Origin of the sequence: Lederbergia citrisecunda, from assembly GCF_018343695.1 — a bacterium.
Lineage (GTDB): Bacteria > Bacillota > Bacilli > Bacillales > Bacillaceae_C > Lederbergia > Lederbergia citrisecunda.
On record NZ_JAGYPJ010000001.1, the window covers coordinates 733,358 to 791,028 of the forward strand.

General features: G+C 35.5%; 53 protein-coding genes and 2 pseudogenes (2 of these 55 running past the window's edge). 45 read left to right on the forward strand and 10 right to left on the reverse strand.

Annotated elements, in window-relative coordinates; genetic code table 11:
* On the reverse strand, window positions 1-230 hold the 5' end (the start) of the coding sequence (locus tag KHA93_RS03685; RefSeq protein ID WP_213109481.1) for an ATP-dependent Clp protease ATP-binding subunit. The gene continues 1,891 nt to the left of window position 1, outside the view; 230 of the gene's 2,121 nt are visible here — the first part of the coding sequence; it begins with the start codon at window positions 228-230; its stop codon lies beyond the left edge, outside the window.
* A gap of 197 nt (window positions 231-427) precedes the next feature.
* Here KHA93_RS03685 and KHA93_RS03690 point away from each other — a divergent pair, with 197 nt between their 5' ends.
* Complete coding sequence (locus tag KHA93_RS03690; protein ID WP_233711035.1) at window positions 428-1,498, forward strand: YkvI family membrane protein; 1,071 nt, start codon at window positions 428-430, stop codon at window positions 1,496-1,498.
* A gap of 84 nt (window positions 1,499-1,582) precedes the next feature.
* On the opposite strand, the gene KHA93_RS03695 is transcribed toward KHA93_RS03690, so the two are convergent.
* The 3 genes from KHA93_RS03695 to KHA93_RS03705 all read right to left on the reverse strand — a co-directional run bounded on the left by KHA93_RS03695 (window position 1,583) and on the right by KHA93_RS03705 (window position 3,399).
* Window positions 1,583-2,278 (reverse strand): DUF8580 domain-containing lipoprotein, encoded by a 696-nt coding sequence (locus tag KHA93_RS03695; protein WP_213109482.1) that lies wholly within the window; start codon window positions 2,276-2,278, stop codon window positions 1,583-1,585.
* A gap of 80 nt (window positions 2,279-2,358) precedes the next feature.
* Window positions 2,359-2,970, reverse strand: coding sequence for a CPBP family intramembrane glutamic endopeptidase (locus KHA93_RS03700; protein ID WP_213109483.1), 612 nt, complete (start codon window positions 2,968-2,970; stop codon window positions 2,359-2,361).
* 237 nt (window positions 2,971-3,207) lie between these two features.
* Window positions 3,208-3,399: a YkvS family protein gene (locus tag KHA93_RS03705; protein WP_213109484.1), complete on the reverse strand. Its 192-nt coding sequence runs from the start codon at window positions 3,397-3,399 to the stop codon at window positions 3,208-3,210.
* 185 nt (window positions 3,400-3,584) lie between these two features.
* Here KHA93_RS03705 and KHA93_RS03710 point away from each other — a divergent pair, with 185 nt between their 5' ends.
* The 15 genes from KHA93_RS03710 to KHA93_RS03780 all read left to right on the forward strand — a co-directional run bounded on the left by KHA93_RS03710 (window position 3,585) and on the right by KHA93_RS03780 (window position 19,344).
* On the forward strand, window positions 3,585-4,523 hold the full coding sequence (locus KHA93_RS03710; RefSeq protein WP_432806339.1) for an AAA family ATPase: 939 nt from the start codon (window positions 3,585-3,587) through the stop codon (window positions 4,521-4,523).
* Window positions 4,524-4,528: 5 nt separating this feature from the next.
* A complete protein-coding gene (locus KHA93_RS03715) occupies window positions 4,529-5,719 on the forward strand; it encodes a DUF58 domain-containing protein (protein ID WP_213109485.1) in 1,191 nt (396 codons plus the stop codon).
* A complete protein-coding gene (locus KHA93_RS03720; RefSeq protein ID WP_213109486.1) occupies window positions 5,692-6,957 on the forward strand; it encodes a hypothetical protein in 1,266 nt (421 codons plus the stop codon). Before KHA93_RS03715 ends, KHA93_RS03720 begins: the two co-directional genes overlap by 28 nt.
* 133 nt (window positions 6,958-7,090) lie before the next feature.
* Window positions 7,091-7,357, forward strand: a complete 267-nt coding sequence (locus KHA93_RS03725; RefSeq protein ID WP_233711037.1) for a phosphocarrier protein HPr — start codon at window positions 7,091-7,093, stop codon at window positions 7,355-7,357.
* Window positions 7,357-9,072, forward strand: a complete 1,716-nt coding sequence (ptsP, locus tag KHA93_RS03730) for a phosphoenolpyruvate--protein phosphotransferase (RefSeq protein ID WP_213109487.1) — start codon at window positions 7,357-7,359, stop codon at window positions 9,070-9,072. Before KHA93_RS03725 ends, ptsP begins: the two co-directional genes overlap by 1 nt.
* A 788-nt stretch (window positions 9,073-9,860) precedes the next feature.
* Complete coding sequence (locus KHA93_RS03735; RefSeq protein ID WP_213109488.1) at window positions 9,861-11,012, forward strand: Gfo/Idh/MocA family protein; 1,152 nt, start codon at window positions 9,861-9,863, stop codon at window positions 11,010-11,012.
* Window positions 11,013-11,026: 14 nt separating this feature from the next.
* Window positions 11,027-12,127: a Gfo/Idh/MocA family protein gene (locus KHA93_RS03740; protein ID WP_213109489.1), complete on the forward strand. Its 1,101-nt coding sequence runs from the start codon at window positions 11,027-11,029 to the stop codon at window positions 12,125-12,127.
* 11 nt (window positions 12,128-12,138) lie between these two features.
* Window positions 12,139-12,534, forward strand: coding sequence for a VOC family protein (locus KHA93_RS03745; RefSeq protein ID WP_213109490.1), 396 nt, complete (start codon window positions 12,139-12,141; stop codon window positions 12,532-12,534).
* 73 nt (window positions 12,535-12,607) lie between these two features.
* A complete protein-coding gene (locus KHA93_RS03750) occupies window positions 12,608-13,300 on the forward strand; it encodes a GntR family transcriptional regulator (RefSeq protein ID WP_213109491.1) in 693 nt (230 codons plus the stop codon).
* Window positions 13,301-13,318: 18 nt separating this feature from the next.
* Window positions 13,319-14,395 (forward strand): mannonate dehydratase, encoded by a 1,077-nt coding sequence (uxuA, locus tag KHA93_RS03755; RefSeq protein WP_213109492.1) that lies wholly within the window; start codon window positions 13,319-13,321, stop codon window positions 14,393-14,395.
* 5 nt (window positions 14,396-14,400) lie between these two features.
* Window positions 14,401-15,246, forward strand: coding sequence for an SDR family oxidoreductase (locus tag KHA93_RS03760; protein WP_213109493.1), 846 nt, complete (start codon window positions 14,401-14,403; stop codon window positions 15,244-15,246).
* A gap of 35 nt (window positions 15,247-15,281) precedes the next feature.
* Window positions 15,282-16,265 carry an aldo/keto reductase gene (locus tag KHA93_RS03765; RefSeq protein ID WP_213109494.1) on the forward strand — a complete coding sequence of 328 codons (984 nt, stop codon included), beginning with the start codon at window positions 15,282-15,284 and terminating at the stop codon, window positions 16,263-16,265.
* 454 nt (window positions 16,266-16,719) lie between these two features.
* Window positions 16,720-17,505: an SDR family oxidoreductase gene (locus KHA93_RS03770; RefSeq protein WP_213109495.1), complete on the forward strand. Its 786-nt coding sequence runs from the start codon at window positions 16,720-16,722 to the stop codon at window positions 17,503-17,505.
* 24 nt (window positions 17,506-17,529) lie between these two features.
* Window positions 17,530-18,399 carry an NAD(P)-dependent oxidoreductase gene (locus KHA93_RS03775; RefSeq protein ID WP_267916902.1) on the forward strand — a complete coding sequence of 290 codons (870 nt, stop codon included), beginning with the start codon at window positions 17,530-17,532 and terminating at the stop codon, window positions 18,397-18,399.
* Window positions 18,400-18,432: 33 nt separating this feature from the next.
* Window positions 18,433-19,344, forward strand: coding sequence for a chemotaxis protein (locus KHA93_RS03780; protein WP_213109496.1), 912 nt, complete (start codon window positions 18,433-18,435; stop codon window positions 19,342-19,344).
* 411 nt (window positions 19,345-19,755) lie between these two features.
* Here the strand turns inward: KHA93_RS03780 and KHA93_RS03785 are convergent, their stop codons facing one another.
* The gene (locus KHA93_RS03785) at window positions 19,756-20,208 is read right to left on the reverse strand and encodes a YkyB family protein (RefSeq protein WP_213109497.1); all 453 of its coding nucleotides are present in this window, start codon (window positions 20,206-20,208) and stop codon (window positions 19,756-19,758) included.
* Between the two features lie 184 nt (window positions 20,209-20,392).
* On the opposite strand from KHA93_RS03785, the gene KHA93_RS03790 reads away from it, so the two are divergent.
* From KHA93_RS03790 to KHA93_RS03865, 17 genes and pseudogenes are all read left to right on the forward strand, one after another.
* Complete coding sequence (locus KHA93_RS03790; protein WP_213109498.1) at window positions 20,393-20,611, forward strand: hypothetical protein; 219 nt, start codon at window positions 20,393-20,395, stop codon at window positions 20,609-20,611.
* 318 nt (window positions 20,612-20,929) lie between these two features.
* Window positions 20,930-21,184, forward strand: coding sequence for a YkuJ family protein (locus KHA93_RS03795; RefSeq protein ID WP_213109499.1), 255 nt, complete (start codon window positions 20,930-20,932; stop codon window positions 21,182-21,184).
* Window positions 21,185-21,304: 120 nt separating this feature from the next.
* A complete protein-coding gene (cbpB, locus tag KHA93_RS03800) occupies window positions 21,305-21,751 on the forward strand; it encodes a cyclic-di-AMP-binding protein CbpB (RefSeq protein ID WP_213109500.1) in 447 nt (148 codons plus the stop codon).
* Between the two features lie 107 nt (window positions 21,752-21,858).
* On the forward strand, window positions 21,859-22,728 hold the full coding sequence (gene ccpC / locus KHA93_RS03805) for a transcriptional regulator CcpC (RefSeq protein WP_213109501.1): 870 nt from the start codon (window positions 21,859-21,861) through the stop codon (window positions 22,726-22,728).
* Window positions 22,729-22,793: 65 nt separating this feature from the next.
* Window positions 22,794-25,160 carry a DUF8725 domain-containing protein gene (locus KHA93_RS03810; protein ID WP_213109502.1) on the forward strand — a complete coding sequence of 789 codons (2,367 nt, stop codon included), beginning with the start codon at window positions 22,794-22,796 and terminating at the stop codon, window positions 25,158-25,160.
* Window positions 25,160-26,092 (forward strand): ABC transporter ATP-binding protein, encoded by a 933-nt coding sequence (locus KHA93_RS03815; RefSeq protein ID WP_213109503.1) that lies wholly within the window; start codon window positions 25,160-25,162, stop codon window positions 26,090-26,092. The genes KHA93_RS03810 and KHA93_RS03815 overlap by 1 nt, the downstream gene beginning before the upstream one ends.
* The gene (locus KHA93_RS03820) at window positions 26,089-26,934 is read left to right on the forward strand and encodes an ABC transporter permease (protein WP_213109504.1); all 846 of its coding nucleotides are present in this window, start codon (window positions 26,089-26,091) and stop codon (window positions 26,932-26,934) included. The genes KHA93_RS03815 and KHA93_RS03820 overlap by 4 nt, the downstream gene beginning before the upstream one ends.
* Before the next feature lie 5 nt (window positions 26,935-26,939).
* Window positions 26,940-28,478: a DUF8809 domain-containing protein gene (locus KHA93_RS03825; RefSeq protein ID WP_213109505.1), complete on the forward strand. Its 1,539-nt coding sequence runs from the start codon at window positions 26,940-26,942 to the stop codon at window positions 28,476-28,478.
* A gap of 5 nt (window positions 28,479-28,483) precedes the next feature.
* Window positions 28,484-29,485 (forward strand): AAA family ATPase, encoded by a 1,002-nt coding sequence (locus KHA93_RS03830; protein ID WP_213109506.1) that lies wholly within the window; start codon window positions 28,484-28,486, stop codon window positions 29,483-29,485.
* Complete coding sequence (locus KHA93_RS03835; RefSeq protein ID WP_213109507.1) at window positions 29,482-30,351, forward strand: DUF58 domain-containing protein; 870 nt, start codon at window positions 29,482-29,484, stop codon at window positions 30,349-30,351. The genes KHA93_RS03830 and KHA93_RS03835 overlap by 4 nt, the downstream gene beginning before the upstream one ends.
* 9 nt (window positions 30,352-30,360) lie before the next feature.
* Complete coding sequence (locus tag KHA93_RS03840) at window positions 30,361-32,139, forward strand: vWA domain-containing protein (RefSeq protein ID WP_213109508.1); 1,779 nt, start codon at window positions 30,361-30,363, stop codon at window positions 32,137-32,139.
* On the forward strand, window positions 32,123-34,894 hold the full coding sequence (locus tag KHA93_RS03845) for a VWA domain-containing protein (protein WP_213109509.1): 2,772 nt from the start codon (window positions 32,123-32,125) through the stop codon (window positions 34,892-34,894). Before KHA93_RS03840 ends, KHA93_RS03845 begins: the two co-directional genes overlap by 17 nt.
* A gap of 259 nt (window positions 34,895-35,153) precedes the next feature.
* Complete coding sequence (locus KHA93_RS03850) at window positions 35,154-35,702, forward strand: peroxiredoxin (RefSeq protein ID WP_213109510.1); 549 nt, start codon at window positions 35,154-35,156, stop codon at window positions 35,700-35,702.
* A gap of 65 nt (window positions 35,703-35,767) precedes the next feature.
* The gene (locus tag KHA93_RS03855) at window positions 35,768-36,220 is read left to right on the forward strand and encodes a TlpA family protein disulfide reductase (RefSeq protein ID WP_213109511.1); all 453 of its coding nucleotides are present in this window, start codon (window positions 35,768-35,770) and stop codon (window positions 36,218-36,220) included.
* 363 nt (window positions 36,221-36,583) lie between these two features.
* Window positions 36,584-37,324: pseudogene (locus KHA93_RS23805) on the forward strand (ABC transporter ATP-binding protein); the annotation flags it as partial.
* 288 nt (window positions 37,325-37,612) lie between these two features.
* Window positions 37,613-38,275, forward strand: a pseudogene (locus tag KHA93_RS23810) (ABC transporter ATP-binding protein); the annotation flags it as partial.
* Between the two features lie 7 nt (window positions 38,276-38,282).
* A complete protein-coding gene (locus KHA93_RS03865) occupies window positions 38,283-40,109 on the forward strand; it encodes an ABC transporter ATP-binding protein (RefSeq protein ID WP_213109513.1) in 1,827 nt (608 codons plus the stop codon).
* A 204-nt stretch (window positions 40,110-40,313) separates the two neighbouring features.
* Here the strand turns inward: KHA93_RS03865 and fdhD are convergent, their stop codons facing one another.
* Together fdhD and KHA93_RS03875 are read right to left on the reverse strand one after the other, a co-directional pair.
* A complete protein-coding gene (fdhD, locus tag KHA93_RS03870) occupies window positions 40,314-41,138 on the reverse strand; it encodes a formate dehydrogenase accessory sulfurtransferase FdhD (protein ID WP_213109514.1) in 825 nt (274 codons plus the stop codon).
* Between the two features lie 12 nt (window positions 41,139-41,150).
* A complete protein-coding gene (locus tag KHA93_RS03875; RefSeq protein ID WP_213109515.1) occupies window positions 41,151-43,502 on the reverse strand; it encodes an FdhF/YdeP family oxidoreductase in 2,352 nt (783 codons plus the stop codon).
* 176 nt (window positions 43,503-43,678) lie between these two features.
* Between KHA93_RS03875 and KHA93_RS03880 the strand changes: the two genes are divergently transcribed.
* The 8 genes from KHA93_RS03880 to KHA93_RS03915 all read left to right on the forward strand — a co-directional run bounded on the left by KHA93_RS03880 (window position 43,679) and on the right by KHA93_RS03915 (window position 50,412).
* Window positions 43,679-44,830, forward strand: a complete 1,152-nt coding sequence (locus KHA93_RS03880; RefSeq protein WP_213109516.1) for an MFS transporter — start codon at window positions 43,679-43,681, stop codon at window positions 44,828-44,830.
* Window positions 44,831-44,917: 87 nt separating this feature from the next.
* Window positions 44,918-45,769, forward strand: coding sequence for a CvfB family protein (locus tag KHA93_RS03885; RefSeq protein WP_213109517.1), 852 nt, complete (start codon window positions 44,918-44,920; stop codon window positions 45,767-45,769).
* A gap of 215 nt (window positions 45,770-45,984) precedes the next feature.
* Window positions 45,985-46,335: a lmo0954 family membrane protein gene (locus tag KHA93_RS03890; protein WP_213109518.1), complete on the forward strand. Its 351-nt coding sequence runs from the start codon at window positions 45,985-45,987 to the stop codon at window positions 46,333-46,335.
* 124 nt (window positions 46,336-46,459) lie between these two features.
* On the forward strand, window positions 46,460-47,101 hold the full coding sequence (locus KHA93_RS03895; RefSeq protein ID WP_213109519.1) for a PspA/IM30 family protein: 642 nt from the start codon (window positions 46,460-46,462) through the stop codon (window positions 47,099-47,101).
* A gap of 228 nt (window positions 47,102-47,329) precedes the next feature.
* Window positions 47,330-48,046 carry a cell wall-active antibiotics response protein LiaF gene (gene liaF / locus KHA93_RS03900; RefSeq protein WP_213109520.1) on the forward strand — a complete coding sequence of 239 codons (717 nt, stop codon included), beginning with the start codon at window positions 47,330-47,332 and terminating at the stop codon, window positions 48,044-48,046.
* Window positions 48,043-49,092 (forward strand): sensor histidine kinase, encoded by a 1,050-nt coding sequence (locus KHA93_RS03905; protein ID WP_213109521.1) that lies wholly within the window; start codon window positions 48,043-48,045, stop codon window positions 49,090-49,092. The genes liaF and KHA93_RS03905 overlap by 4 nt, the downstream gene beginning before the upstream one ends.
* On the forward strand, window positions 49,085-49,720 hold the full coding sequence (locus KHA93_RS03910) for a response regulator transcription factor (protein WP_213109522.1): 636 nt from the start codon (window positions 49,085-49,087) through the stop codon (window positions 49,718-49,720). The genes KHA93_RS03905 and KHA93_RS03910 overlap by 8 nt, the downstream gene beginning before the upstream one ends.
* A gap of 32 nt (window positions 49,721-49,752) precedes the next feature.
* Entirely contained in the window at window positions 49,753-50,412 is a 660-nt protein-coding gene (locus KHA93_RS03915; RefSeq protein WP_213109523.1) for a potassium channel family protein, read from the forward strand.
* 206 nt (window positions 50,413-50,618) lie between these two features.
* Here KHA93_RS03915 and rnjA read toward each other — a convergent pair whose 3' ends face one another.
* On the reverse strand, window positions 50,619-52,286 hold the full coding sequence (gene rnjA / locus KHA93_RS03920; RefSeq protein WP_213109524.1) for a ribonuclease J1: 1,668 nt from the start codon (window positions 52,284-52,286) through the stop codon (window positions 50,619-50,621).
* The gene (locus tag KHA93_RS03925) at window positions 52,283-52,501 is read right to left on the reverse strand and encodes a DNA-dependent RNA polymerase subunit epsilon (protein ID WP_213109525.1); all 219 of its coding nucleotides are present in this window, start codon (window positions 52,499-52,501) and stop codon (window positions 52,283-52,285) included. The genes rnjA and KHA93_RS03925 overlap by 4 nt, the downstream gene beginning before the upstream one ends.
* Window positions 52,502-52,850: 349 nt before the next feature.
* Between KHA93_RS03925 and KHA93_RS03930 the strand changes: the two genes are divergently transcribed.
* Complete coding sequence (locus tag KHA93_RS03930) at window positions 52,851-53,645, forward strand: Cof-type HAD-IIB family hydrolase (RefSeq protein ID WP_213109526.1); 795 nt, start codon at window positions 52,851-52,853, stop codon at window positions 53,643-53,645.
* A gap of 124 nt (window positions 53,646-53,769) precedes the next feature.
* Here KHA93_RS03930 and def read toward each other — a convergent pair whose 3' ends face one another.
* Complete coding sequence (gene def / locus KHA93_RS03935; RefSeq protein ID WP_213109527.1) at window positions 53,770-54,324, reverse strand: peptide deformylase; 555 nt, start codon at window positions 54,322-54,324, stop codon at window positions 53,770-53,772.
* 140 nt (window positions 54,325-54,464) lie between these two features.
* Between def and KHA93_RS03940 the strand changes: the two genes are divergently transcribed.
* The 3 genes from KHA93_RS03940 to KHA93_RS03950 all read left to right on the forward strand — a co-directional run.
* Complete coding sequence (locus KHA93_RS03940; protein ID WP_213109528.1) at window positions 54,465-55,112, forward strand: YkyA family protein; 648 nt, start codon at window positions 54,465-54,467, stop codon at window positions 55,110-55,112.
* Window positions 55,113-55,681: 569 nt separating this feature from the next.
* Window positions 55,682-56,797, forward strand: a complete 1,116-nt coding sequence (gene pdhA / locus KHA93_RS03945; RefSeq protein ID WP_213109529.1) for a pyruvate dehydrogenase (acetyl-transferring) E1 component subunit alpha — start codon at window positions 55,682-55,684, stop codon at window positions 56,795-56,797.
* A 3-nt stretch (window positions 56,798-56,800) separates the two neighbouring features.
* Window positions 56,801-57,671, forward strand: partial view of an alpha-ketoacid dehydrogenase subunit beta gene (locus KHA93_RS03950; protein ID WP_213109530.1) — the 5' portion only. Its footprint extends 107 nt past the window's final position; the window shows 871 of its 978 coding nt (coding positions 1-871); the start codon lies at window positions 56,801-56,803; the stop codon falls past the right edge of the window.

A 57,671-nucleotide genomic window follows, 5' to 3' on the forward strand; every position in this document is an offset into this window, starting at 1 on the left:
TTTTTTCTATCATTTGTTTTTGTTTTTACTTTGTTATTTATATGATTTTCCGGCATAGAAAAGCCTTTGAAAAAATCTTCAAATCCACTTGGACCTTGCATTGAGGCACTTAGTTTTTCTTTTTCTATTGCATAGCATTCAGAACAAAATGGTAAGTTCTGTTTATGACCATTAATATTTAAATGGAGTTGAATGTTTGCATGATTCGTTTGACATTTACTGCATAACATGGATATCAATCCTCCAGTTTGATTTTGACTAACTTTGACTATTCGTTTAAAAATAAAAAGGCTTAATAGGAAGGGAGTATTTGACCTATTTTGACCTTGTATACACATTATACACTGACCTTTTTTGACTTTCAACCATTTTCTAATTTTCTTGGATTTTTTTTCGTTGCATTACATATGGTTTAAGAGGATAGAAAATGGAGAAGAGGGGCAATGTATTGAAAAAATGGACAGGCGCTTTACAAGTGGCTGCAGTATATGTTGGTACTGTTATTGGTGCCGGATTTGCAACAGGAAGAGAGATCGTTGAGTTTTTTACTCAATATCGTTTTTGGGGAATTATTTCTATTTTAATAGTTGGATATTTGTTTATTTTTCTTGGGACAAAAATAATGTTAAAAGCTATTCATATCCAAGCTACTTCGTTTGAGCAGTTCAATGTATATTTATTTGGAAATATTTTATCTAAAATTATGAATGCATTTATGATGATTATGTTACTTGGGGTATGTGCGGTTATGCTTTCAGGAGCGGAAGCGCTTTTTACAGAACAGTTAGGTTTTTCTTATACGATTGGTTCTATTGTGACAATCTCTCTTTCTTTATTTGTTATGGCAGTAGGTGTGAAAGGTTTATTTGCTGTTAATACATTCGTTGTTCCGATGTTAATTATTTTTAACTTCATTCTTTTGTTTAACTCGATTAGGAGTAACGAAATATTTACTTCCTTACTCCATATTCCGGAAGGCCTTATAAGTATAAAAGCGATTATCTCCGCCTTTTCGTATGCGGCATTTAACCTCGCTCTTGCTCAAGCCGTGCTTGTACCGATTGCAGTAGAAATTAATGACAAAGCAATTGTAAAGCTTGGTGGATTTATTGGTGGATCATTATTGACGATCATATTGTTTTCCAGTCATATAATTTTATCATCACTTCCAAATCCCATTCTATTTGATATTCCGATGGCAATCATCGTAAAAGGTGCTGCAAGTGGGATTTATTTTATCTATTTACTGATTATTTATGGAGAGATTTTTACGTCATTGATAGGAAATATGTATGGCTTGGAACGTCAAATACATCGTTACGTTCCGATAGGGAGCTTTTGGATCCATGGTGGCATCATCATTTTAGTTTATATAATCAGTAGAGTAAATTATGGAGAATTACTCAGCATTTTATATCCTTTTTTTGGATACGTGAGTTTGATTTTTTTGTTCATCCTCTGGATGAAACCTCTATCCAGCAATGAAAAAAGCGGCTAATCAAATAGCCGCTCCACATTGTTGACAAACGTTTTCAGCTAGTCTGAATGTGTCTACAAACTGAAAGTTAATCAATTTAAGTTTCTATTTCTTTTCAATTGTTTCTGCCATCTTTAAAAATGGATCTAAATAATTTAGTTCTTTTGTAGTAAAGATCGTTAGCTTTAAGATTTGGTCATCCTTTTTCAATAAATAGGCTGTAACGACCTCATCATCCTTCTCGGCTTGATATATATGTGCATTTTCCAACCATTTAGAGTGTTTCACTTGTAATTGTGTAACTTCGGAATTTACAGCAGTTAATTGTTCTTTAATCGTTGATACAGAATCATCCATATCCGTTTCAGATGGTAGAATTTCAATCCTCATAAAGTGGCGGTCGTTTTCTTTTAAATAAAGGACATCTTTATTAGGTTCCTCACCAGTCAATTCAAACTCTGGTAATATATATAGTGAATAGTCCTGGTTATCGCTTGAGCGTAAGAAAGCTGTATCTTCCTTTTTTTCCTTATTCACTTCATACGATAAATTCATTTCAAATAATCTAATTTTCTGTGAAGCATCTTCTTGATCGACACTTTGCTTCTCGTCGTTTTCTGCATTAGTGTCATTTTCCTCTTCAACTACTTTATCTCCTTTTGCGGTGGAATTTTTCTCTTCTTGGTTTTCTCCCGCACCACTACCATTCGTTAAGTTGGCTTCACGACCGCTAGTTCCACACGCTGCTAATAAAAGTATTGCTAGAAAACAAGCAGCCATGAATTTTATTGTTTTCAACATCTTGACTTCCTCCTTGAGTAAAATCCCTTTTGCTTTGTTAGACGCTGTTGTAGAAAAAAACGTTACAATTTGATATTAAATTACGATAGAGGGAAGATAATTAAGAGGAGAAGATCAAAAATCAAATGGGAGACGATTAATAATGGCATGCTTCGTTTCCATGCGTACAATACTCCCCAAACAAGTCCACTTACAAACGCTGCAATAGTAAGAATGAGATATCCAGTAAGACAAAAAGCAATTGCATTAATAAATGCTGAAGCCAATATAGCTTTTCCGATACTCATTTTCTTCATTAATCTTTTTAAGACGAACCCTCTCCAAAATATCTCTTCACCTGGAATAATGATTAAAAACAACACAAAATAATGCCATATCCATTCGAGAGAGAATCGCGTGTATAGTTTCGATACTTGTGAGTTAAAGCCTTTAGGTAAAAAGGAAATGAGCCAATCTCCTGCAGCGAATAATAAAAATAATGCCACTCCCGAAAGAATTCCAATGGATAAATATTGTCTCGTTGAGACTTCATCGTCCAGTTTTTCATTTATGATGGCAAAGCTTATTAAAAACAACATGGTTGCAGTATATAAATACCAAAATACTTGTTTGCTTTCAAAAGATATATATATTAAAAAGAATGCCAATAAAAATCCAATCACTAGTTTCCAGTCTATTATTTTATTTTTCATTATGTCTTCCTTTCCAGTAAAAATATCCGAACTAAAAAAACAGGCTATGTAAGATCTCATTTTTTGAGTGATGTAAAGGAAAGAGACTCTTGGCAAAGTGGTGCCAATATAGACCAGTTAATTCCGGCATTTGTTAAATAGTTACGTGCCGTAATCTTACGACAAGCTTCAACAGTGGAAATCAAATTACAAGTTTATCAGAAACAAAAAATAAAATGCAAGCGAGGACGCTTGCATTTAAACGTTTACAGATTCTTGAATTATTTTATAATTTTTATGATTGACAACCGTTTTTTCTTCTAAGTCGAAGTCGCGATAATTTTCCATATAAGTTAAATCTACTATGACAGAGTTCTCATTTATTTTTTCGACAATCCCTTGCAGACCATCTTTAAATTCAATGATGTTTCCAACTTCAGCGATTTTCATTTATGCTCTCCCCCTTGCTTTTCATCTATTTCTAGTGTTAATTCAAGGTGTAAAACGCTTTTGGTAATATATTGCACTATTTTTAATAAAAGTGCAAGGTGAAATACACAATGTATGACAAAAGAGGTATTATATAGAAAAAAACTAAAACTGGAAATACTGCTAATCTAAGATGAAGAGGAGGAATAATCTTGCGTACAAAATTGAAAAAATTAAAGGATGAAGTTTCAAAAGTGCTTATAGGAAGAGAAACCGAAATTGATCTATTGACTATTTCTTTATTACAAGGTGGACATGTATTATTGGAAAGTGTTCCTGGAACAGGAAAAACATTATTAGGAAAAACCTTTGCAAAAAGTATTAATGGAGATTTTAAAAGAATTCAATTCACACCAGATGTACTGCCAAGTGATGTAAGTGGAATACAGTATTTCAACCCGAAGACAAAGGATTTTGAACTTAGACCAGGTCCAGTTATGACAAATATACTATTGGCAGATGAAATTAATCGTGCTACTCCGAGAACGCAATCTAGCTTACTGGAAGTAATGGAAGAAAAACAGGTAACGATTGATGGAGAAACAATCAAAATTCCTCAACCTTTTATGGTTATTGCCACTCAAAATCCAGTCGAGACTCAGCAAGGTACGTTCCAGTTACCGGCTGCACAATTAGATCGATTTTTCATGAAGTTAAATGTACAATATCCTAGTTTTGAAGAAGAACTGCATATGATTAGAAGGTTTCGTGAAACGGACCCTTATACAGATATAGTGGAGGTTTTAACTCCAGAGGATATATCAAGGATGAGTGCAGAAGTTAGAAAGATCAAAGTTAATGATGATATTGAAAAATACATATTAGCAATTATACGGAATACAAGGGAGCATTCCGACATTGAACTTGGCGCGAGTCCAAGAGCGGCTTTGGCACTGATTCGGGCAAGTCAAGGGGCAGCTTTTTTAGCGGGGAGAGATTATGTAATCCCCGACGATGTTATGAGTATAGCTCAAGCTGTTTTGGCACACAGACTACATATTACGATTGAGGCGTCGCTTACTAAAACGATAGATACTATCTTTAAAGATATATTACAAAGCGTTGCAGTACCTGTAGAGGCATAATTAAGATGAATAACTGGTTTCGAAATTCTAATCCTACTAGTAGATCTTTAAACTATTTCCCTCATATTTTATTACTATTAATCATTATTTCCTTTTTTGCCCATCAAATAATGATGATGTTTATATTTCTTTCTAGTCTATTGATATTCCTATTCCAAACTTACTACTTAAAAATTGTAGGTAATCGACTGAATTTATTCACTGTCAAAGAAAAAAACTATCTCGTCATTGAAGATGAAGGATCGTGGAAAATTACAGTAGTAAATAAAGGATTTCCAATTTTAAAAGCTAGTTTGAAACTTACATTTGATGCGTCGGTGATCCCCTCACATATTCCATATAAAATAAATAATGGTCTTGTAGAAATATTGATTCCTTTTTTTATATGGAAAAACGAGGAGAAGGAGATTGTCATCCCTGTCATTGCGAAAAAAAGAGGGAAATCGATAATTCGGGACGTGACTGTTAGAATACCTCATTTATTTGGAAGCGGTTATATCGATCTAAGTTACCAAAATCATATACATACACAATTTCTAGTCTATCCGCACAGAATTCCAGTCAATATACGGGATTTTGTTTTTGTGAACAAACAAGGATTGCAAGATGTCAAAACATCCTTATTCGTCGATTCGATGCATCCGATTGGCGTTAGAGATTATATGGCTGGAGACCCTTTTCAACATATTCACTGGAAGGCAAGTGCGAAGATGCAATTATTGCAATCGAAAGTATTTTCACCTATTGCATCCCGCGGATGGTTAATCATCATAAATATTTCTGAATACTATTCCATCAATACTAGATTAGAAGAAATGATAGGTCATGCGGCATTCATCATTGATTTTGCCCTGAAACAAGATATTCCATTTTCTTTAGCTGTGAATGTACGGTCTTTCGGGAATACTCCTTTTTATTATTTACATGAAGGAATTGGACCAAAACATAGACAAGCAGCTTTCGAATTCCTTACAGTGCTTTCCTTTTCTTCGCTTTCGTTTCCACCAATTCAGATGTTAAATCAATTAAAAAAGGAAGATTTACCATCAGTCATCATTTTTATAGGTTCGGAAACAGTCGATATACAAAATGCATTGCTTGATTTATCCTCAACAGGACGTTCAGTGTATGAAGTGGAAAATGTAAATGATAAGGGAGTTTTAAGGCAGTGGAGACAAAAGAATTTAGCGGTATAATAACTGTTGGGCAATCACAATGGAGTGTTATTAGAAACTTCTTGTTAAAAGCTATTTTAGTAAGTTTACTTATTTCTCCTATACATATGACGGATTCTATTTATCTTACGATTGCTTGGCCATTTTTATTATTAGTTACTTTGGGTTGTGTAATTGGTTTAGGATTTCAATATGTTAATACAAAAGGGTTTATGTTTAATTATTTCTTGTTTACAATACCTACAATTCTAATATTGAGTATATATTTTCGTTTGCCTTTTTGGCTCTTTCTTTTCTCAGCTTTATTTATTTTCATCGTATTAAAAAGAGAAGTTGAGAACTCTCTAAATGACCCTATTGATGGTGGGGATGGTCTGTTAGCTTCAACAGTAATCGTATCACTTGTCATTTTGATACTAGCTGCTGTCTACTCATTACCATTTTTATATCCAGTACTTTTACTTGTATTGCTTCAATTTATTATTTTTTCGTTTGGAACCTTTATAAGGAGGTACCACGAGAGCGGAAGTGTAAAAGGTAAAAGGATATTCTTTGTTAAATTTTCTACCGGAGTAATCGGGATTCTGGTATTTTCTTTATTGGTAACTTATGTTTTAATGAATTATTTGCGCAAACTACTTGATTATTTGCTTTCAATGTTTGCCAAAGTACTTATTTTCATCAGTGAACCGATCATAAGTTATTTTGCAAAACCATTATCAAATCAAGAGATAGAGAACAAGCTACCTATATTTTCGGAAGAGGAAATGGGAAAAGTGGATTCAGAAATTGTTTTAAATTTGGAGTCCTCTCAAACTCTGAATTATTTTGCTTTATTCATCATTATTATTGTAATTTGTTTTGTTGCTTTTTATCTTTATAAAAAAAATAAGCATCATAGGCGGCAACCTGCCAACCCATATATATCGCCAGAAGGTTTTTTTACGTATGTATCCCCGATCCTAGAGAGAAAGGGAATCAGCCCAAGGTATAGTGATATAGATAATGAAATAAGAAAAGCAATTAAATCACTTGAGAACTATGCAGATAAAAGGAATGTAGGTCGCTATTCATATGAATCATTGAGGGAATGGTTTAACAGAATTGGAATATCAATATCTGAAGATTCCATCGCTATTTACGAAAGTGTTCGTTATGGAAGTATAAATGCAACAAGTGAAGAAACAAATAGTTTTTTTGAAGAGATGAGCATTGTAAAAGGGAAAATAGAGAAAATTAGTAAAAATATTAAAGATTAAAGTTAAAAAATGGCGGGTATATAAATTTTTACGTGTATTTTATTGCACAACCATTGACGAAACACCAAAAATTGGCTACTTTTGTATTAGGAAGCTGAATTAAATTTGCTTTGGGAAAAGGAGACGATTTGGAATGATTGAAAAACAATTTACAGTAACATCTGACACAGGAATTCATGCAAGACCAGCAACAATGCTAGTACAAACAGCAAGCAGATTTTCATCTGATATTCAACTAGAATACAAGGATAAAAAAGTTAATTTAAAATCAATTATGGGTGTTATGTCACTTGGAATTGGTAAAGGTGTAAACATTACTATCAGTGCAGATGGCAGTGATGAAGAAGAAGCTATGGCTGGCATTGAGGAATTGTTCCAAAAAGAAGGACTTGCTGAGTAATGTCCACCATTTTAAAGGGGATAGCTGCATCCAGTGGAATTGCCATCGGAAAAGCATATCGGCTTGTAGAGCCAGATCTTTCATTTAGAAAAACCGCTATCTCTAATGCTGCTGAGGAAATCAGCAGACTTCATTTGGCAATAAATTCTGCCAAAGCGGATCTTGAAGTAATTCGGGGAAAAGCACTAGCTGACTTAGGAGGGGATAAAGCTGCAATCTTTGACGCTCATCTCCTCGTATTAAGCGACCCCGAATTATTAATATCCATCGAAGAAAAAATCAAATCTGACATGTCAGATGCAGAAAGCGCTTTAAAAGAAACGACAGATATGTTCGTTTCCATGTTTGAACAGTTGGATAATGAATATATGAAAGAGCGAGCAGCAGATATTAAAGACGTATCAAAACGAGTAATGGCACATTTACTTGGTGTGAAGCTACCTAATCCAGGATTGATTGCTGAAGAAGTGGTCATCATTGCTGAGGATTTGACGCCGTCTGATACTGCTCAATTGAATAAGCAATTTGTGAAAGGGTTTGCAACTAATATTGGTGGGCGTACTTCACATTCTGCTATTATGGCACGGTCAATGGAAATTCCTGCGGTAGTAGGGACAAAAAATGCGTCTGACCAAATTGAAAATGGCGACATCGTCATTATCGATGGACTTCATGGTGAAGTACATATTAATCCAACTCCGGAAGTCTTAAAAAAATATGAAGATGATTTAAGAAATTTTGAATTGCAAAAATCGGAATGGGCATTGCTTAAAGATGAATCCACCGAAAGTCTGGATGGCAAACGTGTTGAATTAGCGGCAAATATTGGATCTCCCGATGATATTGAGAAGGTTCTTACCAATGGCGGTGAAGGTGTAGGCCTTTATCGAACTGAATTTCTTTATATGGAAAGAAACCAGTTACCTTCGGAAGAAGAACAATTTGAGGCTTATAAAACTGTTCTCGAAAAAATGGATGGGAGACCTGTCGTTGTTCGTACACTAGATATTGGAGGAGATAAACAGCTTCCATATTTAAGTTTGCCATCAGAAATGAATCCATTTCTTGGGTTTCGAGCAATAAGACTTTGTCTTGATGAACAAGATATTTTTAGAACGCAACTCCGTGCTTTATTACGAGCTAGTTTGTTTGGAAATTTAAAGATCATGTTTCCTATGATTGCTACCCTTGATGAATTTCGCTCTGCAAAGGCATTATTGTTAGAAGAAAAAAAGGCCCTTGTAGAAAGTGGAATTTTGGTAGCGGACAATATTGAAGTTGGGATCATGGTTGAAATTCCATCCACTGCCGTATTAGCTGATCAATTTGCAAAGGAAGTTGACTTCTTCAGTATTGGAACAAATGACTTAATTCAGTATACTATGGCTGCTGATAGAATGAACGAACGCGTTTCGTATTTATACCAACCATATCACCCTGCCATATTGCGTTTAGTGAAAATGGTTATAGACGCAGCACATAATGAAGGAAAATGGGCTGGCATGTGTGGAGAAATGGCTGGAGACGAAATCGCAATTCCAATTCTTCTTGGCCTTGAATTGGACGAATTCTCCATGAGTGCATCCTCGATATTGAAGGCACGAAGTCTAATAAAGAAGCTCAACCAAACTGAAATGAGACAATTAGCGGAAGAAGCATTAAGTCTGCAAACAGCAAATGAAGTTATGGAACTCGTTAAAAACAAAATATTGTAACGTAATTGTAATGTTTTTTAAGTGTATATTTTTAAAAAGGGTGGTATAGAATAATAATCATGATTGATATGACGATCTCCTAGTCATTTCATTCTCATTTTTCCCCCTTTTTTTGCCGGACAAATTGTCTGGCTTTTTTTATTTCTTTATAGATAACTTAATCGGAGCAAAAGATTATAAAGACTGCATACTTTAGTGAAGCAATGATTAATTGATGTCCTTGTGAGGTGAAAATGTCATACTTAACTTAACCATTCGTGGTAAAGGTGCCCTATGTCACTAAGAACAGCTCTTCATGGCAATCAAGAAAAATATCCCACTAAGATTATCAATTGTTATAATCGCAAATAGTTCTGCTGAAAGGAAACAAATGACTATATTTTCTTAAACAGGCAAGTGAGGAATTTGGTCTTCCTTATATTAAAAATACTTTAATAAAAAAGTATGGTTGACATATAATATTTTAGAGTGCTAGTGTGGTAGTATCCAATGATGTGTATTTTAATCGGTTGGTCCTTATTTAGAATAATTTCGAAAATTTAGCAAGTATTTACCCCGAAATCTATGATAATATCTCGGTAGAGGATTAATTTACGGCCTTTTTACAACTTAAAGACTAGATTGGAAACTTAAGGAGGAGGAAAGAAAAAACTATTAAAGAGAATTCAAAGAAAATCTGATAGCGTTTACACATTGTAATCCCTACTAAAATGGAAAAAATATTACATTCGGCCATTTCGGAAAATAGTCGAATCTATTTCTTTCAATTATTAAAAAAGGAGAAAAGAATGATAAACGTTGCAATTATTGGTAGCGGGGCTATCGCTCCATCTCATATACAGGCGTATTTACAATTCCCAGAAAGATGTAAAATCATTGCTATTTGCGATATTTATCCTGAAAAAGCAAAAAATACTGCAGAAAAGTTTCATTTAGAATCAGAAATATATGAAAATTATATAGAGATGCTCAAACATACAGACATAGATTTAGTTTCAATTTGTACACCACCATACACTCATGCCGATATGGCTATTAATTGTATAAATGCAGGGAAGCACGTGCTTGTAGAAAAGCCGATGGCCTCTTCGTTAGAAGAATGTGATCGAATGCTTGAAGCAGTGGCAAAAAACAATAAAATTCTTTCAGTTGTCGCTCAAAATCGTTTTAGGACTTCAATGATGAAACTAAAAAAAGTACTAAATTCTCAGTTAATGGGTCAAATTGTCCATACACAAGTAGATTCATTTTGGTGGAGAGGTCATAGCTATTATGATCTATGGTGGAGGGGAACATGGGAAAAAGAAGGAGGTGGCTGTACTTTAAATCATGCTGTTCACCATATTGATATTTTTCAATGGATGAATGGAATGCCCTATGAGGTTACTGCAGTAATGAGTAATACCTCACATGATAATGCGGAGGTTGAAGATATTTCAATTGCTATTTGTAAATATAACAATGGAAGTCTTGCTCAAATTACAAGCTCTGTTATCCACCACGGAGAGGAGCAACAATTGATTTTCCAAGGTAAAAATGCCCGTGTTTCTGTTCCTTGGAAAGTAAAGGCTTCCCAATCACAAGAAAATGGCTTTCCGTTAGATGACATGCATTTAGAAAAGAAAATTACAGAATTATATTCCAGTCTTCCTGAAGTCGAATATGAAGGACATGCAGGACAGATAGATGATGTCTTAACTGCAATTGAAAAAAATGAGAAAGTCTTAATAAGTGGTACGGAAGGTAGGCAAACACTAGAAATGATTACAGCAATCTATCAATCTGCCAGTCTAGGAGGAACAGTAAAGCTACCATTGGATAAAACAAGCCCATTTTATACAAGTGAAAGTATAATGAAAAACGCCATTCATTTCTATGAGAAAAAAACAAGTGTGGAAAATTTTACGGATAATAAAATAACAACGGGCAGTAACCATTAAGGAGGAATGAACACATGAACAAAAATGACGGAATGAACTATGCTCCAAAAGGAACAAAATTAAAAAAAGTAGTTGATAAGGGAGAATTTTTATTTGCTGCTATTGGTTTAAATCATGGGCATATTTATGGTATGGCAAATGGACTGATTGAAGCAGGTGGAGAACTTGTGGCTGTTTACGATCCGGATCCTGAAAAAGTTAAAAAGTTTTGTGAAACATATCCAAACGTACAGGCGGTGGCATCTAAGGAAGAAATATTAAATGATCCGTCTATTCATCTTATTGCCTGTGCAAGCATTCCTTCAGACCGGGCTGATGTTGGTATGGAAGCAATGGATCACGGTAAGCACTTTTTTGTAGATAAACCAGCTTTTACTACAATAGAGCAATTGGAGAAGGCTAAAGAAAAAACAGCCGAAACGGGATTAAAATGGGGCATCTATTATAGTGAAAGATTGCATGTAGAAAGCTCGATATTTGCAGGTCAACTCATAGAAGAAGGGGCAATCGGAAAGGTTGTTCAAGTGATGGGAACTGGTCCGCATCGCGCAAATGTTCAAAGTCGACCAAAGTGGTTTTTTGATCCAAAGTATTACGGAGGAATACTTTGTGATATAGGCAGCCACCAAGTCGAACAATTTTTATTTTATGCAGGTGCAAAAGACGCTGATGTTTTACATAGTAAGATAGGAAATTATCATTATCCCCAATATGAAAAATTTGAAGATTTTGGAGATGCCACTCTAGTAGCGGACAATGGCGCAACTTTTTATTTCAGAGTTGATTGGTTTACTCCAGATGGGCTAGGTACATGGGGGGATGGAAGAGTGTTGATATTAGGTACGGAAGGCTATATTGAAGCGAGAAAATACATTGATATTGCTCGTGATTCTACTTCCGACCACGTTTACTTAGTAAATAAAGACGGAGAAAAGCATTTCGAATGTGCTGGTAAAATAGGATTTCCGTTTTTTGGACAATTCATTCTTGACTGTTTAAATGGGACGGAGAATGCCATGCCACAAGTACATGCATTTAAAGCTGCTGAATTATGCATTATCGCACAAGAAAAAGCAATGAGAATTAATACAAATGGACAAGTGCTTCAAAAATAGGAGATATGTAAATGATCGAAATAATTGGATTACATCATATCAGTTTATCAGTAACAAATTTGGAAGAATGTAAACATTTTTATGGGAATATTCTTGGCTTAGAGGAAATAAAGCGACCAAATTTTAATTTCAACGGTGCCTGGTACAAAATAGATCACCAACAACTTCATTTGATTGTTCATCCAGAGGCCAATACATTAAGAAAAAAAGAGCAAGTCGATACGAAGGATGGACATTTAGCGATAAGAGTTGCAGATTACGATGCTGCTGTAAAGCATTTAAAGAAACATAACGTCCCCCTTATGGAGAACCACGGTTCAAAAAGCGGATTTGTCCAAGTTTTTTGTTTAGATCCGAGCAATAATCTTATTGAACTAAATATTGAAAATCAAGAAAAATATAACTAAAGCCGTGATACTTTCGGCTTAGTTTTTTTATAATACTTCTGTATACTAGTATAATTAATATGGTAAGTGTTTGATGAATGGAGGATTTTATGTGATTGATAAAGAAGCGCAAAGAGGTTCCACAAGGGATTATTCGTATAATAAGCTGAAAATGAAAATACTTAATCTCGAACTTGAACCAGGAACGAAAATATCCGAAAAAGAAATTGCAGATGAGTTCAATGTGAGCAGGACTCCGGTTCGCGAAGCTTTTATGAAATTGGCACAGGAAGAATTATTGGACATTATCCCTCAAAGCGGTACCATCGTTTCTCGTATAAACCTTGATTATGTTGAAGAAGGAAGATTTATTCGAGAAAAAATTGAAAAGGAAATAGTGATGCTGGCATGTAAGGATTTTCCTGATGATTACCTATTTCGCCTTGAAACCAACCTTGCTCTACAAGAGCTTTGTATTGGAAAAAATAATTTTTATCAGCTGTATGAACTAGATGAAGAGTTTCACCGAATATTGTTTTCCGGAGTTGGCAAAGTCAGGACATGGAAAATGCTCCAACTATTAAATAGTCATTTTAATCGCTTGAGACTATTAAGATTGTCCAAAGATTCCAATTGGGAAAGTATCATTTCACAGCATAAATTGATTTATCAACTTATTATCGAAAAAAAACCAGAAGAAGCTAGTCATATGATGGAACGTCATTTACAAATGGCAGTTTTTGAAAAAGAAATGTTGAAGGAGAAATATCCACATTATTTTATATAAATTAAAAGGAGATAATCGATGATCGTTTCATTCAGGTGGTTTGGGCGTAATGATGATAGTGTTTCCTTAAAGCATGTTAAGCAAATCCCAGGAATTGATGGAATCGTTGGGGTATTATCACATATTCCCGTAGGAGAAGTTTGGCCATTGGACCAAATATTAAAATTAAAAGATGAAATTAATTCGAAAGGACTAAAGTTTGAAGTTGTAGAAAGTGTAAATGTTCATGAAGATATTAAGCTAGGATACCCCACTAGGAAACAGTATATTGAAAATTATAAAGAGACCATTCGAAACTTAAGCAAAGCTGGTGTAAAGGTTATTTGCTATAACTTTATGCCGGTTTTTGATTGGACAAGATCAGACTTAGAAAAAATGCTCCCTGATGGTTCCACTGTTTTGGCATATGAAAAAGCAAAAATAGAAAACATTCAGCCTGATGAACTTATACGAAGCATGGAGGAATTTTCTCGTGAATATTCATTACCAGGTTGGGAAAAAGAAAGGCTAAAAGAAATAAAATCGTTATTCGAAAAATATAAACAAGTAACGGAAGAGGATTTGTTTAATCATTTACACTATTTTTTAGGGGAGATTATTCCGGTTGCTGAAGAGTGTAATATAAAGATGGCGTTGCATCCTGATGATCCTCCGTGGTCAGTGTTTGGTCTGCCTAGAATTGTTACAAACAAAAACAATTTAGAAAGAATTGTTAATATGGTAGATAGTCCTTCAAATGGACTTACACTATGTTCAGGCTCGTTAGGGGCAAATCCAGAAAATAATATCCCGAAAATAATGAAGTATTTTTCCGAAAAAGGGAAAGTGCCATTTGTACATATTCGAAATATCAAAATCTATGAAAATGGTGACTTTGTAGAAACATCTCATAGAAGTGATGATGGGTCCTTAGATATTTACGATATTGTGGAAGCGCTTCATAAGGCCGGTTTTAATGGTTACTTCAGGCCAGATCATGGGAGAATGATTTGGGATGAGAAAGCACGTCCAGGATATGGTCTGTACGATCGTGCGCTTGGTATCATGTACATACTAGGAATATGGGATAGTTTGGAAAAACAAAAGGAAGGGTGAATAAAGTGCTTCCAAAATATGATAGATTAAAAGGAAAAACAGTCGTCGTCACTGGAGGAGAAGGCGTACTTGGCAGCTATATGGCTAAAGAGCTTGCCAGACAAGGAATGAATGTAGCGATTTTAAACCGTACGTTTGAAAAAGGGCAAAAGGTAGCAGATGAGATTACTAGCCAAGGTGGCAAAGCAATCGCCATTCAGTGTGATGTTGTAAACTTAGAAAGTGTTAAAAAGGCAGAAGAAGAAGTTTTTCAAACCTTTGGGAAGTGTGATGTATTAATTAATGCTGCAGGTGGAAACCATCCAGAAGGCATGACTGCAAATGAAATATTTTCTATCAAAGATTTGGAAGATCCTGAAGTTAAGACTTTCTTTGACTTAACTTTACAAGGTTTTGAATATGTTTTTAATTTGAACATTATTGGAACGTTGCTTCCTACGCAAGTTTTTTCGAAAAAAATGGTTGAAGGTACAGGGAATATCATTAATATATCCTCTATGAGCGCCTATAGCCCAATGACTAAGGTGCCAGCATATAGTGCTGCAAAAGCTGGCATTGAGAATATAACGAGATGGCTAGCTGTCCATATGGCTGAAACAGGCATCCGTGTCAATGCGATTGCGCCTGGATTTTTTCTAACGAGTCAAAATCAATCTTTATTAAAAAATCCAGATGGCACAAATACGAAGCGTACAGAAAAAATATTAGCCCATACTCCAATGAGACGTTTAGGTAAGCCTGAAGATTTACTTGGAACGTTGTTATGGCTCGTTGATGATGATGCAAGCGGATTTGTGACAGGAATAAGTGTCCCGGTAGATGGTGGATTTTTGGCTTATTCTGGGGTGTGAAAAATAAATTAACGATTAAAAAGGTGGTTTATTTGATGAATTACAGACCTTTAGGTAATACAGGCATCAATGTAAGTGAAGTAAGTTTTGGTACATGGGCCATTGGAGGTTCGTGGGGCAAGACAAATGATGATGAATCATTAAGGGCATTGGAATGCGCAATGGATGAAGGCGTTAACTTTTTTGATACTGCAGATGTATATGGTGATGGACACAGCGAGGAACTTTTAGCAAAAGCTACAAAAGGAAAGGAAGATAAGATTTTTATCGCCACAAAATTTTGCAGAGCTGGAGATATACACTCGCCTGAAAATTATTCGTCTGATGCAGTACGGGCCTATTGTGAAGCTAGTTTAAATCGTCTTAATAGAGACACTATTGATTTGTATCAAATTCATTGTCCACCATTTGACATCTTAAAAAATGGAAAAGTATTCGAAGTACTAGATCGCTTACAAGAAGAAGGTAAAGTTCGTCATTATGGAGTAAGCGTGGAAACAGTCGAGGAAGGCCTATTTTGCCTAGAAAATCCAAATGTCAAAGCTCTTCAAGTAATTTTTAATATATTCCGGCAAAAGCCATTAGAAGAACTATTCCCTAAAGCAAAAGAAAAAGGAGTTGGCATTTTAGTGAGATTGCCGTTAGCAAGCGGATTGCTGACAGGTAAATTCACAAAAGATCATACATTTGAACAAGATGATCATCGTCATTTTAATGAAAATGGTGAGGTATTTAACGTTGGCGAAACGTTTGCTGGGTTAGGATTTCAAAAAGGAGTAGAGTTATCTGAACAATTAAGCTGGATTGCAAATGGAAGGTCGTCGATGGCAACTGCATCATTAAGATGGATTTTGGACCAAAAAAATATCAGTTGTGTTATTCCAGGATTTAAAAATAAGCATCAAATCGAACAAAATCTAGGTGCACTTCAAGAGCAATCTTTTTCAAATGAAGAACTTGAACGACTTACTCGATTTTATTATGAAAAGGTCAGGGATAACATTAGAGGACCTTATTAAAGCTAAAAGGCTTATCCCTATTGATTTGGGAAAGCCTTATTTTTCGTTTTTCTAGCAAAAAGTTTCTGTCTAGCTCCAGTACCTAGCGCCTAACAAACTTTTGGTTTCTTCCTAGGATCTAGTTCTTCTTTTAAGCTCACTGTGTTTCCTTTATCTCGTCAGAATCCAAATAAGGAACGTCGACGGACCTACATCCTGTAGGCAATGTACGTCGCTGAACAGGCGCTTGCTTTTATTCTTTATAAAGCATAAAGTCTATTATTTTTTCTGTTTTTTTATTTAAATCTAGTTTGTCCCATATTGATTCGCTATGAAACTCGACTATATATTGGTCGTAAATCCTGTCACGATTTACTTGTAGTTAGATTTAGATAAGCCTTCACTATTTTAATTAGAAAAGGGACCGAAAATGTTATAATAGGAATAAATTTCATTTTTGATTGGAGGATATACTATGGAACTTGGACTTAAAGGGAAAAATGCTTTGATCGTCGCATCCAGTCAAGGATTAGGAAAGGCAATCGCAGAGCAGTTTGTAAAAGAAGGCACGAATGTGATGATTGCAAGTAGAAATGAAGAACAATTAAAGATAGTACATTCAGAATTAGAAAGTTTGAACGGTGGAAATGTGAGCTGGACACGTTGTGATATAACGAATCCTGAAGAAATTAGAGAAATGGTAAATAGAACAGTTGAAGCTTTTGGTGGGATTGATATTTTAGTCAATAATGCAGGCGGTCCTCCGGCTGGTGGCTTTGAAGACATGGATGACGAAGATTGGCAAAAATCTTTTGAGTTGAATTTGCTATCTTATATACGAATTATTAGAGAAGCACTTCCGCATCTGAAACAAAATGGTGGAAGAATTATAAATATCGCGTCATCTTCAATACGTGAACCCATACCTGGACTAATCCTATCCAACACTTTTAGAGTGGGTATCTCTGGATTAGCGAAAACGTTAGCAGATGAATTTGCTCCATATAATATATTAGTGAATACGGTAGCCCCAGGAAGAATTTTTACAGATAGAATAAAGCAACTGGATCAATCTAACGCTGAAAAGAAAAGTGTATCTGTTGAAGAAGTAGCTGAGAAAGCCCAAGAAAGTATTCCGTTAGGAAGAGATGGAGAACCTGAGGAGTTTGCCAAGGTTGTTGTGTTCTTGGCATCTGAAGGAAATACGTATATGACCGGAAGCAGCTTTTTTGTTGATGGTGGAAAACTAAGATCAATTTAAATTGTTTATGGAGGAATCGATGCTTTGAAAACAAAGAAAACAATTGGCTTCATTGGTATAGGTGTAATGGGTAAAAGTATGGCAAATCATCTGCTGTCAGAAGGATTCAAATTATTTGTATATAGTAGAACGAAAGAGAAGGCTGAAGATTTATTAGCAAATGGTGCAAAGTGGAAAGATACCCCTAAAGAAATTGCGGAAAATGCCGACATAATAATTACAATGGTAGGTTATCCTTACGATGTCGAAGTAATTTATTTCGGAGAAAATGGATTATTTGCAGGGACCAATAAGGGAGCCGTTCTCATTGATATGACAACTTCAACACCGACATTGGCTAAGAAGATCAATGATGAAGGAAAAAAGGTAGGAGTACATACTTTAGATGCTCCAGTTTCTGGAGGCGATATAGGTGCGAAAAATGGAACTCTTTCGATTATGGTTGGAGGAGATTTAAAAATCTTCGATGAAATGATGCCTATTTTTAATATACTAGGTGGAAATATCGTTTACCAAGGCGAAGCAGGAGCGGGTCAACATACAAAAATGTGCAACCAAATTGCCATCGCCTCAAATATGATTGGAGTTTCGGAAGCAATTGTTTACGCAAGAAAGGCTGGATTGAATCCTGAAACAGTACTTAAGTCGATTAGCAGTGGTGCTGCAGGTAGTTGGTCGTTGTCTAATTTAATCCCACGGGTTCTTAAAGAGGATTATTCACCTGGATTTTTTATTAAACACTTTATTAAGGATATGGGAATTGCGTTGGAAGAAGCAGAAAAAATGAATCTTCGCCTTCCAGGACTTGAATTAGCTAAAAAGATGTATGATTCTCTTGCAGATCAAGGCGAAGAAAATAACGGGACGCAAGCATTGATAAAATATTGGGATTAACGATATTACAAGCGTTGAAAGGCAGGAAGGCATATGGAGGATCAATCTGGAATTCTGTTGGAGAGCGGGACGAATGAATTAGAAATTATTGAATTTGACATTCACAAAAGTAAATTTGGAATCAATGTGTTAAAAGTTAAGGAAATCATTAATCCTTTACAAATAACACCTATTCCTCATGCACATCCGAATATTTTGGGAATTATCCAGCTTCGCGGAGAAGTAATGCCTGTCATTAGTTTAGAGAAAGCGTTAGGATTAACCCCTAATGGCGTACAGAATCCTGCGAATGAAAAATTTATCGTAGCTGAGTTTAATTTACTGAAAGCTGTATTTCATGTACACCATGTATCAAAAATTCATCGTATTTCTTGGAATAATATCGAAAAACCATCAGAGCTTTACGATGTGGATTCATCGCAAGTCATTGGTGTTATTAATAACCCCGAAAGCATGATTTTACTTTTAGATTTTGAAAAAATAATTGTAGATATTAATCCCGAGGCTGGTATTCATGTAGGACAAATTAAAAAGCTCGGTGAAAGAGAGCGTTCTAGTAAAAAAATAGTTGCTGCTGAAGACTCACCATTATTAAGAAAACTTATTAATGAGACTTTGTCTATGGCAGGTTATGAAAATGTTGAATTCTTCGAAAACGGTAGAGATGCGCTAGCTTATATAGAGTCCTTGGCAAATGAAAGGGAAAATATTTATGATGAAGTTCAGCTTGTCATCACGGATATCGAGATGCCACAAATGGATGGTCATCATTTTACAAAAAGAATTAAAGAGAATCATAGAATCTCGAAACTACCTGTTATTATTTTCTCTTCTTTGATAACAGAAGACTTAAGACATAAAGGGGAGCAAGTTGGAGCGGCTGATCAAGTAAGCAAACCCGAAATTAATGAGTTAGTACTAAAAATCGATCAACATATTTTATAGACATTAATACCCGGACTGTAATATGGTACCGGGTTTTTTTGTTGCTTTAGAAAATATAAATTGAAACTTTGTGGATATATTTTTAGAAAATAGTTTCCGACTAGCTCTAGCGCCTATCAAACTTTCGGTTTATTCCTACGGTAAGTCAACATCGGCTCGTCAAGTGTCTAGCTGCAGGCGTCGGCCCCTCAAGGTCATAAAACCAACGGCAATAAAGTCAAAGAGGGACTTTTTTGCATCAGAACATATGCTTTTCGGCGGCCCGCAGTGTGCGGGTCAGGACGGAGTTGCGACGTCCAAGGACTAGTGGAGGCGAAGCGACTGGACGTCGCTGCCAAAGCCTGCAACAGGAAGTTGCGCCGTTAGCATTCCTTCTTTATTCGGGCGCCTTCCGCTTATCGTCATTTCTAATCAAAAAAAACTGTCGCCTAGTCTTTTGAAAACAGGTTTTTGGGAAATGGTCTGTTGGTTTTTTTTCTCTTCCTTTAAGCCGGTATAATTTATGAGAAGTTGTTTTGCCAAATTCAGTGACATGCGGGTTTTTGGGTTGCGGGAGTGGTGATCAAGATGTCCGAGATGAGGCAAATGTTCAAAATCTTCTTTTGTAGGTGGAATATGAAAAGTATAGTCGCCACATTCGACTAATACATCAGATTGCTGCTGGCTATATTTCGGATTTCTAGAAAAGTGAAGTCCAATTTTAGTAGCTTTTTTTTCCTGAATCATTTTGTTTAAAGCGTTTTTTTTCAGGGAGTATAAAAATTTGGGGTTAATTGCAGTTTTAGCATGACGATTTACTGTGAATATAGCTTGAGAAAGATTTTGAATTGTAGGTTCTAAAAGGTTGTTGGCTCGATAATCCATACACGGAACCCCTTTCCATCATATTAAAGTCTGAATAATTAATATTATATCATTGAAATGACTTCAAGGAAAGAAGCTTTCAATTCAAGAGAATATCTCTTAAAACTCTTGTACTTCACTCATCATCAATGTTATATTTATGTATGCCCATTTTTACGTTCTACAAAGAACTGGAGATGATAAGATGAGGAAAAACAATAGATATGAAATGATTTTCATTCCGACAAACTATGGAATGATAAAAATATATATATACGGTTTCAAGCCTTACGGTTCTTGGGGACAGGTCGTTGCTTCCATGAATGATTTATCTGTCAATGCCAAAGGGTACAATCGAAAAAGAACGATAGTTAAAGCGCTGGCTTTACTAAATGAATCTTTATTAAATATGAAAGAAGAATAAAATATTCACATGTTTTTTAAAACTGTCCGTTTTGGGCAGTTTTTTTGCTTTATCGTCTAAAATGTTTTTCTTTTGCAAAGGCTATGTTAAAGGTCATTGTTAATTGGAGTGGAAATCAACAACATGTTAAACAGAGTTTTTTAGAGGGACAACTAAAGTAATGGCCTCTTAACGGTACGGCCAAAGTAATTTTTGTTACGTCCAACGGAAGCACTCTGATTATTATGCATATTTTCATTATTTTTTTGGTTTGATTTCTCCCTTCATTCTCGTTTATAATTTTTTTTGGTCTTTCCAAAAGAAAGGAGTTTAAATAAAATGTCACAGTTAATAAGTATTATTCAACGTCTTCAAGCAATGCAAAAAACAGAGGCACACGAAGATATTCCGCAAAGGCTATTTGAAGTCAATGGCAAAACGTTATGCCAAGTAAAATATTTTCCTGCAACAAAAACATTTGAAGTTGAAGAGTATGATAAGGATTCAAACAAAAAGAAATATCAGTTTGACGATATTGATATTACTGCAATCGAGATTTTTGAAATTGTACAAGAAGAAAAGAATCCCTCCTAAACTTCGTATCGAAAATCATTTTGTATTTGGACATTAAATCATGTAAGAATGTCATTTTCTCAGAATGATTTATGTTAAAATAGAAATGAGAAGATAATAAAGAGATGAGGGAGTTTGCTTATGATTTCCTTACAAAGTCATGAATTTATGGATCCGCAAATTAGTAATTATATAATTCCATCTGAAAAAGTAGCTCATGTACAAATTGGAAATAGTCTAGAACATGCATTACTTGTTTTAACAAAAAGCGGTTATTCTGCCATTCCTGTCTTGGATGCACGTTTTAAGCTGCATGGACTAATTAGTTCTGCCATGATAACAGAGGCATTACTCGGTTTAGAACGAATAGAATTTGAGAAATTAACGGATAAAAAAGTTGAAGATGTCATGGCGGTAAAAATTCCAAAGGTAGGTTTAAATGACAAGTTTGAAAAAGCACTAGCCTTGCTCATCGATCATCCTTTCTTATGTGTTGCAGATGAAGAAGGATATTTTGAAGGCATCTTTACAAGAAGAGCTCTATTAAAAGAACTCAATCATTATATAAGAAAGATCAATCACGTTTAAAAATTTAGAAATGTTGTTAGATAATACATTAAAAATCGGCTCCCATAATAAGGGAGCCAAATTTTTTAAATCGTACCTTCGAATTAAAGGAGAATAAGGAGTCCAATATGACATTTTCAGATTATGAATTGCTCGTTGTCCTTGCAAAAGAATCAAATATGAGAAAAGCTGCTGAAAAGCTATTTGTTTCTCAGCCTGCTTTGTCACAGAGGTTGCAAAATATAGAGAAGCAGTGGGGAGCAAAATTATTTATTCGAACACAAAAGGGCGTAATCCTCACTCCATCTGGAGAGATGGTTGTTAATTTTGCTGAAAAAATGCTGGAGGACAAAGAACGTGTATATGAAGAAATACAAGAGCTTAACACTAAAGTGCATGGAACATTGAAGATTGCATGTGCATCCATTGTCGGTCAAAACTGGCTTCCTAAAGTACTGAAACAATTTGTAAGCGCTCATCCTCACGCAAAGATATCGTTGATTACGGGATGGAGTAGTGAAATTTTGAAAAATCTATATGAAGGAGAAGTTCATGTAGGAATTATAAGAGGAGCAACCGATTGGAAAGGTGAAAAGTTTCATTTGTTCGAAGATAGCCTTTATCTTGTTGATCGGGAAATAAGTAAGATAGAAGAAGTCATGGAAACAGATAGGCCATTCATTCAATTTAAAAGTGATTCAAATTATTATCAAGAAATTCAAAATTGGTGGCATAGGCAGTTCCAAACAGTGCCAAAACGTACGATTATTGTAGATCAAATCGAAACGTGTAAACAAATGACTTACAATGGAATTGGGTACGCAATATTACCTGCGATCACATTGACGGGCTCGGAAAAAGATGTTTATAAAATACCACTAATGGATGAAAAAAATAATCCGATAAAAAGAGATACATGGCTTTTAGGATATGAATCCGCCTTTGAATTAAAACAAGTTAAGGCGTTTTTGGAGATTGTACAAAAATATTTGAAATAAGCATATAAGAACTTTTTTCTACCGTTTTCGTCTACATATATATAGGGTTTAACAAGGGGGCAATCATGAGCAATATCAAAAAAATACCAATATCTTTATTGTTCTTATTTTTAATGTGGCATATATTTTATACACCTTCCATCTCTGCGGCAAATACTTCTATTGAATTATCCGTTCAAGAAGGATATGAGGGGATGATAAAAAGCGGGAGAGGCTTTCCTATCAAAATTAAGTTGAAAAATATTGGTCCGGATTTTAATGGAGACATGTTGATTTCTTTTTCGAGTGACTATAATCTGGGTGGAGCGAAAGCAGTAAAAGTGGACCTCCCAAAAAATAGTGAAAAAATATATGAAGTCATTATGCCGGGAACTTCTGTAAATTATTCAAATTTAAATAAAGAAAATATATCCTTATATGAAGGTAGTTGGAAAAAGGGGAAAAAGATTTCGACTGTTGGAAAAGGAAAATTAACATATCGCACTATTGAAGAAAACCAAGCAACTATTGGACTGATTAGTGAGAATCCAGATCGATTAAAAGAATTACAGCTCATTAAATTAAATGGAAAACAACCTAAAATCATTCATTTAACGAAAGAAAATATTCCTAATGATGCGATAGGACTGCAATTTTTTGATTATTTAGTTATAGATGACTATTCTGTATCAGAATTATCTGAAAAACAGCAAAAAGCTGTTATTGGCTGGATCAATGGAGGTGGAGCATTAATTACTGGTGCATCCGCAAAAGCTCAGCATGCATGGGGTGAGCTTGAGCCCTTCCTACCGATGCAAGTATCCCATAAAGAAAAAATTAAGGATTTGTCTTTTTTACAATCAATAGAGAATGAGCCATCTTTTACTACTCTTGAAATACAGGCTGGGGATGTAGCTAAGGATACAGTAATAAAACAAGAAACAGAAAACATCCCAATCATTTTGATGAGAAAATTGGGTGAAGGTCAAATTTGGCAAGCAGCCTTTTCATTAGGGGAGGAGCCTTTATCCTCATGGAAAGGATATTCAGACTGGATACAATCCATCTTTTCAATGATGAATTCTAAATACAATAGTAATTTTAATCAAGAAGGAATCTATCAACCTGTTTACACTAGTCTTGGTTCTACAAATGAATTATTTTCGGCCTCTACATTTTCAATCGGTACAGTCGTGTTGATTATGCTTGGATATATGATCATCATTATTCCGGTTTTATATTTTATATTAAAGAAAATCGATAAAAGAGAACATGCATGGTGGGTTATCCCAACATTATCAATCATCATGTCTGCCGGTATCTTTATAGTCGGAGCAAAAGATCGTCTCAAAAGCCCACAACTCTCAGAGATGGGTGTGTTCAAGGCGAATGAGTCCGGACAAATTAATGGGATGTATACAGCCACAATGTTTTCCAATCGAAGTGGCAATTATCAGCTAACCATCCCTAAGAGTGAATTTTATGGAATTCCTGTCAATAATGGAGACGGATTTATAGGAGACAGTGTTTTAGGGAAAGCGGTTATGTCTGAAACGAGAAACGAATTACTGTATGATTTTGCTGATGTAGAGTATTGGTCTGCCAGATCTATCGTTGGCTATGCAACAAAACAGGTAAATGGCCAATTTGATATTGATCTCGAAATAAAGGACGGTACCTTGAAAGGGAAAGTTAGCAATCAATATCCGTTTGATTTTGATGAATTATACATTTGGTCAGGAAACTACCCTTATAAATTAGGTGCCGTCAAACAAGGAGCGTCTGTTGATGTAGACCTTAGATTGAAAGAAGCCATCTTAACAGCACCTCTTGATTATGGCGTGTATAATTATCAAAACAACCGAGAACTGGAAGAAATGAAAAAAGATGAGCTAAAAATGGCAATTCTATCTAATGCCACTTTTATCGATAATTTACCAATTGTTTTTGGATACACAAAAAATAAAATCATTGATGTTGGACTGACGAATAAAAAGGAAAAAAATAGTCGATCTACAATCATCTATCAACCATTTTCTGCAATTGGAAAGATTACGGGACCATTTGTTTTACAGAATAGTCAGCTAGCGATTGATATTACTCCAATCGAAGGCAATATTCATGATAAATTTGGAATGTATGAAATGGCATTGGAAGATGGAATTTATCAGGTTGTACTAACAATACCTGAACAAATTGACCCGAAAAAAACAGTGTTTGATTCTATTCAATACAATATGAACGGGTTCGGTTCTTTCAAGCTTTCCTTTTTAAATGTTAAAACGGGTGATTACATTCCGGTTGGAGAAGGTCAAACTGAATTAGAAAAAGACAATCTAGGGCAGTTTGTTTCTGACAAAGGACAAATTACAATAAAATTAGAAAAATTCAATTCGAAAAATGAGCCTTATATTAGCTTTCCAGAGTTTGTCGTTAAAGGAGCGATAAAATAATGATAGAAATAAACGGACTAACGAAAAAATACGGCTCCTTTACGGCTCTTGATTCTTTAACGATTAATATAGATAAAGGAATCGTTTTTGGAGTAGTCGGACACAATGGTGCAGGTAAATCAACTGCCTTTTCTATATTGGCTACATTGCTTTCACCAACTTCCGGTACGGCTGAAATTAATGGAGCAAGCGTTACGAAAGAACCAGAAAAAGTTCGGAAGCAAATCGGATATATGCCAGATTTCTTTGGCGTATATGATCATTTAAGGGTCAATGAATATTTGGATTTTTACGGTGCGAGTTATTCAATATCTGCAAGGGATCGAGCGAAGCTCATTCCCCAGTTATTAGACTTAGTTAATTTAACAGAAAAAGAAAATTCATATGTGGATGTTCTTTCGCGAGGAATGAAACAAAGACTCTGTCTCGCAAGATCTCTTATTCACGATCCCGAAGTGCTAATCCTTGATGAACCTGCTTCTGGTCTTGATCCTCGTGCTCGCGTCGAAATGCGGGAAATATTGAAGGAACTAAAAAATATGGGGAAAACGATTTTAATTTCATCTCATATTTTACCAGAGCTCTCTGAAATGTGTGATCAAATAGGCGTGATCAATAAAGGGAAATTAGTTGCTCATGGTTCAGTAGCTGATATTCAGCTACAACTTCAAGCTGATAAAGTTATTGTTATAGCATTTTATGGACAAATAGAAAAAGCCATTTCATTTTTTGAAGATGATCCTTCTGTTTCTAGAATTACTAGATTGGAAAATCATTCGATTCAATTTCAATATTCTGGAGACGAAGAATCACAAATGAATTTATTAAAGAAAGCCATTTTAGCAGATTTGCCTATATTAAGTTTTAAACAGCAAGAATCAAATCTTGAAGACGTGTTTATGGAAATTACGAAAGGAGTAGACTTAAATTGAAAAATGTATTGATTAATCCTGTATTGAATAAAGAATTTAAGCTTAGATTTCGCTCCTTTCGTACATTTTTAGGGATATTAACTTATTTAATTGCTATTGGCATTGTTGTAATCGGATATATGCTCCTTGAAACATCAATGGGAGGTGGTTCCCAATTCATCCGACCTTCACAAAGTAGGGTCATGTTTATGGTGCTGGCATATTTACAGCTAGGACTGATTCTATTTATTACACCTGGATTAACGTCTGGTGTCATTAGTGGAGAGCGAGAGCGTCAAACATTGAACATTCTATTAACAACCGCTCAAAGCTCAACCAGTATTATTTTTAGTAAATTATTTTCGTCGATTTCTTATTTATTGCTCCTCCTAGCAGCGAGCCTCCCATTTTATTCTCTTGTATTTCTTTTTGGTGGAGTTTCGCCAACTACAATCATGAAGGTGATGGGATTTTACTTGTATACAATTTTTGTATTTGGTAGTTTTGGGTTATTATTTTCAACGTTAATTAGACGGACCATCGTATCAATGATTTCAACATTTGGAGTAACATTATTTCTTTCAGGTGGAGCAGCATTTTTATACTTGATATCAACTAGCTATTATCATGCGGCAAATATTCAAAAACCAATGGTACTCCCTTATATTTTTGCAGCTTTTAACCCGCCAATCGTATTTAGCGGCTTATTTGATATAAGTATTAAGGAAGCATTTAAAGATCAAACTGGGATATCTTTTCCGCTAATTTGGAGTTATTTTATCATCTATACGATTTTGGCACTTCTCGCACTTTTGGTAAGTATTAAAAAACTTAGGCCAAACATGAATCCGAAAAAAGGATGATTTACATGGATGCAAGAAAAGCATTTTATTCGCTGCTAAACAAAGTGAGATTACAATTACAAACTGAGCATGCTGTTAAAGAAATTCAGTATTATCTATTGACGTGCAGTGGATTTACTTTTTGCTTGTTTATCATGGCTCGCTTCTTCGTTATTATCGATACGAATGTGTATATTATGGTATTCGTATCGATTTCAGCCATTTTTTTCTTCATAAAGTTTTGGGTGACTAGACCAGACTTTAAACGGGCGGCTTATATATATGATCAATATTGTGGGGAAAATAGAACCACAACAGCTCTTTCGTTTATCGAAAAAGAAGAAACAGTATATACATTGCAAAGAAAAGAAGCGTTATTTCATATGAAAAAGGTTGAAGCTCATGTGTCAAAAAGAAATAAAAAATATGTAGCACCTTTTTCCTTAGGCTTATCGCTCTTCTTCATCGCGATGACTTCCGTCATGATTTTTTTACCTAATGAAAAAATGGCAGAGGCGGAACAATTGAAAAAAGAAAAGGCGATAGTTCAGGAAACGAAGAAAGAACTTGAAAAGCTCGTTAAGAAAAAAACGGATCCGATTATTAAAAAGGCTATCGAAACAGCACTAGATGAATTAAAAGATATTAAGCAAGCGAATGAAGCATTAAAGAAACTTAATAAGCAAAGCAATGAGCTAATGCTGCAGAAAACACATGCTGATGAAAATAAGACTGCTTTAAATAGAGTCATAAAAAAGTTGGAATCCGGCAATTTCAACGAATTAGCAAAAGCGCTTCAAGAACAAAATAAGGAAATGCTAGAAAAAGGAATTCAAAAATTGCAAGAGCAACTCTCACAATTAAATTATGAACAAAAGGAATTGCTGTCACAATTAATCCAAAGTCAGTCTAATCAATTATCTTCTGAAGATATTCACTCATTGCAAAAACAGTTGACCGCTCTGATGGAAAAAGCTTCACAATCTTCTCATTTAGCAGATTCGCAAAAAATAATGCAACGTGCAAGTGAGACACTTGTCGAAAGAATGCTTACAAATAATATCCAACCTTCTACAAAAATAGCCCAATCACAAGGGAATAACTCAAATGGTAATACAACGACAAATAATCCTCAACATCAACAAAATGGACAACAAAACGGTTCATCCTCTGTAAATGGGAGCCAGGGGCAAGGACAAAGTCAAGGACAAGGCGGTTCTGGAGGGAATGGAAATGGTGGTAATTCTGGCTCCAATGGAAACGGGAACGGCAACAGCAACAGTGGTGCGGGGTTCGGAATGGGTTCACGAACATTAACGATTCCTGAAACGTTAGATGGGAAAATAAATATTGAAAAAGATAAAGGAAAAATGGGTGAAGGGAAGCCTGCTGAACAAGGGGAGGGAAAAGGTCCTGTATTAAAAGGAACAATCCGCCCTTATGAAGAAGTTTACAATCAATATGAGAAATCCTCCCGTGAAAGCACAAATCGATTGCAGCTGCCATCCGAATTAGAGTCTATTGTAAAAAACTATTTTTCTAAGATAAAACCAGATCGGGAGTGAATGGGATGTCTACCATCAGTGAACAAGATTTTATTCAAGTTGCAGAAAAACTCACAAACATAAAAAGTGAAATTCAAGAATTTATCGTCGGACAAGATGAAGTAATCGATCAAATGCTTTGGACCATTTTTTCCGAAGGACATGCTTTACTTGAAGGGTTACCGGGACTTGGAAAAACGATGCTCGTAAAAACAATATCAGAAGTTCTTAATCTATCTTTTTCAAGAATTCAATTTACTCCAGATTTAATGCCATCCGACATAACAGGAACGATGATGATCCAGCCTGACGAATCAGGAAAGCAAAAATTTGAGTTCTTTGAAGGACCTATTTTTTCTAATATTGTACTAGCAGATGAAATCAACCGAGCAACCCCGAAAACTCAAAGTGCTTTACTGGAAGCAATGGGAGAAAAAACAGTAACCATCATGGGAGATACGAAGCCGATGGAGAAACCGTTCTTTGTTCTTGCTACTCAAAACCCGATCGAAATGGAAGGAACATACCCATTGCCGGAAGCACAACTCGATCGCTTCACTTGTAAAATAAATGTCTATTATCCTGATAGACAGTCTCTAAAGGAAATAATTCACCGGACCACGGGAGCGGAAAAGCCAAAGCTAAAAAAAATCATGGCGATTCAAGATGTAATTCATATTCAAAATCTCGTTAAACATATCATCATCTCTGATGAAATTCTTGACCTTGCCGTTAATATTATTGCCGGAACGCATCCAAATGATGAAGGATCATGCCCTTTAGTAAAGTCGTATGTTCAATACGGATCTGGCCCTAGAGGACTACAAAGTATGATTAATCTTGCGAAAGCTCGTGCTCTCTTTGCCGGAAGGTTTCACGTTTCGATCGGAGATATTAAACAAGTTGCCAAACCTGTACTCCGTCATCGCATTTTACTCAACTTTGAAGGGGAAGCTGCAGGAATTTCAGCTGATAGATTAATTGATGAAACAATTCAGTGGGTCCAACATGAGGGTGCACTAACATGATGATGTTTTCACATGAATTTCTTGCTCGTCTACGGAAATTACGTTTAGTAGTTGACTCTAAACGAACGGGTGTTCAAAAAGGAATCCGCCGCTCACATAAATTTGGGTCCTCTTTAGAATTCTCTGATTTTCGTACGTACCAACCTGGTGATGATGTGAGGCTCGTAGATTGGAATGTTTATGGAAGGACGAGACGCCATTATATTAAGAGATACCTGGATGAACAAGAAATAAAAGTATCCATTTACATGGATTGTACTTCTTCTATGCGAACAATTGAAGCTAAATGGCTGCTTGCAAAAAAAATCGCTGCAGCCTTAAGTTATATCACGCTAGTTAATGAGGATAGATTATCATTTCTTCCTATTTCCGCTGTAGATTTACGCAGTATAGAAAGAAAAGGAAGTAATAATGCTAAACAAGTACTGTCTGACATTCTACAACTGCAGTTAAACACAAAGACTTCCACATTTATAAAAGAAATGGAAAAGAAATTACAAAAAGGGAGGCAATTAACCATCATCATCACCGATGGTATGGAAGCAATCGCTGATTATGAAAAACTTTTTTTAAAGGCAGCCTCAGTAAAATCAAAAATATTGTTTATCCACATTTTAAGCAAAGAAGAAATTGATCCTGACTATACGGGTGATGCAAAGCTTATCGATAGTGAAAGGGAAACAGAAGTAAATGTCAGTATAAGTCCAAAACTCGTATCGGCCTACCAATTACGACTGAAACTGCATAATGAAAGATTAGAACATACTTGTCGGAAGTTTAATATACAATATATTTTTGTAAGTGATGAAAAAACTGCCGAAGAATTACTTATATCAGATTTTATTTTCCATGGAATTGTACAATGAGGTGACGAAATGGGTTTAATGAATCCAATATTTTTATTATTAGCGTTTTTAATTGCTACAGTTCTTATTTTTTATATGTTTAGAAAACGCTACGAAAATAAAATGATCCCCTCTAACATTCTGTGGGAACAAGTGATGAATGAATGGCAGGCATCACCTTGGCTCGATAGACTTCAACGAAATATATTGCTATTTTTACAGTTATTAATTTTACTATTATTAATGATTGCTCTAACTCGACCTTACTGGATGACGAAGGGTATTGAAGGTGAACATATTATCTTTGTCGTCGATACTTCCGCTTCCATGTCAGCTATTCATAATGGAATTTCAAGATTTGATGAGGCAAAAGAAGAAATTTATGCAATGTTAAAGAATATTGAGCATCAGGAAGTTACGATTATTGCGGCAGGAAGTGTGCCGAACCTATTGATCAATAGGGAATCCAATATGAACATGCTCCAGAAGGTTGTAGACGGTTTAACATTGTCTTATGAATATTGTGATATGGATAAAGCGATTAGACTTGCAAACTCACTTGCAGTGAATAAAGATACAAGTCTATTTATTTTTTCCGATTCAGTAAAGTCTGAAGAAGTAAAAGGGTTATCAAAAACAATCCCTATTTCCGTTTTTAATATGGGGAAAGAGGGTGACAATGTTTCATTAAAATCTTTCGGTATTGGGGAAAAAGATAACATTGTCACTGGGATTTCAGTTGTTGAAAACCAGAGTAAAATACAAAAAACAGCCACTTTACAGATTAATTCCAATGAAAAAATATTATTCGAGGAAGAAGTGTCGATAGAACCTGGTGAGCAAAAGTTCATCAAAATATCAAAGCTACCAGTAAGTGAGTATTATAAAGCCCATATCGAGGTGGATGATGATTATTCGATTGATAATGAGCTGATTGCTGTTAGGCGCCCTTCATTATCGAAAGTTTATTTAGTCGGAGATATAAGCCCTTTCATTATGAAAGGTTTAGATAATATAGGCTATGAAACGATTCAAATAAATAATGAAGATATAAATAGTGATTTATCGGATGGAATAGTAGTAGTGGAAAATATTCCTATGGAAAAATGGCCGAAAAGGCCATTGCTGGCCATTACTCCTGAAAAGACTAAAGAAGTTAAAATACAAAATGAAATAAAAACAGAAAACGACCCAGTTTTTCAATATGTTGAATTTAATAAAACGTATATTCAATCTGCTTTATCTGGAAATAACACTAACCTTCCAGTAATTGCAAGCAGTGGTGGAATCCCCTTAATTCAAAAAGGAACAGAAAATGGATATCCCGTTATTGTTATTCAATTTTCGATTGAAAATACCGACTGGCCGCTGCATACAGGCTTTCCGATTTTTCTATACCAATCTTTTCAATGGCTTGCTGCTAATGAAGAGTTTTTTGGATTTTTTCTTCCAGGTGAGCATCGTTGGCTTAACGTAGAGGCTGACAGCAACGACTGGCAAGTATTTAACGAAAACGGAAAATACATTGAATCATTCAATTTACTTAAAGAAAGCTTTAGCGCTCCTCAAAAGCCAGGAATATACCAAACAGTTGTTAATGGGAGAACAATGTTTTTTGCAGTGAACTTGGATGACCGGGAAAAATCAATTCCATACTCATCATCCTTTAGAGTAAACCAACCAATAAAAGAAGATGATGGCACTGTCGTGAATCGCGTCAATGATGGACTTTGGTTTTGGTTGGTTCTTGTCGCCCTGATAGTTCTGTTTATTGAGTGGGAGGTGATGAGGCGTGGGACTCGAGTTTAAATACCCTTTATTTTTTTTACTATTAATACCTGCAGGTTTAGTTCTATTTCTTTTTTTCAAGCAGACAAAAGGATTTATGCATAAAGAAAAGATATGGATTACCTGTATAAGAGCAGTGGTTTTTTCGTTTATTATTTTGAGTCTCGTTACGCCTCAGTTAGTTTTTAAAACGAATGAAAGAAATGTCGTTTTTCTCGTGGATTCTTCTGCTAGTATGATGGGCACAGAAAATGAAATATTAACTTGGATTGAAAAAAGTGTTCAGTCTAAAAAGGAAAAAGACCAGTTTGCCATTTTATCGCTAGGGAAAAATGTAGCAGTTGAACAATCGCTTCATGCGAATAGTGACGTAATTCAAGAGTTTTCAACGAATATTAATCGTTATGATACGAATATCGAACAAGGCATTCAATTGGCGAGTTCCATGTTTCCAAGCAATTCAAATGGCCGTGTCGTCTTATTTTCAGACGGAAACCAAACTGCGGGAAATATACTTGATGCCGCACGTTTACTGAAGCAAAGAGGAATTGTGTTAGATTTCATACCAATTTCTAGGCAAGTTGGACAGGATATGGCGGTAACCGAATTTTCAGTACCTTCGTCACTGTACGAAGGAGAAACAGTTAGGTTAACAATGAAAGTAGAAAGTAATTATACTACAAATGCTAAAGTCCGAATTACGTTGAACGATGAAGAAATCATCGAAGAAAATATCCAAATAAAAGAGGGCACAAATTTATTAACCTTTACTCATGAAGCAATGGAAACAGGTTTTTATGTCTATAAAGGGGAAATTTCAGCGGTAGGGGATGCTTTTGCTGAAAATAATTTTTTGCAGGCGATATCCAATGTAAAAGGAACGCCACGGATATTAGTTGTGCAGTCAGAGCCGAATGAAGGAGTAAGTAAGGCTTTACAAACCTCAGGACTGATTGTAGATCAAATAACACCTCAACAATTACCTTCATCCCTTTCTAGTTATTTACGATATCAATCGATTCTTTTTAATAATGTTGCTGCTACTGATATTGGTGAAAAGAAAATGAAGCTCATCAATCAAGCTGTAAAAGATTTTGGAACAGGCTTTGTCATGGCTGGAGGAGAAAACAGCTTTGGTCTAGGAGGCTACTTTAAAACACCTATAGAAGAATTACTTCCTGTTGAAATGGAAGTGAAAGGGAAACAGGAGCTTCCGTCACTTGGATTAATCATTGTGTTAGACCGGTCAGGGAGCATGGAGGGTGAAAAACTCTCACTTGCGAAAGAAGCGGCTGCAAGATCAGTAGAGTTGCTTCGTGAAAAAGATACATTAGGATTTTTCGCGTTTGATGATCGACCATGGGAAATCATTGAAGCAGCACCAATTAGCAATAAAGAAAAGGCAATCGAAAAAATACGTTCCGTACCAGCTGGAGGAGGAACGGAAATATATTCTGCTCTCGAAGCGGCTTTTAATAGATTAATACCATTAGAACTACAGCGAAAACATATTATATTGCTGACAGACGGTCAATCGGCAACAAATAATGATTATCACGCTCTTATTGATAAAGGAAAAGAAACAAATATTACACTATCAACAGTTGCGTTAGGTCAAGATGCAGATAAGAGATTGTTGGAGGATTTAGCTGGATATGGAGCGGGTAGATTTTATGATGTTGTAGATGATACAGTCATTCCAAGCATTTTATCGAGAGAAACGGCAGTTCTTACTAGAACATATATTGTGGATGATCCGTTTTATCCGACTATTCATCCGAATTTTGATTGGGATCCACTATTTAAGGATGGTGTTCCGGAAATGAACGCCTATATCGCTGTGACACCGAAAGCTACATCACATATGATTCTTTCAAGTGATAAAGAGGATCCTATACTTGCGGAATGGCAATTTGGACTTGGAAGAACTATTGCTTATACTTCAGATCTAAGTGGGAAATGGGCTGGAAACTGGGCGAAGTGGGGTGAATGGCCACATTTTATCAATCAACTTATGAGTAGAACATTGCCAACTTATAACAGTGAGCCCTACACTATTCATGTTGAAAATAGAAATGGGCAGACAGTTATTCAGCTCCAGTCTTCTAATAGTGAACAAGGTCCAATCGAAACGGCAGTCATATCGCAATCTGGGGAGCAAATCGATGCTAGCATGAAAATTACGGCACCGGGTAAGTATGAACTTGCTATGGATCATAATCCTGGTATGTACTTTCTTCGTATTAATCAATTTTCAGAAGAAGGGGAGGAAAAGCTCTATAAAACAGGCTTTGCGGTACCATATTCTGATGAGTTGCTCTTAAAAGGGAATAACTTTGCACTACTTGAAGAAGCTGCAAATATTACAGGGGGAAAACAATTAACGAAAGAAAAAATGGCTTTTGATTCTCTCCCATTTTATCCGGTAAAAAAACAACCTATCTCTTCATGGTTGATTATGATCGCTTTTCTCTTCTTTTTTCTAGAAATAGCGATTAGAAGATTTGGTTTACCGCCAATATCATTATTGGTTAGAAAATATGTAAAACCTATAAAAAAAGTTTCTAAGGAGATTGAAGTTCCAAAAATTAATAAGTCAACACGACAAAAGCCATTATCAACTAAAACGAATCCGATAAGTGACATCCAACAAAAGCAGGAATTGAATAATAAAAAGAAATTAAATAGAGCGACTGAGGATGAGGATACAAGTGAACAAAACCCTCAGGAGAGCATGAAAAGACTTCTTGAAGCGAAAAAGCGTATGAACAGATAGAATTCGACATAGTGCATTTTGTTTTATTATTATTTCTACTAATGATAGGATAAAATTAGTAAAAATGCTGAAAATGGTTGAATGATATTTCTTAAAACGGGTCATAATAAAATTAAAATCACTACTTACTTATAGTTATTATAAATAAGTTTGACAAAATTCGACAACAAGACTATAATAAACTTTATGACTTATTAATAGTTGAGAATATCTTAACCATTTTCTCAATGAAATAATAATAAAACGGAGGTATTTCATCATGGCAGAACGTATGGTAGGAAAACAGGCGCCACGCTTCGAAATGGAAGCAGTAATGCCTAATAAGGAATTCGGCAAAGTAAGTTTAGAAGAAAATATGAAAAATGATAAATGGACAGTTCTTTTCTTCTATCCAATGGACTTTACATTTGTATGTCCTACAGAAATTACTGCTCTTTCTGACAGATATGACGAATTCGAAGATTTGGATGCAGAAGTAATCGGTGTTTCAACTGATACTATCCATACTCATTTGGCTTGGATTAAAACGGACCGTAAAGAAAATGGTCTTGGTGACTTAAACTATCCGCTTGCAGCTGATACGAACCATGCAATTTCAAAAGAATATGGTGTATTGATTGAAGAGGAAGGTATCGCTCTTCGTGGCCTCTTTATTATTAGCCCTGAGGGAGAGCTAATGTATTCCGTTGTTAACCACAACAATATTGGCCGTGACGTAGACGAAACATTACGTGTTCTTCAAGCATTACAAACTGGTGGCCTTTGCCCAGCTAACTGGAGACCTGGACAAGCAACATTATCAGTTTAATATTCTAAGGACAGGCAATCGGTATTGCCTGTCCTTCATAATGATTTTGAGGGGAGAATCATATTATGAAACTTCGTGAACCTATGCCTGAGCTTGAAGGTGCAACAGAATGGCTGAATGGTCAAGTAACAAAAGATGAATTGATTGGGGAAAAGCCAACTTTATTCCATTTTTGGTCAATTAGCTGTCATCTGTGCAAAGAAGCGATGCCACAAGTAAATCAATTTCGTGATGACTTTGAAGATAAATTGAATGTAGTTGCTGTTCATATGCCTCGTTCAGAAGATGATCTCGATATTGAAGAAATCAAGAAGGTTGCTTCTGAACATGGAATCATACAACCGATTTTTGTGGACAGTGAATTGAAGTTTGCTGATGCTCTTGAAAATCAATACGTTCCTGCTTATTACGTTTTTGATAAAGAAGGGAAGCTACGCCATTTTCAAGCTGGCGGTGGCGGCATGAAAATGCTTGAGAAGAGAGTTAATCGAGTCCTTAATGAAGTTGAAAAAGCATAATCTTAGTTTTTTTGAGTCAACGTCCAATCATATATTGGACGTTTTTTGTGTAATCGCTCTGAAAACAGTATGTTGATTTCTGCTCCATGTAGACGCATTTTCACTAATATTCATTTACTAATGCAAAGCCTAGGTATTAATTGTTCGAAGAAAGGGGACACACATCCATCTAAGACTTTTGGAGTAGAAAGTTTCAGAAATTGGGAGGAATGGTAAAAAAATTTAAAAAAATAGTGGAAAAATATTTTGTTAGCCGATATATTAGTTATTACGGCCAATTGCCAAAGGGGAGGGAATTGTATGGACACATTAAAAAAGTTAAGGCAATACTACTGGCCATATAAACAATACTTTTTCATTTCAATGTTCTTTTTGCTATTTGTAACAGCAATTACAGTTATTTATCCGATCATTCTTCAAATAACGATTGATGAAGTAGTATTGAAAAGTCAGTATAGCCTTATATTACCATTAACATTTGGATTTTTAGGGATTATGGTCATTAAAGGAATTGTCACGTTTATCCAGCAATACACTGGAGAATTATTCGGCATCAAAGCCGTATACAGTTTACGTAACGCATTATATGAGAAATTGCAGTTTTTGCCATTTCGTTATTACGATAATGCAAAAACAGGTGATTTAATGTCCCGTCTAACGGCTGATGTGGAATCGTTCCGTTTCTTTTTATCTTTTGGATTTTCAGAATTATTCCGCTTTATTTTAATGTTAACGGTTGCGTTTGGGGTCATGTTTTATTACTCGGTTCCACTAACACTTGCAACGATGATATCTCTGCCATTTTTATTTTTTGTAGTATATAAGTTTGATAGGGCAGTTCATCCTGCTTTCCGTGGAATCAGAAAATCTTTTGGTAAACTAAATACAAATGTACAAGAAAATATTTCAGGGATTAATACGGTAAAGTCATTATCCAAAGAAGAGTTTCAAACTGGAAAGTTTAACGATTCAAATGCGGACTACAAAGATAACATGATTTCTACCTCTAATATTTGGGCTAAGTATTTCCCGTTGATGGAGTTTCTTGGAAACGTTTGTGTAGTTGCATTGCTATCATTTGGGGGCTATTTAGTTATTAAAGGATCGCTTCAACCTGGTGAACTTGTTGCTTTTTATAGCTTAGTAGGATATATATTATGGCCGATTATGAGTTTAGGTTTTACAATCAATATGTTTTCGCAATCCAAGGCATCAGGGGAGAGACTTCTTGAAGTTTTAGAAGCTAAAGAAGATATTGTTGATAAAGAAAACGCTTATTCTCCTAGCCGTCTTAAAGGTGAAGTGGAGTTCAAAAATGTTTACCTTAGATATGCTGGCGACGATAATTCAGCATTGAAGGATATCAGCTTTAAAGCAGAAGCAGGAAAGATTATCGGACTTGTTGGTTCAACGGGATCTGGTAAAACAAGTATTACTCAATTGATTACTAGATTTTACGAGCCAGAATCTGGCGAGGTTTTAATTGATGGTAAAAATGTAAATGAGTATGCTTTAAAATCACTCCGAAGCAATATTGGATTCGTTTTGCAAGAAAGTTTCTTATTTTCTTCTACTATTAAAGCGAATATTGCATACGGAAGACCTGATGCCACGATGGATGAAATCATTGACGCTGCAAAAAGAGCAGACGCGCATAATTTTATTGTAGAATTGCCTGATGGATACGATACAATCTTAGGTGAACGTGGAATGGGATTATCAGGTGGTCAAAAACAAAGAATATCCATTGCCCGTTCCATTTGTCTTGATCCAAGTATTCTAATTCTTGATGACGCAACAAGTGCCGTTGATATGGAGACAGAATTTAAAATCCAAGGAGCACTTAAGGAAGTAATGAAAGGAAGAACAACCTTTATTATTGCTCACCGTATCTCATCCTTAAAGCATGCGGATGAAATTCTTGTTTTAGAAGACGGTAAGATCGTAGAAAGAGGCACACATGATGAGCTGATTCATAATGGGGGTCAATACGAGCGCGTCTATAAAATCCAGTTCCAAGATCAAAGGGCAATATTGCAAGGCCAGAGAGGGTGAGGCAAAGATGGAAAAAACCAAAAAAATAAATCCACTCGTATTAGAACGTTTTCGTTATTCAACTGAACAGTTAATTGACAAACCGTTTAACTGGAAGCAAATGGGGAGACTTTTTGAATATTTAAAGCCTTATTCGAAGAATTTATTGCCTGCATCCATTATTACTGTTTTAATTACAACTGCTGTTAGGTTGATTATTCCGATTTTAATTGGAGTATATGCACTTGATAAAGCGATTAAGCAAGATAAAGATTTCTCATTATTAATGTGGATTGTTGCGATCATTGCCTTTCTGTTCGTAATATCATATGTAGCTAATATTTATCGGATTAAATGGAGCAATGAGCTTGGTCAGAAAGTAATTTATGATTTGCGAAAGCACGTGTTTACACACGTGCAGGGGCTATCCCATTCATTCTTTGATCAAAGATCGGCTGGTTCCATCCTTGTAAGAATTATGAATGATACGAATTCGTTGCAGGATCTATTTACGAATGGTGTCATTAATATTTTTATGGATATGTTAATGCTCGCTGGTGTAATCGTAATTTTATTTACACTAAGTCCACAGCTAACGTTGGCTGTATTGGTCATACTGCCATTAATGTTTTTAATTTCTACGACTTTGCGTAAAAGCATTCGTCGTTCATGGCAATTTATGAGAATTAAGCAATCAAAATTGAATTCTCATTTGAATGAAAGTATACAAGGAATTCGCGTTACACAAAGCTTTACCCAAGAAAAAGAAAATATGGCGTTTTTCGATGGCGTTAATTATGAAAACTATGAAGCATGGCAAATTGCGACGAAGAAAAGTGCTTTTTTCCGACCTCTAGTTGAGTTAACGAACGCGATTGGTACAGGTGTACTTATTTGGTACGGTGCACACTTAATCCAAGCTGATTCTTTAACATTAGGACAATTTGTTTCTTTTGCCTTTTACCTCGGAATGTTTTGGGAACCTATATCAAGGATTGGGCAATTGTACAATCAACTTCTAATGGCGATGGCTTCATCTGAACGTATTTTTGAATATTTAGATGAACGTCCTATTGTTCACGAGAAAAGTAACTCGATTCAGCTTGAGAATATTGCTGGGCGGATCAATTTTGATCAAGTTGAATTTTCTTATGATGATAAACGGAAAGCTTTAAAGGGCATTTCACTTGAAATGTTACCTGGTCAAACAATCGCTTTAGTAGGTCATACAGGTTCGGGGAAATCGACGATCGCAAACTTAATTTCACGTTTTTATGATCCTACCGACGGTTCTGTAAAAATTGATGGGCATGACTTGAGAGAAGTTTCGCTACAAAGCTTACGTCACCAAATAAGTGTCGTTCTTCAAGATACATTTATCTTCTCTGGAACGATTATGGAAAATATACGATTTGGAAATCCGTTAGCTACTGATGAACAAGTTAAAAAGGCTGCACGTGCAATTGGTGCAGACAAGTTTATTGAAAATTTACCTATGGGCTTTGATACGGAAGTAGAAGAGCGAGGAAACATCTTATCTGTTGGAGAAAGACAATTGCTTTCTTTTGCAAGGGCATTGCTTGCGGATCCTCGTATCATTATTCTTGATGAAGCGACGGCAAGTATTGATACAGAAACAGAAATTCAAATCCAACATGCATTAAAGACGTTGTTGAAAGGAAGAACTTCCATCATAATAGCTCATAGATTATCTACAATCCGTGATGCGGATAAAATATTCGTATTGGAACATGGAAATATTATCGAAGAAGGCAATCACGATGAGCTAATTGCACAAAGAGGCGAGTACTACCGTCTAATAGAGGCGCAATTTAAAGTTATGGATGCTATATAATTTTTATTGAAAGTTAAATGACTACCAAGTTGATTGGAGTGGAAGGTGTGAGACTTCTGCGGGAGTAAGGGACAGGGGAGATCCTACAGGCCGAGTAGGCTCCCCAGTACCGCCCTCGGAAAGCGAGCACCTGTAGAGGAAATCAACGTTTCAGTTAAGCAGTACGTAATGAAAAGGATGTGTCAAAAATTGGCACATCCTTTTTCATTTTTTTCTCAATTCTATATTCGGTAGATGATTTGCTTCAATGATCCGTTCAGGATGTGAATAAATATTAAGCTTTTCTTTACGTACAAATCCAACAACTGTTATACCAAGATCATTAGCCAGTTCAATTCCTAAAGTCGTAGGGGCAGATTTGGAGATTAATATTCCCACTCCAATTTTGGATATTTTCAATACTACTTCTGAGGAGATTCTTCCACTAAAAACGATAACCTTATCTTTAAGTGGAACGTTATGTTGTAAAATATGGCCATAAAGCTTATCCAATGCATTATGTCTCCCTATATCGGAAAAATAGTAAAGAATCGTATCATTTGTACAGAGTGCTGCATTATGAACTCCGCCTGTTTGTTGAAAATCTATAGAGCATTCCTGTAATTGCTTCATCAACGAGAAACATTCTTTTATGGATATTTGATGCTTACTCATTATCGTTTTTGCTGTATTGGCATCATTGTAAAAGTAAAACTGCCTACTTTTTCCACAACATGAACCGATCATTCGCTTTGAGAAAAATTCTTTATTGATAGATTGTTTGATTTTTAATTGTACATATGCAAATCCATGATGTTCGTCAATCTCTATAGAAGAAATTTGATCTGCATTTCTTATTAGCCCTTCTGAAGCAAGAAAGCCAAGAACGAGTTCATTTATATTTGTAGGGCTACAAACAATCGTAGCGAACTCTTCGTCATCTACATAAACGGTTAGTGGATACTCTACAGCAGTAATATCGCTCGCTTCAAGTAAATCATTGCCGTTGTATTTCAATACATTCAGTTCGGATTTCATATGATTGTTCATCTTATCGCCTTCTTAACCAATATCTTGTTCAAGATCTTCAATCCTTTTTTCTACATACTTTGTATCTTTTTGTGAAAGGTATAGATCAGCTTTTTCAACGATCACGCTAGCGCTATATTCCGGAATTCCTGCGTATTTTTCATAAACGCCTTTCTGAATTAAAACATTCCCTTCCGGCCAATAAACAGAAATATTCCCTTTTCTTGTATTAGCGTACTTCGCTTTTCCTTGAAAGGTTCCATTTTTGTTATGAACGACAATTGCCTCTTTATCTAATATTCCAAGAGCTTGTGCATCTTCAGGGTGAATAAGGACATCATATCGATCGGCGTCATTAAATGGATCTGTATCACTGTATATCATTGAATTGAATTGCTTGCCACGTCTTGTCGTTAAATAAAATTGACCGTCAGGCTTTCTAATGTCAGGCAACTCAATTGGAATTAGGTTAGCTCTTCCATCTTCCGTAGGACAAATACCATCTTCACAAAGCCAGGCACCACCCCATTGAAATACATCACCACGTTCTTTTAAATGCTGGATTCCATCATAATTTGGATTTGCAATAGCGATTTCAGATCGAATTTGTTCAGCTTCAGTAAAATGAATTAAATGTTTTTGCGCGGGCTTCACTAGTCCAGCAAGTTCAACGTAAATCTCCCATTCAGAGCGCGCTTCTTCAATTCGCGGACCATTAATTTCGGGAGAAAAATAAACCATTCGCTCAGTTGAAGTAGAAGTGCCGCCTCCACGTTGTTCATATCTCGTCATGGCAGGGAGGACGATAACCTCTTCTTTAGCATCTACTAGGGTAGAACTGTTCAAGATAATATCTTGATGAACACGTAATTCCACATTTTGTATGCATTTTTCGATAAAATGAGGATCTGGCATTGTCTCAAGAAAATTGCCGCCTGACGTATAAAAAACCTTTATTTTTCGCTCGTGATCTTCAGGTAACATTGCATTTTCCAAAGAAACACCCACAATATCTCCTTGCCATTTAGGTATTTCAAAATTCCATATCTTTTCTAATCGTTCAATATTAGCTTTATCAAATTCCCCACCAGGGAGTGAAAAAGGGTCTGCACCCATTTCACCGGAGCCCTGAACTCCTGAATGTCCTCGGATTGGCATAACTCCACAATATTTACGCCCAATAAACCCTCTTAAAATAGCTAAGTTTGCTACTTGTGATATATTATCGGTGCCAAATCGATGCTGTGTTAGTCCCATGGACCAAACAAAGACACCGCTTTTTGCATTAGCTAAAAGAGTAGCGAACTCTAGCATTCTTTCCTTTGAAATTCCCGAAGATTGTTCAAGAGTTTCCCAATGTAGCTTTTCAACATGTTCTTTTAAACTTTCTAAGCCTTTTGCATGGCTGCGAATAAAATCATGATCAATCGCGGAGCCTGGTTGATTCTTTTCCATATCAAACCAATGCTTGATGACACCATTCATAAAGGCGATATCTCCACCAATATTGACTTGATAGAAATCATCGGCTATTTTTGTGCCAAATAATGCGGAATCGGGGATGGAAGGAACCCAATAACCATCCATTGCGGGTTCCCTATATGGATTAATACAAATGATTTTAGTTCCGTTTCTTTTTGCGGCATACATATACTTAGTGGAAACTGGCTGATTGTTTGCTGCAACAGAGCCCCAAAAAATGAGGACATCGGTTCCAATCCAATCTTGGTAGTTACAACTAGATGCTCCAATTCCAAGTGATCTTTTTAATGCTGTTTTACTCGGTGAATGACAAATCCGGGAAGCGTTATCAATATTGTTCGTACCTAAAAATCTGGCGAATTTTCCAGCTGTATAAAAAACTTCATTCGTAATCCCTCTAGCTGTTAAGAAAAAGGCTAACTGTTTTGGATCAATATTTTTTATTTTTTTTGCTATTCTTTCTAATGCCTCATCCCATGAAATTCTTCTAAACTTTTTTTCTCCAGGTTTTCTCGAGAGGGGATATGGTATTCTGCCTAATTTCCTTAGATCTTTGCTCTTCATTTTTCGCAGTTCGTCAATATCACTATGCAACACTTCTTCCTTTATGGCAGGCATCGTATTTAATCGCAAAACGTTAAGTCGTGTTGTACAAATATGAGGACCTTTTAACGTTTGATCATTTAGTCCAGAAACCCCTAGTGCACAGCCATCGCATACACCTTGGGTAAGAATGCGATAGGCATATGGGAGATTATCACGATTTTCCATTACTACCTTCATAGTGTCGCGTATATGTTTTGGTTTAACCTTCCCAAGGCCGAACGGAATAGGACTAACCCAATGCTTTGGATCTGGCATTTTTGGTAGATTCATAGGTCCAGGATGCTTCGTTTTACCCATTATGTTCATCCTTTCTCGAGTGAAAATTTTATTCTCGTCATTCATCTAATTTTCAAAAGATTGTATAATATTATTCTATCACACACTTACGAATATCATAACTTATTATTTGTTAGTTATTGGTATCGTGATAGAATGAAAATTAAAAAGTAGTAAACTTCTTGGGGGATGCTTGAATGCTGCAATTATCAATGTTTAACTTTTTTTTCTACTGGGCAATGTCGATTATTAATGCGTTTTTTCCGTTATTATTTCGTTATAAGGGACTTAGTCCAGGACAAATTGGAATTGTTTTAGCAGTAGGACCAGTTGTGGCAATCTTTTCCCAGCCACTCTGGGGAATCATTTCAGATAAAAAGCAAACGGTTAAAAAAATTATTATTCTTTTATTAGTAGCTACTTTGATCATCGGTTTGGCTATATTTTTTAGTCCTACTATGCTACTTTTAATCATTTGTATGCTTGTATTTCATTTTTTTATGTCTCCTATTCAACCACTGCTCGATAGTTTATCTACCACTTTCGCCAAAGAAAACGGAATAAGTTACGGATCTATTCGTGTATGGGGTTCAATTGGCTTTGCCACGGCTTCATTTATTATTGGCTTTATTATTGGAAAAATAGGAATTCAATACTTATGGATTATTTATACGATCATTATTGTTGGTGTGTTTTTCATAGCGTTAAAACTATCCGATTCAAAAGCAGTTAGAAAACCAGTTACAAAAGAAGGTTTTAAAAAAGCATTCCGCAATCCATCATTTTTTATTTTCTTAATTGCTGTTTTATTTATCGCAATTCCCCATAGAATGAACGATGGTATGTTAGCATTGTACTTGAAATCATTGGGTGCACCAGAAGGATTGATTGGATTAGCTTGGACTTTTTCCGCCTTAAGTGAGGCGCCTGTAGTGGGGATTATGTATATTTTGATGAGAAGGATTCCTCTTTTAGTGCTGGTTAGTATTGCTGGATGTTTTTATACGCTAAGATGGTTTTTGTATAGCCTACTCTCAGAACCAATATTGATTGTTTCTTCACAAGCTATGCATAGTGTGACATTTGCTATTTTTATGGTTGCTTCTCTTCAATACATAGCCTCCGTTATTCCGAGAGAAATGATTGCAACAGGACAAACTGCATATTTTGCGACATTCAATGGTCTTGCACCAATCATTGGAAGTTCTGCTGGCGGTTATTTAATGGAACATTTTGGTGGAGGCTTTATTTATCGTATGGGTTCATTTTCAGCATTAATTGGAACTTTCATAGTCGTTTTTTTGTTTTTGAAGGAGCGGAAAGTTCAGAACGAAAAGCAGTATGCATAATTTATTGAGTAATTTTTTGTTTTGCTCCTTTTACATGGTATAATTTTTCCTATTAACATAGGTTTTATCGAAAGCAGGGATTAAATAATGAAAGCAGGAACAGTAGTAACACTACGAGTCGCAAGGGAAGTTCCATTTGGATTTTTTTTAACGGATGACAAGGAAGATGTGCTATTACATCATTCGGAAGTGACAGAACCAATTACGGTTGATCAGCAACTCGAAGTATTTTTATATCAGGACCACGAAGGAAGACTTTCTGCAACATTAACAATACCTTACGTTCAAATCGGTCAGTATGATTGGGTTGAAGTGGTAGAAGTTAAAAAAAACTTAGGTGCTTTCGTGAATATAGGGTTGAAAAAAGATATTCTTGTGTCCATGGATGACCTACCAGCACTTTTTTCGTTATGGCCAACAATTGGAGATAAGCTTTATTGTTCGTTAAAAGTAGATAACAAAGATCGGTTATATGGAAAGCTCGGTACGGAAGAAGTAATGAGAGCATTAGCTGTACCAGCAGAACCAGAAATTTTTAATAGAAATATAAAAGGGACAGTGTATAGGTTGTTGCTTGTTGGATCTTTTATTATGACCGAAGAAGGATATTTGGGATTTATCCATGAAAGTGAGAGAAAGGAAGAACCTCGTCTCGGTCAAGAAGTGGAAGGTCGGATCATCGATGTGAAAGAAGACGGAACTATTAACGTTTCTTTATTGCCACGAACACATGAGCAAATAGATGAGGATGCCGATAAGATTTATGAGTATTTACAAGGACGAGGAGGCTCAATGCCTTACTGGGATAAAAGTCTCCCTGAAGATATTAAGAAGCGCTTCAATATGAGTAAAGGTTCTTTTAAAAAAGCACTCGGAAAACTAATGAAGGAACATAAAGTAGTGCAAGAGGACGGCTGGACTCATATAAAAGAAAAGTAAAAGTAAGGATGCCTTGGTGCATCCTTTTTTTTTGCTTGTAAAGCGATTGTTTGATATGTAACTAATGGATCGGAGCGGAGAACAACGGAACAGTTTGCAAGAGCCTATCATTAAATCCGTCTCGAGACCGAGAAAAAAATCGAGCTCTGGCTGGTTAAAGGTTCTTTTGTTTTCCATTAAAGTTAAGTCATAGAGAACGGAAGGAGGAAAAAGAAATGAAAAAGTTTTTACTTATTACAGTAGGTGTTATTTTAGCGATTATTGCACTATCAAGTATTGGTCACATCATAGGGATGGCCATCAGCCTATTTATTGTTTATTTCTCTTATAAGCAATTTATGGCAACAAGTTCAACAGTAGGAAAAATTATATGGGCTTTGATTGGGTTGATTGGTTTTTCAGGATTATTGGGAAGTCTACCAGCCCTAGCAGGAATCGCAGCTGTTTATATTCTTTACACAGGATATAAAAATTGGGATAGAAAAAAAGAAGCTCCTGTTGTAGAAAAAGAAGATCCATTCACTGGATTTGAACGTGAGTGGGAAAGATTAAAGCAACAAAAATAATACTTTATAAGTATATTACAGCATGTTAATTGAACGAAGGCGAGAGAAAAAACGGGTCTATTGAGATCCCGCAAACAAAAATAAAAAAGTGAGGGAACATAAAATGACAAATTTCTTCGAAAAAATGAAACAATCGATTATTGAGGATTTCCAAGATGTAACAGAAGTGAAAGTGAAACAAAATCCAATTGCACAATTAAACAAATATGTTCGTGATAGTGAAAAAGAAGTTGAAAAGGCAGGAAAATTAGTTGAAAGACAAAGATTGTTAAAGAATGAGTTTTATAAAGAATGGAAGCAAGCAAATGCATTAGCCAATAAGCGTAAGGAACAACGAGATTTAGCCATTCAAGCTGGAGAGAATGGATTGGCAGAAACAGCACTTCAATATCAGGCACAAGCAGAGCAGCAAGCAGAGCGTCTACAACTAGCATATGAAACAGCTATTGAGCAATTGTCAGAATTAGAGCAGAAACTTGAAGAAATGAAACTTAAGGTAAAAGATATGCACATTAAAAGATTAGAGCTTATGGGTAAGGAAAATGTCCTGTCTATGAAAGAGAAAATGAATAAACTATTAAGTGAATCAGAATTCGGTAATGCAGCTGAAAATTTTGATACAGTAGCATCTGAAATGAAACAAAAGGAAAATAATTTTGATGACGAATATGAAATTACTATTTTCGACGCTAAGATTCAAAAGCTGGCAAAAGAGATAAATAATGCAGAAAAACAAAACCAGATACATGAAAACGTGGTACAATAACAAGTGTTTAAGAAAGGCGTGTATATGTCGCCTTTCTTTCTACTTATTAATATCCATATGATTGTGGTCTTGCAAATGTAATCTATATTAGTTGTTTTTTTGTAACATTCCAATCTAAAGATAGCAAGTCATTAGCTGTCATTAGAGAGTAAATTGGCATCGATATACAAGCCTTTTTATTATAGAATTGAGTTAGATAATACGGAAACGAGAAAGGAGAGGAATAAAATGAAGTCAATGAGCAAAACGAGCCTAATAGGCTGGTTTATGTTGATTTCCGCCATTGGGATGGGTTTTGAAATTGTTTTTAATTGGCGGCTTTTTATCCCTCTAATAATTGGTTGTTTTCTTTTATATACAGCGAGAAACTCCCGCAAAAAAAGTAATGTTCGTTTGATTATTGGTTTGTTTTTAATTGCTATTCCAATACTTTCATCTGCTTTTTTAAAACTATTTATTTTCATTGCGTTAATCTATGGTTTAATAGCTTACTCAAAATCAAAAAAGCAAGTCAATCAAATTGTTGTTCAAACAGTTGAACCTGATCCTAAATCTTCAGTATTAAAGAAAAAACAACCTTTTATTAAAAACATTTTTATTGGAAGTCAAAAGAAAGTAAATGAAGTTTTTGAATGGGATGATATAAATATTCAATGTGGACTTGGGGATACAGTTGTTGATTTAGGAATGACAATGCTTCCCCCAGGTGAGAGCACTGTTGTTATAAGAAGTTTTTTTGGAAATATCCAATTACTCGTTCCTTTTGACGCTTCTGTTATTGTGAATCACTCAGCAATCAGTGGAAAGTTAAAAGTATTTAATGATGAAACGGAAATATTTAATTCTAATATTATTTATCATCCAGATAGTAATGAAGAAGCCGTTCGTACTATAAAAATCATAACGAATGTTATGGTTGGCAATGTTGAGGTGAGGCGAATATGAGAATTCAAATCACATTCTCAATTTACTTTGCTACAGCTACATTGATCACATCAATTTTTGTAGGTTTGGCTCTCATTTTTTTGGTCGATGCAGATTGGTTTAATTCGTTACTCAAAGAAAGTGCATTTTTATTGCCTAATGGAATTTTTATTTTATTGATATGTATATTGTTTGGCGCAGTAACAGGGTGGATCGTTGGGTTTTCTGTTCGGCAAAAAAGTGATGAGGTGGCCGCTAGTTTATTAGAAATAGAACAAGGAAATTATGACCTAAAGTATGAAAAAAGAAAACATAATGATGATTTTTTAATAATATGGCATAGAATAGAAGGAATTTCGCAACGTCTTAAAGAACAAGCAATTATACAGCAAAAATTAGCAAATGAAAAAGTGGAATGGAATAATCAATTAAAAGAAGAGGTTCTGACGAAAGAACGAAACCGACTTGCAAGAGAACTCCACGATTCTGTAAGCCAGCAATTATTTGCTGCAACAATGCTCATGTCAGCAATTAATCAAAATCCAGATCCAACTAGTGATACTGCCGTAAAACAACGAAAACTTGTGGAAGGAATTATTAATGAAGCTCAAACTGAAATGAGAGCGTTGCTTCTCCACCTAAGACCTGTTCAACTGGAAGGGAAAAGCTTGAAATCCGGAATAGAAGAGCTTCTTTCTGAATTAACTTCTAAACTGCCTTTAGAGGTTATTTGGAGTATTCAAGATGTTAAATTGGATAAAGGCGTTGAAGATCATTTATTCCGGATTGTTCAAGAAGCCGTTTCAAACACATTGCGACATGCAAAGGCAAGCCGCTTGGAAGTAAATTTAAAGCAAATTAATCAAGTCGTCTTTTTAAAAGTAATGGATAATGGTCAAGGGTTTGATGTGGAAAATGCCAAGTCGGGATCCTATGGATTAGCAAATATTAAAGAAAGAGCGTCAGAAATTGGTGGCAGTGTAAAAATGATTAGTATAATAGGAAAAGGATCTAATATTGAAGTGAAAGTACCAATTTATTTAATAAAGGATGAGGAGAATGATTAAGGTACTTCTTGTAGATGATCATGAAATGGTCCGAATTGGAGTCTCGGCTTATCTTTCGGTCCAAGCAGATATAGAAGTAATTGGGGAAGCAGAAAATGGTGTAATAGGTTTTGAAATGGCCTTAGAACTGAGACCAGATATTATCTTAATGGATTTAGTAATGGATCAGATGGACGGGATTGAGGCCACAAAAGCCATAATAAAGGAATGGCCAGAGGCAAAAATAATTATTGTAACAAGCTTTTTAGATGATGAAAAAGTATATCCTGCAATAGAAGCTGGAGCAACAAGTTACATATTAAAAACATCAACTGCTAGCGAAATTGCAGATGCTGTAAGGGCCACTTATAAAGGTCAATCCGTACTTGAACCTGAAGTGACAGGAAAGATGATGGCGAGAATGAAGGAAAAGAAAAAGCCGCTTCTCCACGAAAATTTAACAAATCGAGAACTTGAGATTTTATTACTCATTTCGGAGGGGAAAACAAATCAGGAAATTGCTGAGGAATTATTTATAGGGTTAAAGACTGTAAAAACCCATGTAAGCAACATATTAAGCAAACTTGAAATACAGGATCGCACTCAAGCGGCCATATATGCATTTAAAAATCAACTCGTTAATCATTAACGATCATCATTTGACAATACGGAGGAATTACGTTGAAAAAACAATTTGCAGTTATCGGACTTGGACGCTTTGGTGGAAGTATTTGCAGGGAACTAGCAGAGCAAGGCATGGAAGTATTGGCAATGGATAAAAACGAAGACCGGGTCAATGAATTTGCATCTATTGCAACACATGCGGTTATTGCAGATACAACAGACGAAAATATATTAAAGAGCTTAGGAATTCGAAATTTTGACCATGTGATTGTCGCAATTGGTGAGGATATCCAATCGAGCATATTAACAACGCTCATGTTGAAGGAAATAGGAGTTAATCATATTACAGTCAAAGCACAAAATGATTATCATGAAAAAGTGCTTTTAAAAATAGGGGCAGATTATGTTGTCCATCCTGAAAGGGATATGGGTAAACGTATTGCCCATTATATCGTTTCCAATAATATATTGGATTATCTAGAACTTTCGGATGAATACAGCATCGTAGAAATAAAGGTAAATGATCTACTTACAGGTAAATCGTTAATGGAGCTGGATGTTCGAGCGAAATACGGTTTGAATATTGTCGCAATTAAAAGAGGATCCGAGATTATTGTTTCACCTCAAGCGGATGATCCTCTCAAAAAGGATGATATCTTAATTGTAATTGGTGCAGACAGTGATATTAACCGATTTGAAAAGAAAGTAATGGAGTAATGTTAAAGGACCGTGGAAATAAATCCCCGGTCCTTTTACGATTATTATTGTACGTTTTCAACTTTGTAAGTTGATTTCCGCTCCAGGCGCTCGCTTTCCGCGGGGAGTTCGGGAGCCTCCCGTATACTTCTTTTTCCCGCAGGAGTCTCGCTCCTTCCGCTCTAATCAACGTTGCACTATAAATTGTGAACTTAGTTTTATTTATATTAAATTTCCATAATAATCGGAAGTATCATTGGTCTGCGCTTTGTCTTTTCATATAAGAATGGAGTTAGCGTATCAGTGATTTCATTTTTGATCTCTGACCATTGAGTCGTTTTACGCTCCATAATTTTATTCAAATGCTTTCCAATCATTCTTTGGGCCTCATTAATTAAATCTCCAGATTCACGCATATAAACAAATCCACGAGAAATAATGTCTGGTCCAGCAGCAATTGTATGATTTTCCATATCGATTGACACCACGACAATGACTAGACCTTCTTCCGAAAGGATTCGTCTGTCTCGCAATACGATATTTCCAATATCTCCAATTCCGCTACCATCTATATAAACAGAGCCAGAAGGAATCTTTCCTGCGATTTCCGCGGTTTTATCTGTTAATGCAAGAACATCGCCATTATCCATAATAAAGCAGTTCTCTTCAGGAACATCACAATCAACAGCTAATTTTGCATGGGTCTTTTGCATCCGAAATTCTCCGTGAATCGGCATGAAAAATTTAGGCTTCATAAGTCGGAGCATTAATTTCTGCTCCTGCTGACCACCATGACCAGATGTATGAATATCATTTAACGATCCGGCAATGACATCAGCACCAGCACGATACAATAAATTTATCGTTCTATTGACACTGATCGTATTCCCAGGAATTGGGGATGAAGAAAAGACGACTGTATCCCCAGGTTGTATTTGGATTTGTCGATGAGTTCCATTCGCTATTCTCGATAAGGCGGCCATTGGCTCACCTTGACTACCTGTACAAAGAATCGTCACTTTATTTGCTGGAAGACGATTTAACTGCTGTGTGGATATAAATGTATCTTTTGGTGCGCGAATATAACCGAGTTCTTGCCCGATCTCAATTGCAGCATCCATACTACGCCCAAAAACAGCTATTTTTCTTCCATTAGCAACTGCAGCATCTGTAACCTGCTGTAGACGGTGAATATTCGAAGCGAACGTCGCAAATATTACGCGCCCATCCACTTTACGAAAAATATCATGAATACTATCGCCAACTCGTCTTTCCGACATTGTAAAATGAGGAACTTCGGCATTCGTACTATCTGATAAAAGACAAAGAACGCCTTCTTTTCCTATTTCCGCCATTTTTGTTAAGTTAGCCGGCTCACCTACAGGTGTGAAATCGAACTTGAAATCCCCCGTATGAACAATGTTGCCAGGAGGTGTTTTTACAACAATTCCGTATGAATCTGGAATGCTGTGTGTTGTGCGGAAAAACGTAACCGATGTCTTTCTAAATTTAATGACATCATCCTCTTTTATTTCAAAAAATTTCGTTTGTCGTAAAAGGCCGTGTTCTTCCAATTTGTTTTTCATTAGTCCAATTGCCAATTTACCTGCATAAATTGGGATGTTCACTTGACGAAGTAAATAAGGAATACCGCCAATGTGGTCTTCGTGACCATGAGTAACGAATAAACCTTTTATTTTATCAACGTTTTTTACGATATACGTATAATCAGGAATGACATAATCTATTCCAAGCAATTCGTCTTCCGGAAACTTAATTCCAGCATCAATTAATATTATTTCATCCTGAAATTGAACAGCGTAAGTATTTTTACCAATTTCACCTAGCCCGCCGAGAGCAAAAACCGCAGTTTGGTCATTTTTTACAAATTTCATAGTGACACGTTCTCCTGTAGTTTGAAATGCTCACTTTGCTTCTCGTATTCGAGATACTCGCCTTCTAATAATTGAATATATTCAATATTAATTTTTTGGTCTTTCAGCATTTGACGAACAGTACGTTCATTGTTTGTTTCAAAATACATTGATTTTGTTTTTTCTCTTACTGGCACTTCATTTTTACTTTCTTGGTAATAAACTTTGTAAATCATCAATATCTCTCCTTAACTCCGTTGTCTAATTTTTATTATTGTTTAATTAACAAACTAATATAATAAAGAATAAGCCCTCCGAAAAAAACAGAGGGACCTTAATTGTTCATTAAGCAATTGTTTTTTTTCTCAGTAAATCTTTCCACCGTTTTAAAAGCTTTTCTCGTAGCTTCTTAAACATTGTGGATCACTCCTTAAATTCTATTTTAACCGATACTCGTTCAAAGTAAAAGCAACTTGCAAAGAGAAGATATAAATTTGTGCATATTTTTATGTTTTATTATATGCTTTGTATACGTTCTCTATCATAAAGATAAGTAGAAATAGAAGAATTCTAAGGAGATATGCTATGAAAAAAATTGTTTTCTTTGATATCGATGGAACTTTGCTTGACGATGAAAAAAATCTTCCTGGATCTACGAAAGAAGCTATTAAAACCCTACAGGAGAATGGAATTTATACTGCACTGGCAACAGGTAGAGCACCTTTTATGGTTACTAGTTTACTCAAAGATTTAAATATAGAATCATTCGTATGCTTTAATGGCCAATATGTTGTTTTTGGGAATGAAGTCGTGTATACGAATCCTTTAGACTCAATTGAAATAAAAAAACTAATTGATAGAGCAAACACAAATAACCATCATTTAGTATTTTTAAATGAATCGACATTAAAATCGAATGTAAAATTTAATCAACGTGTAAAAGAAAGTTTTGAGTCGCTTCAAATGGTTCATCCTGAATACGATCCGGATTTTTACGAAAAGACAAATATTTATCAATCGCTTCTATTCGCTAGAGAAGGTGAGGATTCTTACCTTACAGAATTTGAAGATAATCTTACTTTTATTAGATGGCATGAGGAATCACTGGATGTTGTTCCTAAAGGTGGTTCAAAAGCGGAAGGAATAAAAAAACTCATTGAAAGATTAGGGTTTGAAATGGAGAATGTGTACGCATTTGGAGACGGATTGAATGATATTGAAATGTTGCAAACAGTAGGTACCGGGATTGCAATGGGAAATGCTCATGAGGCTGTAAAAATGCACGCTGACCTAATTACTACAAATGTTGATGATAACGGAATTGTAAATGGATTAGTAAAAGTAGGTTTGCTAGAGGAAAATTTTGAAAGAATTAAATAAGAGAAGCGCAAGCATTTAGCCCATCCACGGCTGCTTGCGCTAGACAGCAAAAGCTTAATTTCAAAAAAACACTTTTCATTAACATTTATTTTTTTACTTTTAAAAAAGCTGTCATGTTAATAAATTATCTTTCAATTGGAATAGCGCCTTCTGGAACGGAAAAAGGATTATTTTCATCGATATGATCATAAAACATAACACCATTTAAATGATCAAGCTCATGCTGGAACACGATGGCTGGAAGGTCTTTTAGACGTAGTTTGATCTCATTTCCATTAATGTCGTATCCTTTAATCGTAATTCGTGCATGTCTCAATACATAACCAACGACAGGACGATCAACGGATAAACAACCTTCACCAGAAGTCAAATAAGATTTTTCTACAGAATGACTAATAATTTTTGGGTTTACTAATGAATAATGATACTTTTTACCATTATCATCTTCGAGACGAACTGCGAACATTCTTTTTAGGACATTAATTTGTGGTGCTGCAAGACCTACACCAGCTCTTAAACCATACTTTTCGCTAATTTCCGGATCTTGACTATTCTTTAAGTATTCCTGCATCTTATTTAAAATGTCTATATCTTCTTGTGTAAGGGGTAAAGGGACTTCTTTTGCCACTTCTCTTAATGCTGGATTATCTTCACGGATAATATCTTTCATTAGAATCATTATGTTCACTCCTGTTTAAGCAAGTATATAAATGGATAGATAAAATTTAGTATTTAAATTATCTTATTTTATTTTTTGCATTATTGTCAAATAGACCATATCCCAGTATAGTAAAGGTGGAAACAGTTAGGAGGATTTTGATGAAAAAATTACATACGATCATTTTTATTATATTATTAGCGGTTATTTTATCAGCCTGTTCATCTGCGGAAGAGAATATTTATAAAGCATTAGAAGCAACAGCTGCTAAAGAAGTTGGTTTTGAAAAACAACAAGAACCACTAAAGAAACTTGAAACAAACGAAAAAGAAATATTTGATCAAATAATGGATTTGGGCATGAAAGAATTCGAACAAATATCTAAGCTTGCTGATGATGCCTTAGCTAACTTAGACCAAAGAGAAGAACATATGAAAAAAGAGAAAGATTCAATTGATGAATCTAAAAAGGAATTTCAACTTGCATCAGAAGAGTTAGGTAAACTAAAAGACGAAAAATTAAAAAAACAGGCAGATGAATTACAAGGATTAATGAATAAACGTTATGAATCGTATGAAAAATTATTTTCATCCTATATGAATGGATTGCAAGAAGACAGAAAAATTTACGAAATAATTAAAAATGAAGATTTAAAACTAGAGGATTTAGAGGCGCAAATAGAAGCATCCAATGAAGCATACGATAGTGTATTTGAAGCGAATAAACAATTTAATGAGCAAACAGAAAAGTTTAACGAAGCAAAGTTGAACTTTTACAAGGATGCGGGATTAAAAGTAGAGTCCAAATAATTAATCAACTTAAGGAGACGGTAATCCGTTTCTTTTTTTGTTTAGGAAATTATAGATTGGGACTTTGTGGATAATTATTATGAAGGTAGTTCTCTTTTAACTTCAGCGCTAACGACTAGCACACTTTCGGTTTCTCCCTACAAATTCAACATCGGTTTGCCAAGGTCCAGATGGAGGCGCTTGCGCATTTTTCTTTGCTATCCAAAAAATCTAATGTATAACAGTTGGAATGAAATTGCTTTTTTTATAAAACAGAATAAAGATTCAATATAGTACAGATTGTAATTATTAATGAAGGTATACAGCTACTCAAACTTATTTAATTGACGAATAAACTGTTTTCATGTACTCTAAATGTGGTAAAACTTTGTATTAATTATTTAGTGTAAAAGATTAGTACAGTTCATTTTTTTAGATGGGAAAGTTTTTCTGTTTTTCTTCATGAGAAATGTGGAAAACCTATACTAGTATGAAGTCCGGAACATGAATAATCTCCCGCTAATATATATGCTGGGCAATTTATTATGTCCGTTATCAAATATTATGTTTAGAAAGGATAGGTGGCTTCAATGGCTTCTAAAACAAAGAAGACACAATTCGATGCTGTGAAAACACTCGAAAATATTGAAAGTCAATTTGAAATGGTTCAGATCTTGAATGAAAAAGGAGAGATCGTGAATGATGAGCTTGTTCCAGATATATCTGATGAACAACTTACGGAATTAATGCGTCGTATGGTTTATACGAGAATTTTGGATCAGCGTAGTATTTCATTGAACCGTCAAGGTCGCCTTGGTTTCTATGCTCCTACTGCAGGTCAGGAAGCGTCACAGCTTGCATCACATTTCGCACTTGAAAAAGAAGACTTTATTTTACCAGGATATAGAGATGTTCCACAAATTATTTGGCATGGACTTCCACTTCACAAAGCGTTCCTTTTTTCTCGTGGACATTTTGTTGGGAACCAGATTCCTGAGGGTGTAAATGTCATTCCTCCTCAAATTATTATCGGTGCTCAATATGTTCAAGCAGCTGGTGTCGCTCTTGGAATGAAAAAGCGTGGAAAAAAATCAGTTGCTGTTACATACACAGGTGATGGTGGATCTTCTCAAGGAGATTTTTACGAAGGAATCAACTTTGCAGGTGCCTATAGTGCCCCAGCAATCTTTATTGTGCAAAATAACCAATTTGCTATTTCTACTCCACGTGACAAGCAAACTGCAGCAACAACGATCGCACAAAAAGCAGTTTCAGCTGGTATTCCGGGAGTGCTTGTAGATGGTATGGACCCACTCGCAGTTTACGCGGTTGTAAAAGAGGCTCGGGAAAGAGCAATTAATGGCGGTGGTCCAACATTAATTGAAACAATGTGTTATCGTTATGGGCCTCATACTATGGCAGGAGATGATCCTACTCGCTATCGTACGTCTGATACAGACAATGAATGGGAGAAAAAAGATCCACTAGTCAGATTCCGAAATTTCTTAGTTAATAAAGGAATTTGGAATGAGGAAATTGAAAATGAAGTAATTGAACAAGCGAAAGAAGATATAAAAGTAGCGATTAAAAAAGCGGATGATACTCCGAAACAAAAAGTTACTGATTTGATTTCCAATATGTATGAAGAGCTTCCTAATAATTTACAGGAACAGTATGAAATTTATAAAGAGAAGGAGTCGAAGTAAGCCATGGCGCAAATGACTATGATTCAAGCTATCACGGATGCGCTTCGTACTGAATTGCGCAACGATGAAAATGTACTCGTGTTTGGAGAAGACGTAGGGGTTAACGGAGGGGTTTTCCGTGCTACAGAAGGTCTGCAAAAAGAGTTTGGAGAAGACCGCGTCTTTGATACACCACTTGCTGAGTCAGGAATCGGTGGTTTGGCTATTGGGTTAACGACACAAGGCTTCCGTCCAGTTCCTGAAATCCAGTTTTTTGGATTTTTATACGAAGTGATGGACTCTGTAAGCGGACAAATGGCTCGCTGGAGATATCGTACAGGTGGAACATTCAATGCACCGATTACAATTCGTTCACCATTTGGAGGAGGGGTACATACTCCTGAAATGCACGCTGATAGTCTTGAAGGATTAATGGCACAGCAACCAGGCTTAAAAGTAGTCATTCCTTCTACTCCATATGATGCTAAAGGACTTTTAATTTCGGCAATTAGAGATAATGATCCGGTTATTTTCCTAGAACATATGAAGTTATACCGTTCTTTCCGTCAAGAAGTTCCAGAAGAAGAATATACAATTCCTTTAGGAAAAGCTGATGTGAAACGTGAAGGAACAGATTTAACGATTATTGCTTATGGTGCGATGGTTCATGATTCACTAAAAGCTGCTGAAGAACTTGAAAAAGAAGGCCATTCAGTTGAAGTAATCGATCTTCGTACTGTTAGCCCAATTGATATTGATACAATTATTGCATCTGTTGAAAAAACAAACCGTGCAATCGTAGTTCAAGAAGCTCAAAAACAAGCTGGGATTGCAGCGAATATTGTAGCAGAGATAACTGATCGCGCTATTTTAAGCCTTGAAGCTCCTGTTTTAA

Coding starts and splice junctions, on each gene's coding strand:
- KHA93_RS03690 (WP_233711035.1), top strand. CDS start 428: ATGGAGAAGAGGGGCAATGTATTGAAAAAATGGACAGGCGCTTTACAA.
- KHA93_RS03695 (WP_213109482.1), bottom strand. CDS start 2,278: ATGTTGAAAACAATAAAATTCATGGCTGCTTGTTTTCTAGCAATACTT.
- KHA93_RS03700 (WP_213109483.1), bottom strand. CDS start 2,970: ATGAAAAATAAAATAATAGACTGGAAACTAGTGATTGGATTTTTATTG.
- KHA93_RS03705 (WP_213109484.1), bottom strand. CDS start 3,399: ATGAAAATCGCTGAAGTTGGAAACATCATTGAATTTAAAGATGGTCTG.
- KHA93_RS03715 (WP_213109485.1), top strand. CDS start 4,529: ATGAATAACTGGTTTCGAAATTCTAATCCTACTAGTAGATCTTTAAAC.
- KHA93_RS03725 (WP_233711037.1), top strand. CDS start 7,091: ATGATTGAAAAACAATTTACAGTAACATCTGACACAGGAATTCATGCA.
- ptsP (WP_213109487.1), top strand. CDS start 7,357: ATGTCCACCATTTTAAAGGGGATAGCTGCATCCAGTGGAATTGCCATC.
- KHA93_RS03735 (WP_213109488.1), top strand. CDS start 9,861: ATGATAAACGTTGCAATTATTGGTAGCGGGGCTATCGCTCCATCTCAT.
- KHA93_RS03740 (WP_213109489.1), top strand. CDS start 11,027: ATGAACAAAAATGACGGAATGAACTATGCTCCAAAAGGAACAAAATTA.
- KHA93_RS03745 (WP_213109490.1), top strand. CDS start 12,139: ATGATCGAAATAATTGGATTACATCATATCAGTTTATCAGTAACAAAT.
- KHA93_RS03750 (WP_213109491.1), top strand. CDS start 12,608: ATGAATGGAGGATTTTATGTGATTGATAAAGAAGCGCAAAGAGGTTCC.
- uxuA (WP_213109492.1), top strand. CDS start 13,319: ATGATCGTTTCATTCAGGTGGTTTGGGCGTAATGATGATAGTGTTTCC.
- KHA93_RS03765 (WP_213109494.1), top strand. CDS start 15,282: ATGAATTACAGACCTTTAGGTAATACAGGCATCAATGTAAGTGAAGTA.
- KHA93_RS03770 (WP_213109495.1), top strand. CDS start 16,720: ATGGAACTTGGACTTAAAGGGAAAAATGCTTTGATCGTCGCATCCAGT.
- KHA93_RS03780 (WP_213109496.1), top strand. CDS start 18,433: ATGGAGGATCAATCTGGAATTCTGTTGGAGAGCGGGACGAATGAATTA.
- KHA93_RS03785 (WP_213109497.1), bottom strand. CDS start 20,208: ATGGATTATCGAGCCAACAACCTTTTAGAACCTACAATTCAAAATCTT.
- KHA93_RS03790 (WP_213109498.1), top strand. CDS start 20,393: ATGAGGAAAAACAATAGATATGAAATGATTTTCATTCCGACAAACTAT.
- KHA93_RS03795 (WP_213109499.1), top strand. CDS start 20,930: ATGTCACAGTTAATAAGTATTATTCAACGTCTTCAAGCAATGCAAAAA.
- cbpB (WP_213109500.1), top strand. CDS start 21,305: ATGATTTCCTTACAAAGTCATGAATTTATGGATCCGCAAATTAGTAAT.
- ccpC (WP_213109501.1), top strand. CDS start 21,859: ATGACATTTTCAGATTATGAATTGCTCGTTGTCCTTGCAAAAGAATCA.
- KHA93_RS03810 (WP_213109502.1), top strand. CDS start 22,794: ATGAGCAATATCAAAAAAATACCAATATCTTTATTGTTCTTATTTTTA.
- KHA93_RS03815 (WP_213109503.1), top strand. CDS start 25,160: ATGATAGAAATAAACGGACTAACGAAAAAATACGGCTCCTTTACGGCT.
- KHA93_RS03825 (WP_213109505.1), top strand. CDS start 26,940: ATGGATGCAAGAAAAGCATTTTATTCGCTGCTAAACAAAGTGAGATTA.
- KHA93_RS03830 (WP_213109506.1), top strand. CDS start 28,484: ATGTCTACCATCAGTGAACAAGATTTTATTCAAGTTGCAGAAAAACTC.
- KHA93_RS03835 (WP_213109507.1), top strand. CDS start 29,482: ATGATGATGTTTTCACATGAATTTCTTGCTCGTCTACGGAAATTACGT.
- KHA93_RS03840 (WP_213109508.1), top strand. CDS start 30,361: ATGGGTTTAATGAATCCAATATTTTTATTATTAGCGTTTTTAATTGCT.
- KHA93_RS03850 (WP_213109510.1), top strand. CDS start 35,154: ATGGCAGAACGTATGGTAGGAAAACAGGCGCCACGCTTCGAAATGGAA.
- KHA93_RS03855 (WP_213109511.1), top strand. CDS start 35,768: ATGAAACTTCGTGAACCTATGCCTGAGCTTGAAGGTGCAACAGAATGG.
- KHA93_RS03865 (WP_213109513.1), top strand. CDS start 38,283: ATGGAAAAAACCAAAAAAATAAATCCACTCGTATTAGAACGTTTTCGT.
- fdhD (WP_213109514.1), bottom strand. CDS start 41,138: ATGAACAATCATATGAAATCCGAACTGAATGTATTGAAATACAACGGC.
- KHA93_RS03875 (WP_213109515.1), bottom strand. CDS start 43,502: ATGGGTAAAACGAAGCATCCTGGACCTATGAATCTACCAAAAATGCCA.
- KHA93_RS03880 (WP_213109516.1), top strand. CDS start 43,679: ATGCTGCAATTATCAATGTTTAACTTTTTTTTCTACTGGGCAATGTCG.
- KHA93_RS03885 (WP_213109517.1), top strand. CDS start 44,918: ATGAAAGCAGGAACAGTAGTAACACTACGAGTCGCAAGGGAAGTTCCA.
- KHA93_RS03890 (WP_213109518.1), top strand. CDS start 45,985: ATGAAAAAGTTTTTACTTATTACAGTAGGTGTTATTTTAGCGATTATT.
- KHA93_RS03895 (WP_213109519.1), top strand. CDS start 46,460: ATGAAACAATCGATTATTGAGGATTTCCAAGATGTAACAGAAGTGAAA.
- liaF (WP_213109520.1), top strand. CDS start 47,330: ATGAAGTCAATGAGCAAAACGAGCCTAATAGGCTGGTTTATGTTGATT.
- KHA93_RS03905 (WP_213109521.1), top strand. CDS start 48,043: ATGAGAATTCAAATCACATTCTCAATTTACTTTGCTACAGCTACATTG.
- KHA93_RS03910 (WP_213109522.1), top strand. CDS start 49,085: ATGATTAAGGTACTTCTTGTAGATGATCATGAAATGGTCCGAATTGGA.
- rnjA (WP_213109524.1), bottom strand. CDS start 52,286: ATGAAATTTGTAAAAAATGACCAAACTGCGGTTTTTGCTCTCGGCGGG.
- KHA93_RS03925 (WP_213109525.1), bottom strand. CDS start 52,501: ATGATTTACAAAGTTTATTACCAAGAAAGTAAAAATGAAGTGCCAGTA.
- KHA93_RS03930 (WP_213109526.1), top strand. CDS start 52,851: ATGAAAAAAATTGTTTTCTTTGATATCGATGGAACTTTGCTTGACGAT.
- def (WP_213109527.1), bottom strand. CDS start 54,324: ATGATTCTAATGAAAGATATTATCCGTGAAGATAATCCAGCATTAAGA.
- KHA93_RS03940 (WP_213109528.1), top strand. CDS start 54,465: ATGAAAAAATTACATACGATCATTTTTATTATATTATTAGCGGTTATT.
- pdhA (WP_213109529.1), top strand. CDS start 55,682: ATGGCTTCTAAAACAAAGAAGACACAATTCGATGCTGTGAAAACACTC.